The following is a 57,101-nucleotide window of genomic DNA, read 5'->3' on the forward strand; positions in this document are numbered from 1 at the left end:
GGAATGCCCGGTGAAGTGCCCGGCAGCAGGCCGTGACGGGCCATCAGGGTATGAACGGTGCTGAAGGCGGGCATGGTTTGCACCCTCTCCCTTTCAGGGAGAGGGCCGGGGTGAGGGTAGCAGCGTTTTCAGTGTCTCAAGGATCTTTTCTAACACCGCCTCTTCGTTATTACAAAGTTCGTTGTTCCAGAAACGAATGACGTACCAGCCCTTTTGGTTTAACCATAACGTCCTTTGACGATCGTATTCCTGATTTTCATCATGCTGTCCGCCATCCAGTTCAATAGCCAGCCGCGCCGCGCAGCAGGAGAAATAGTAATGCCCATCCCCACACTCTGCCAGCCTTTCCCTCAGCCGGCAGCGCGGGATGTAAAATCCTGAATCAGCCTTCAGGATCCTTCGGTGAGGAACAGCTCGAGAAGGGAGTTTAAGAACAGTTTGCCATGCTCGGTGATCTGCCAGTATTCCTCACATTCCGTGAGATACCCCTGCGCCAGCGCTTCGTCAATCTGTGGACGAATCACTGACTCCGGCAGCCCGGTATAACGCGCAAACTCCGCACGCGGTGCGGCTTCCAGCAGGCGGAAGCGGTTCATAAAGAACTCAAACGGTTTATCCACCGCCTCGACATCATGCTGACGTTCCAGGTAACGGCCTTCCATATAGCCACGCGGGTGGCGGGTCTTCGCCGTGCGCAGAATACGCCCGTCCGGGAAAGTCACTTTACCGTGCGCGCCGCAGCCAATCCCCAGATAGTCGCCAAACCGCCAGTAGTTCAGGTTGTGCTGACATTGATAGCCTGGCTTCGCATAGGCGGACGTTTCATACTGCTGATAGCCTGCGGCAGTCAAAAGCCTGTGGCCCTGCTCGAAGATATCCCACAGGGCGTCGTCATCCGGCAGCACTGGCGGGCGCGAACCAAACAGCGTGTTGGGCTCAATGGTGAGCTGGTACCACGAAAGATGTGGCGGGTTCAGTTCAATCGCCTGGCGCAGGTCATCCAGCGCCTCGTCCAGCGACTGGTCCGGCAGGCCGTGCATCAAATCCAGGTTGAAGCTGCGAAGATTAAGCCCCGTCGCCAGCGTTGCCGCACGCTTCGCCTCTTCCGGGCCGTGAATGCGCCCCAGGCGTTTCAGTTTCGGCTCGCTAAAGCTCTGCACACCGATGGAGATGCGGTTCACGCCTGCACGCTGATACTCGACAAAACGGTCGGCCTCAACGGTGCCGGGGTTGGCTTCCATCGTAATTTCAGCATCCGCTGACAGGTTCAGGCGCGCACGCACGCCGTCCAGCAGCGTTTGCATCGCCGGGCCTGACAGCAGGCTCGGCGTACCGCCACCAATGAAAATGGTCTTAACTTCACGTCCCTGTGCGTACGTGACATCGGCGTCCAGATCGGCCAGCAGATGCGCAACGTAGTCATCGTGCGGCACTTCGCCCTTCAGCGCGTGCGAGTTGAAATCGCAGTACGGGCATTTCTGCACGCACCACGGGATGTGAATATAGAGACTCAGAGGTGGCAGATTAGCCATTACGCAGTGCTTCCAGTAACAGTTTCAGGGCGCGTCCGCGGTGGGAAATCGCGCTTTTCTCTTCGCGGGTCAGTTCCGCAGCGGTCTTACCCTCGGACGGGACAAAGAAAATAGGGTCGTAGCCAAAACCGCCGTTACCTGCCGCTTCGCGGGTAATCACTCCCGGCCAACTGCCATGGCAGACGATGGGGGTCGGGTCTTCCGCATGACGCATATAGACCAGCACGCAATGGAACTGCGCGGTACGCTGCTCGTCCGGCACGTCTTTCAGCGCGACAAGCAGCTTTTCCAGATTCTGCTGGTCGGTCGCGTCCACGCCGGAATAGCGTGCAGAGTAGATCCCCGGCGCGCCGCCGAGAAAATCAACCGCCAGGCCGGAGTCGTCAGCGATTGCGGGCAGGCCCGTAATCTGTGCGGCATGGCGTGCTTTCAGGATCGCGTTTTCAATAAACGTCAGCCCCGTCTCGTCGGCGGAATCCACGCCGAGCTCGGTCTGGGCGACCACATCCAGCCCAAAATCATGTAATAGCGAGGCCAGCTCGCGCACTTTACCGGCATTACCGGTCGCGAGAACAACTTTCTGCATGGTTTAGTCCTGTTCTGTCAAAGCCGCGACTTCCGTCGGGATAGATTGCGGGTTGAGGATTTTTACCTGTTTATGCCGCCCCAGTTCGCCTTTTTCAATGATGACCTGGCTTTTAGCCACGCGAAACTGTTTTGCCAGATATTTGGTCAGATGCGCGTTCGCCTGGCCGTCAACGGGCGGGGCAGTGATGGCGACTTTTAACTCGTCGCCATGCAGTCCAACAATAGTGTCACGGCTGGCTTTCGGCTGAATATACAGCCGTAAAACCAGCCCGTCAGCGCAGGTGGATACTGCACTCATAGCGCCATCCACAGCCCCGGCAGCAGCATATCGCCCGTGGACTGTAACAGCTCGGCGATCCCCATGTTGACCACATAAAGCAGCAGAACGAGGATCATCGGCGAAAAATCGATACCGCCCATAGACGGAAGCAGGTTACGGATCGGACGCAGCAGCGGTTCGGCCAGCTGAATCAAGGCGTACTCCACCGGGCTACGACCCTGGCTGACCCAGCTCATGATGGCCATCACCAGCAGCACCCAGAAGATCAGCAGACCGATGGTTTTAATCAGGATCAGGACGGCTGCAATCCAGATGATCGGCTGGAAGGTAATGACCATAAACAGCACGATTGCTTTGATAACGCTCAGAATAAACGCCACCAGCAAAGACGCGCTGTCGATGGGACCCATTGCCGGGATAATACGGCGCAGCGGTCCGACAACAGGTTGCGTGATTTTCACGACAAACTGCGAGAACGGGTTGTAAAAATCACAGCGGGCCCACTGCATCCAGACGCGCAGCAAAAGCGCCATCGTATACAGCTCAATGACCGTTGAGAGCAGGAAAGTCAACGTCTTCATGGCGTTCCTCAGGTTTCCTTATTATTGGGTGTAGTCGCGCGCACCGAAAATGGCTGTACCGATGCGCACCATAGTGCTGCCTGCCGCGATGGCGGCTTCCATATCATCCGACATGCCCAGAGAAAGCGTGTCTACTGTGTCATAGCGCGCTTTAAGCGCCTCAAATGCTACAGCCATTTGCTGTGCCACGGCAAACTGCCTTTCATAACTTGACTCAGGGGCTGGAATGGCCATCAGCCCGCGCAGGGTTAAGCGCGGCAGGGCGGCCACCTCTGCCGCCAGCGCATCTACTTCACCGAGCGCAATGCCGGACTTGCTGTTTTCATCGCTGATGTTGACCTGAATCAGCACGTTAAGCGCAGGCAACTCTGCCGGACGCTGGTCATTCAGGCGGGTCGCAATGCGCAGACGGTCAATGGTGTGGCACCAGTCAAAGTGCTCTGCCACCAGACGGCTTTTGTTCGACTGCAGGGGACCAATAAAGTGCCACTGCAGAGACGTATTCCCCTGTTGCTGGAAGTAGCGAATTTTGTCCACGCCTTCCTGAACGTAGTTTTCACCAAACGCTTGCTGGCCTGCATCAATGGCTTCTGCGATGGCGCTCGCAGGCTTCGTTTTGCTGACTGCAAGTAACGTAATTTCTTCTGAAGCACGGCCGCAACGCGTTGCGGCGGCTGAGATTTTGTCCCGGACCTGTGCCAGGTTATGCGCAATGTCGTTCATTTTCCGAGGAGTAGTCTATGGATGTGGAAGAAATGGTGGCCCTTAGTGTAAAGCATAACGTCTCCGATCTACACCTGTGCAGTGATTCGCCACCCCGCTGGCGCAGAACAGGCCGTCTTGAGCCGGCACCGTTTCCGCCTCCGGACGTTGAAGCGTTGCTAAAAGCGTGGCTCAACGACGAGCAGCAGGGAATATGGTGGGCAAACGGGCAGGTGGATTTTGCGGTGACGGTAGCGGGGGGCCAGCGCCTGCGCGGCAGTGCCTTCAGGCAGATGAGAGGTGTCTCCGTGACGCTTCGGCTGTTGCCGCGAACCTGTCCGCAACTCGCTTCGTTGGGCGTGCCGCGGGCCACTTCGGAACTGTTATCCAATGATGCCGGGTTGATTCTGGTGACGGGGGCAACCGGTAGCGGCAAATCCACCACGCTCGCTGCGATGGTCGATTTTCTCAACCATCATACCGACGGCCATATCCTCACGCTTGAAGACCCGGTGGAGTTTATCTACCAGAGTGAACGCTGCCTGATACAGCAGCGGGAGATAGGCCAGCACACGCCGTCATTTGCGGAAGCGCTGCGCGGTGCGTTACGCGAGGATCCGGACGTGATCCTGCTGGGGGAACTGCGCGACAGCGAGACGATCCGCCTGGCGCTGACGGCGGCGGAAACCGGGCATCTGGTGCTGGCGACGCTGCATACGCGCGGGGCATCGCAGGCGATTGAACGGCTGGTCGATACGTTTCCGGCGCAGGAGAAAGATCCGGTGCGCAACCAGCTGGCCGGCAGCCTGCGGGCGGTGCTGGCGCAGAGATTGGTTCCCGATCTCCAGGATGGACGCGTCGCGCTGTATGAACTGCTGGTGAATACCGCTGCGGCGGCGAATCTGATTCGCGAAGGAAAAACGTGGCAACTGCCCGGCATCATTCAAACCGGTCAGCAGGCGGGCATGCAGAACTTTGACCAGAGCCTGGCGGAGAGACGGGCGCAGGGGCGACTCTAGGCCCCTTGCTCAGAAGCCCTGTTCGAAATAGCTTTCGAGGATGATGACGGCAGAAGCGGAGTCCACGCTGCCTTTGTTGAGCGCCCTGAAACCGCCGTGTTCAAACAGACCCGCACGCGCTTCGACAGTGCTGAGACGCTCGTCGTGAAGCTTTACGGAAACACCAAAGCGACCGTGGATTTTATTGGCAAATTTACGCGCCCTGGCGGTAAGCGGCTGTTCTGTGCCATCCATGTTGAGCGGCAGCCCAACAATCACGTCATCCGGCTGCCACTCTTTGAGCAGACGTTCAATGAGACTCCAGTCTGGCGTGCCGTCGTTGGCCTTCAGGGCCGTCAGCGGACGTGCGGTGCCGGTAATGCGCTGACCCACGGCGACGCCAATGCTTTTGGTGCCAAAATCAAAAGCCAGAAGTGTTCCGCTCATCAGGCGTGCCCCGCTACGCCAGGCATGGTCAGAATATCAATGCCAATCAGTTTCGCCGCGTCACGCCAGCGATCGGCGATAGGGGTTTTAAACAGGATATTCATGTCCGCTGGGGCGGTGAGCCAGGCGTTATCGAGGATCTCTTGCTCAAGCTGGCCTTTTTCCCACGAGGAATAGCCCAGCGCCACCAGCACTTCAGAAGGCTGCTCAGCGGTGCCCAGCGTTTCAAGCACGTCGCGCGAGGTAGTGATGACGGTGTTATCCGAAATGCGAATACTGGAAGCGAATACCGGCGGTGTATGAAGAATAAAACCGCGATCTTCTGCAAGAGGTCCACCCAGCATCACGGGTTTATCCAGCCGGATTTCCGGCAAGCGCGCTTCAGCCGGGATTTTCAGCTTGTCCAGAATCCCTTCAACCTGAAGATTTTCCAGCGGTTTGTTGATGATAATGCCCATCGCGCCGTCTTCATTGTATTCACAGATATACACCACAGCGCGGCGAAAAATCGGGTCCTGGAGAGCAGGCATGGCAATAAGAAAGTGATGCTGTAAATTCATTGTCAGAGGTACTGTTTCCTGGTTTAAAAAGCGACAGCGACCAGTATGCGGAGAAACCCGGGCGCTGTCACTCATTGGTGGGTTATTTCTGCAGGCGTTTTTCGATGGCGTCCATCAGCATTCCGGTGATCGAGACCGGGAATTCCGCTTCAATTTCACGAATGCAGGTGGGGCTGGTGACGTTCACTTCCGTCAGACGATCGCCGATGATATCCAGGCCAACGAAGATAAGCCCTTTCGCCTTAAGGGTCGGACCGACGCGGCGGGCAATTTCCCAGTCACTTTCGGTCAGCGGGCGCGGCTCGCCGCGGCCACCCGCGGCCAGGTTACCGCGGGTTTCGCCACCCTGCGGGATACGTGCCAGGCAGTACGGCACCGGTTCGCCATCCACCACCAGCACGCGTTTGTCGCCGTCTTTGATCGCCGGAATATAGTTCTGCGCCATGCAGTAACGTGTACCCAGCTCGGTCAGGGTTTCGGCAATCACACCAATGTTCGGATCGCCTTCTTTCACGCGGAAAATCGACGCGCCGCCCATTCCGTCCAGCGGCTTCATGATGATATCACCGTGCTTCTGCCAGAACTCCTTCAACTGGGTTTTGCTGCGGGTCACCAGCGTTTCAGGCGTCAGGTCAGAGAACCAGGCGGTGTAGAGTTTTTCATTACAGTCGCGCAGGCTCTGCGGTTTGTTGACGATCAGCGTCCCTTTCTCCTCTGCACGTTCAAGAATATAGGTGCAGTAGATATACTCGGTGTCGAATGGCGGATCTTTACGCATCAGAATGACGTTGAGATCGGCAAGCGCGATGTCCTGTTCTGCGCCGAATTCGTACCATTTGTCGTAGTTCTGCTCGACGTTAACGATGCGGGTGCGCGCCCGGGCTTCACCGTTGATCAGGTAAAGATCGTTCATCTCCATATAGTGGAGTTCATAGCCGCGACGCTGCGCTTCCAGCAGCATAGCGAAGCTGGAATCTTTCTTGATGTTAATGTTTGCGATGGGGTCCATCACGATGCCGAGCTTGATCATCTTTCTCTCCAATATGCGTCAACCCAGATCGCCAAACCGTACCTGTAGCGCGGTAATGGCCGTGAGTGCCGTTGTCTCAGTGCGCAGAACGCGAGGTCCCAACAGAATATCAGTAAACTGGTAACGTGCCGTCATCGCGATTTCATCCGCCGAAAGCCCACCTTCGGGACCAATCAGCAGGCGTACGCGCTCAACGGGCAAGGGCAGCGTATTGATGCTGGCGCTGGCGCGCGGATGAAGATTGAGCTTCAGCCCACTGTCCTCTTCTGCACACCACGCCTCCAGATCCATCGCCGGGCGGATCTCCGGAATACGGTTACGGCCACACTGTTCACAAGCCGCAATGGCAATTTTCTGCCACTGCTGGATCTTCTTGTTCAGACGTTCCGCATCCAGTTTAACGCCACAGCGCTCAGAAAAAAGTGGCGTAATGAGGCTTACACCGAGTTCAATGGATTTCTGAATGGTGAACTCCATCTTTTCCCCGCGCGACATTACCTGGCCCAGATGAATGTGCAGCGGTGATTCGCGATCATCCACCTCGCCATGCAGCACGTTAACGTGCACGCTTTTTTTATCGGACCGCGTAATTTCCGCGTCGAAAACCTGGTTAGAGCCATCGAACAGCTGAATGGCCTGACCTGCGCCCATGCGAAGCACGCGACCAACGTGGTTGGCGGCGTCATCAGACAGGGCGATTTCTCGGCCTGCGGTAATCAGTTCAGGATGGTAAATGCGGGGAATGCGCATAGTCAGAAATTCCGTGTGTCATACGATGTAAGCAAATTGCCGCTAGTGTAGGTTAGCTCTTTTACGCCTGGCAAGCCCGCTGGACGTAAGGGTTATGATTCCCCTGAACCCTGGCGATGCGTTCGTCGCGCTGGCACTCCCACTCCGTCACCGGGTATTGCTTGTCCCAGGCGTTGAACAGCTGCGTCTGCTGGCGGGAAAGGTTGAGGTCGTAACGGTCACGCATATAGAAGTAGGTGCGGGCAATACTGCCGCGCGCGCGGGCAGGAGGCTCGGCGACTTTCTCTTTGAAATCAACCTTCATTCCACACTGGCCGTACTGGCCTTCGCCACCGTTCCACTGGCTGTACATGAAATTGCCGCGGTCGCCATTCACTTCACCCACAGCGGGCTGCAGGTTATGCATATCGCTTTCCATCTGGCGATAAACCGGATCTTTGGCGCAGTTTTTACGTCCGCCATCCTGCCAGCATTGGCGCTGGTGGCCAAACTGCCATGCCGGAACGACATGTTCCCATTCAATACGGCTGGCGCGGTTTTCGTTTTTACGCACCTTATAACCGCAGGACTCAAGGTCAACGACCCCTTTTTTACCCTGCCAGTTAATTTTACAGCCGCAGTAGAAATCGCCCGGCACGTCAGCGTTAACCTTTACACCGGCCGCTTTGGCCTGAGAGAAACTGGTGATACCGTCAGCCAGCGCGTGGCCTGAGAGCGCCGTCGTCAAAAAGGCGACCGCGAGAGAAACATTACGGGACATCTTACACTCCGTGTCAAAACGAGCCCGCAACGTAACGAATGTTGTTCCTGTATGCAATCAGTCAGATCAGGAAAGTTCCTGAAAGTTCAGGTGATTATTCCGCAACCAGCGGTTCACCGCATTTCACGCAGCGGTAGGTCGCTTCGCCGCGCACCACGCGATTATGGCGACGGACGGTAAGCTGGTGCTGCTGACACTGGCAGCGGTAGGGGAAGGTATTGCGGCGTACTGATTCCAGCTCGAACTGATGGGTCCGGCGCGCCGGAACGCCAAGCACCGCCTCCATCATCCACTTCCACTCTTTCCCGTGGGGGGCGACGCGCCCAAAGTGCTTCCACACCAGCAGGTGCGCCAGCTCATGCGGTACCACTTCATCGATAAACGCCTGCTGATTTTCCATCATCAGAACCGGGTTAAGGCGGATCTCATAAGACTCGAGCCAGGCGGTACCGGCCGCAGTGCCACGCTGCTGATACACGATTTTAGGTTCAGGGTAGTTGCGCCCGAGCTTCAGGTTTGCCTGGGCGAGTTTTTCCCGCAGGCTGCGCATTACGGCTTGCTGGATGGCAATGGGGAGACGGGGAGCTTTCATAGGGGCAGAGCATAAATCGCGAAGCGGGGAGGTGCAAGGGGCACCTCCCGTGTGAGGATTAGTCGTGGGCGCCGATTTCGCGCAGAGGACGACCTTTCATCAGGTTACGTTCAATATGTTCCAGGGACACATGTTTGGTTTCTGGAACCAGCCAGATGGTCAGCACGATAAAGAAGATGTTCAGACCGGCGTAAACCCAGAAGGTGTTGGCGTTACCCAGGGTGTTGAGCATGGTCAGGAACGTTGCGCCGACGATCATGTTGGCAATCCAGTTCGTTGCGGTAGAGCAGGTGATACCAAAATCACGCCCTTTCAGCGGCTGAATTTCGGAGCAGAGTACCCAAATCAGCGGACCGGCACTCATCGCAAACCCGACGATAAACATCAGCAGCATGCCTACCGCAAAGTACTGTGCGGTTGGTGAGTGAATTCCTACGTGCATCATGGTTCCGAGGATACCCATGCCGGCCGCCATCACCAGGAAGCCCAGCGTCAGGGTTGGCTTACGTCCCCAGCGGTCCACCAGGCCGATGGCGATAAAGGTCGCCAGCACGTTGGTCAGACCCACGATGACGGTTCCCCACATCTGCTCGGTGGTGTTGGTGTAACCCGCCAGCTCAAAGATTTTTGGCGCGTAGTACATGATGACGTTCATCCCGGTGAACTGCTGCATGACCTGCAACAGCACGCCGAGGAAGACCGCACGGCGGAAGTTACTGTTCTCTTTGAACAGCGCCCAGCCGGACTGTTTGACCTTCAGGCTTTCGCGGATCTCTTCCAGTTCGTTCTTCGCCTCTGCGCTGGTATCACGCAGGCGAAGCAGCACGCGCTCGGCATCGACGAAACGGCGTTTAGCGGCAAACCAGCGCGGGCTGTCCGGCAGGAAGAAGACGCCAATCAACAGCAGAACCGCAGGGATGATGATTACGCCGAGCATCCAGCGCCATGCGCCGCTGTAGCTAAACGCGGTATCGGAAAGGTATGCGCCCAAAATACCGATGGTAATCATCAGCTGGTACATCGAGATCATACTGCCGCGGATCTTTTCCGGTGCGATTTCAGACAGGTAAAGCGGCGCGGTGTAGGATGCCACCCCCACCGCCAGGCCGAGCAGCACGCGGGATATCAGCAGCACCTCAACGTTAGGCGCAGCGGCAGAGAAGAGTGAACCGGCAACGAACAGGATCGCGCCGATCATCAGACTCTTTTTACGTCCGAGTTTGAAGGAGAGCCAGCCGCTACCGACGGCCCCGACGGCAGCACCAAACATCATGGAGCTGACCACCCACTCCTGGGTGTGAGCGCTGATCTGGAACTCTTCAGTGATAAAGGGTAATGCACCGGCAATTACGCCGATATCCAGGCCAAAAAGTAATCCTGCCAGGGCGGCGAGGAAACAGACGAAGAAAGTCATCGCCTTGTTGGACGTGCGCCCCTGTTTTTTATTGTCAGGCATTATGCCCTCCAGTTGGGTTATCAGTTTTATTGATATTAAGGGTAGGTGAGCGACCCGTAAAAATATGTGAGATTAATCACATTGGTGTAATCGGTTACACTAATGTGCAACCGTAAATAAAATTAAAGCTTTGAAAATATAGAGGTAAATGAGGTGATGTGCATCGCGAAAGAGCACATTTCAGACTTAACTGAAAGGGGATGTAACAGCAGAAGAAAGGCGATCATGCAAAGAGAATATTCTGAAAGCGGAAGGCTTCCGTTGCGGTGTAATCGGTTCCATATAGTCCGCCTTTCAGCCGCCACCCGACAAAAAAAAGGCCAGCCCGAAGGCTGGCCTTTTAAAAGAGATGTCAGTCGATTATTTCAGACCGGCAGCTTCACGCAGCAGGGCGGCTTTGTCGGTTTTTTCCCATGGGAAATGTTCACGACCAAAGTGACCGTATGCAGCGGTTTCTTTGTAGATAGGGTGCAGCAGATCCAGCATCTGAATCAGGCCGTATGGACGCAGGTCGAAGAACTCGCGCACCAACAGGGTCAGCTGTTCTGAAGGCACTTTCTCAGTACCAAAGGTTTCAACCATGATGGAGGTGGGTTCCGCCACGCCGATAGCGTAGGAAACCTGAATCTCACAGCGGTCAGCCAGGCCGGCAGCAACGATGTTTTTCGCCACATAACGCGCCGCATACGCCGCAGAACGGTCAACTTTAGACGGGTCTTTACCGGAGAACGCACCGCCACCGTGACGCGCCATGCCGCCGTAGGTATCAACGATGATTTTACGGCCGGTCAGACCGCAGTCACCCATTGGGCCGCCGATCACAAAGCGTCCGGTTGGGTTGATGAAGAATTTGGTTGCGCTGCTCAGCCATTCAGTTGGCAGAACAGGTTTGATGATCTCTTCCATCACTGCTTCCTGCAGGGATTTCTGATCGATCTCTTCGGAATGCTGGGTAGAGAGAACCACCGCGTCAATACCGACGATTTTGCCGTCGTCGTACTGGAAGGTCACCTGGCTTTTCGCATCCGGACGCAGCCACGGCAGGGTACCGTTTTTACGTACTTCAGCCTGACGCTGCACCAGACGGTGTGCGTAGGTGACAGGTGCTGGCATCAGCACGTCGGTTTCGTTGGTTGCATAGCCGAACATCAGGCCCTGGTCGCCCGCACCCTGTTCCAGCGGATCGGCACGGTCAACGCCCTGGTTGATGTCTGGAGACTGTTTGCCAATCGCGCTCAGTACCGCGCAGGAGTTGGCATCAAAGCCCATATCAGAATGCACATAACCGATCTCACGCACCGTGTTACGGGTGATCTCTTCGATATCAACCCATGCGCTGGTGGTGATCTCACCGCCAACCAGAACCATGCCGGTTTTGACATAGGTTTCACACGCTACGCGCGCTTTTGGATCCTGGGCCAGGATCGCATCCAGCACCGCATCGGAGATTTGGTCAGCAATTTTATCAGGATGTCCTTCTGATACGGACTCGGACGTAAACAGGTGTTTTGCCATGTTTTATTTCACCTAAGAGGAATTTGGTTAGCTCAAGCTGCTGTGTGGAATAGCCAAAGGAGATAATTCTACCAAGGCCTGCAGGTTTTTGACACTGGCAGTATGAGTGTTAATCAGTATAGATGGATTAACATCTGGATGGCTATTTTAGGTCACTTCTTCGCCCGATTTCCAGTTTTTTTTGACTCACCTCTCACTGAGTTGAAAACAGCGCTGGAAATTTTTCCTGACGGCACTGGCAACACGCGCATTTTTGTTTTGCTTTTTAGCCCCCTTCTCGGTATAAAACGCGGCGCGCGGCTCATATCCGTCATACTTCAAGTTTCATGTGCGTTGGCTTCCTCGCTCACCCCAGTCACTTACTTTTGTAAGCTCCCGGGGATTCGCTGCGTCGCCGCCTTCCTGAAACTCGAATTATTTAGGATAACCAAAAAAGCGCTCGATGGATTCATCGTGTCGCCACTTCCAGCCGGGTTAAGCAGTGAACTTTTAGCTTTGGCTTGTGGTCCGTTTCAGCAGAGGCGGCCGTGGAGGTGATACGAGATAATGAACCATCGTTTTTCGCTAATTCAGCGCAGCCGTTCTGGCGCGCATTTGATTCCCGCAACCCGCATTTCTAGTCTGCAAACCTGCCGATGTTATACCCATCTCGGCGCTTCTCAGGATTCCAGGGCCGGTTACGCTTTGTGAAAACTGAACAAGGGCGCTCTTGTTAATACAAGAGTTTTCTCGTGGTTTCGCCGAACCTTGTCATACAGAGTTCGGATACGTGTTTTACAATGATATGAATAAGAAACCGGTCGCACGGTCTGGATTTCAGCATACTCTGCTGGGAAACGGAGCCGTTTATGGGTTGTTATCGCCGTATAACGCTGCGATAGTAGTCAACTGTTTTACACTTAATACAAAGAGTTGAGGTTCGCTATGTCTGACGACATGTCTTCTTTTTCGCCTTCGTCAGCGGGCGAACAGGGTGTACTACGTTCTATGCAGGAGGTTGCGATGAGCTCCCAGGAAGCCAGCAAGATGCTGCGCACTTACAATATTGCCTGGTGGGGCAATAACTACTACGACGTCAACGAACTGGGCCACATTAGCGTCTGCCCGGATCCCGACGTCCCTGAAGCGCGCGTGGATCTTGCCAAACTGGTAAAAGCCCGCGAAGCACAGGGCCAGCGTTTGCCTGCACTGTTCTGCTTCCCGCAGATCCTGCAACACCGTCTGCGTTCGATTAACGCCGCGTTCAAGCGTGCGCGTGAATCTTACGGCTATAAAGGCGACTACTTCCTGGTTTACCCGATCAAGGTGAACCAGCACCGCCGCGTGATTGAATCCCTGATCCACTCCGGTGAACCGCTGGGTCTGGAAGCGGGCTCCAAGGCAGAGCTGATGGCCGTGCTGGCGCATGCGGGCATGACCCGTTCGGTGATCGTCTGTAACGGTTATAAGGACCGTGAATATATTCGTCTGGCGCTGATTGGCGAGAAGATGGGCCACAAGGTCTATCTGGTTATCGAGAAGATGACCGAAATCGCGATCGTGCTGGAAGAGGCCGAGCGTCTGAACGTGGTGCCACGTCTTGGCGTGCGTGCGCGTCTGGCCTCCCAGGGGTCCGGTAAATGGCAGTCCTCCGGTGGCGAAAAATCCAAGTTCGGCCTGGCGGCCAACCAGGTGCTGCAGCTGGTAGAAATTCTCCGCGAGCGCGGTCGTCTGGACAGCATTCAGCTGCTGCACTTCCACCTCGGCTCGCAGATGGCCAACATTCGCGATATCGCCACCGGCGTGCGTGAATCAGCGCGTTTCTACGTTGAGCTGCATAAGCTTGGCGTCAATATTCAGTGCTTTGACGTGGGCGGCGGCCTGGGCGTGGACTATGAAGGTACCCGCTCGCAGTCCGACTGCTCTGTGAACTACGGCCTGAACGAATACGCCAACAATATTATCTGGGCGATTGGCGATGCCTGTGAAGAGCATGGCCTGCCGCACCCGACGGTGATCACCGAATCCGGACGTGCCGTTACGGCGCACCATACCGTGCTGGTCTCGAATATCATTGGCGTTGAGCGCAGCGAAACCACCGAAGCGACGCCGCCGGCAGAGGATGCTCCCCGTTCCCTGCAAAGCATGTGGGAAACCTGGCAGGAGATGCACGAGCCGGGCACGCGTCGTTCCCTGCGCGAGTGGCTGCACGACAGCCAGATGGATCTGCACGATATCCACGTCGGTTACTCTTCAGGCACCTTTAGCCTGCAGGAGCGCGCGTGGGCAGAGCAGCTCTATCTAAACATGTGCCACGAAGTGCAGAAGCAGCTCGATCCGAGCAACCGTGCGCACCGTCCGATTATCGACGAGCTGCAGGAACGTATGGCGGACAAGATTTACGTCAACTTCTCGCTGTTCCAGTCGATGCCGGATGCCTGGGGTATCGATCAGCTGTTCCCGGTTCTGCCGCTGGAAGGGCTGAATCATGCTCCGGAACGTCGTGCGGTGCTGCTGGATATTACCTGTGACTCTGACGGCGCTATCGACCACTACGTAGATGGCGACGGTATCGCCACGACGATGCCAATGCCGGAATACGACCCGGAGAACCCGCCAATGCTGGGCTTCTTTATGGTCGGGGCGTATCAGGAGATCCTCGGCAACATGCACAACCTGTTCGGTGATACCGAAGCGGTTGACGTGTTTGTCTTCCCTGACGGCAGCGTGGAAGTTGAGCTGTCCGACGAAGGGGACACCGTGGCGGACATGCTGGAATATGTGCAGCTGGATCCGAAAACGCTGCTGACCCAGTTCCGCGATCAGGTGAAAAACACCGGTCTGGACGATGCGCTGCAGCAGCAGTTCCTGGAAGAGTTTGAAGCGGGTCTGTACGGGTACACCTACCTGGAAGACGAGTAGTCGCTGATGCCCGGTGGCGCTGCGCTTACCGGGCCTGCGACTGCAGGCCGGATAAGGCGAAGCCGTCATCCGGCAGAGTGCTATACTCACTTGAACCCGTATGCATTACCGGCGATAATTCGCCCCAATTAGCGATTTACGAATCAATCCCTTCCTCGTCGGGTTTAACGACGCGGAGGGGATTTTTTTTACATAGACTTTGAATGAGGTCAGGACATGAGCACTTTAGGTCATCAGTACGATAACTCTCTGGTATCTAACGCGTTTGGTTTTTTACGCCTTCCGATGAACTTCCAGCCGTACGACAGCGACGCTGACTGGGTCATCACCGGTGTGCCGTTCGATATGGCCACTTCTGGTCGCGCGGGTGGTCGTCACGGCCCGGCAGCAATCCGTCAGGTTTCTACTAACCTGGCCTGGGAGCATAACCGCTTCCCGTGGAACTTCGACATGCGTGAGCGCCTGAACGTGGTGGACTGCGGTGACCTGGTGTACGCCTTCGGTGACGCGCGTGAGATGAGCGAAAAGCTGCAGGCCCATGCCGAGAAGCTGCTGGCTGCCGGTAAGCGCATGCTCTCCTTCGGCGGCGACCACTTCGTGACCCTGCCGCTGCTGCGCGCCCACGCGAAGCACTTCGGTAAAATGGCGCTGGTGCACTTCGATGCGCATACCGACACCTACGCGAACGGCTGCGAGTTCGACCACGGCACCATGTTCTTCACCGCGCCAAACGAAGGTCTGATCGACCCGAACCACTCCGTGCAGATAGGTATCCGTACCGAGTTCGACAAAGACAACGGCTTCACCGTGCTGGATGCTTGCCAGGTTAACGATCGCGGCGTGGATGACATCATCGCGCAGGTGAAACAGATTGTGGGTGATATGCCTGTCTATCTGACCTTCGACATCGACTGCCTGGATCCGGCATTTGCGCCGGGTACAGGTACGCCGGTGATCGGCGGCCTGACCTCAGACCGTGCCATTAAACTGGTGCGCGGCCTGAAGGATCTGAACATTGTCGGGATGGACGTGGTGGAAGTGGCCCCTGCCTATGACCAGTCCGAGATCACTGCGCTGGCCGCAGCGACTCTGGCGCTGGAAATGCTGTACATCCAGGCAGCGAAAAAAGGCGAATAAGCCAGTCCCTCGTGGCGTAAAAAAACCTCTCCGCGGAGAGGTTTTTTTTCATCAGAACACGTTAAACGGGTACTCCACGTAAGCGCGGATCTCGTCCCCACCGACGTTGTAATCGCTGGCGTTGCTGGAGACGCGCAGGACGGAGTAACGCAGTTTGAGTTTAAGATCCTTCGCCGGACCATCCTGCACCTGGTACTGGATCTGGTTAAACCACTCGTGCTCTTTGCCGTTGCTGGTTTCAGACGTTTTGATGTTGTCGCCACGCACGTAGGCGGTGGTCCAGCTCAGACCCGGCAGGCCGAGCCCCGCGAAATCCAGACCGTAAGAAGCCTGCCATGAACGCTCGTCTTCTCCGTTGAAATCAGACCAGTAGGAGTTCGCCAGCCAGATGGTGTTGCCACCGTCACCCACGCCGCCCTGGTCGCGGTAGCCACCGTAGTTGTAGCCAGTGCTGCCGCTGCTCTGCTGGTACGCCAGTTTAAACGTGTGAATATCCCAGATATAGCTTGCCGCCAGGCTCCAGATGGTGTTGCTGCGGCCCGTGTTGAGGCTGTCAGCGTAACGCTGATCCAGACGGGAGTTATACCCGTTGAAGTCGAGCACCAGCTGTTGTCCGGTGCTGAACGGCTGTTTGAAGTTCATGCCCAGATACTGCTTGTTCATCACCTCTTCATTATGCGAGGCGTACAGCGCGCCGCTGAACTGGTCGTTGAACTGGTAGCTCGCGCCGCCGAAGGAGAGGCTCTTGAGCCCGCTGTCGTGGCGATCGTCGCTTTTACGCTGCTCGTCGGTGAAGTAACCGGCGTTGATTTCCAGGCCGTCGATCTCTTTTGAGGTCAGCATGGTGCCGGTATAGCTTTCAAACAGCAGGCGGGAGCTGTCGGCATTAACGATGGGCAGCTCAGGGCGCTGATTACCGTAGCTCAGTACGGTGTTTGAAAAGCGCATTTTTGCGGTTGCACCAAACTTTGCCAGATCGGATTTCGCCCGGCCGTCGTCTTCCTGTTTAAAGAAGTCGATGCCGCCCGCGCCGCTCTTGCCGCGACCACCGTCCAGACGCACGCCGTATTGCGCGATGCCATCGACCCCAAAGCCCACCACGCCTTCGGTATAGCCTGATTCAAAGGTCGCGATGATGCCCTGGCCCCATTCGGCTTTATCCTGCTGGCCCTGATGGTAATCACGGCTGATATACGCATTACGAAAAAACAGGTTCAAATGGCTGTCGTTAATAAAACCCTGGCTGTCGGATTGCTGGCTTGCAGCGGCGGGTAATGCGGTAAATAAGCTTAAAGCAACTAATGATAATTCTTTTTTCACGGAGGGAACGTCTCTGTATGGATATATTAATTTGAATGACTACGGACGTGATAATTACCGGAAAGGTTACCGTTTGCAATAATTATGTGACCAAAGATTTCAATGGGCAAGGCTGATTTAGCGGGGCTTCCGGGGGCGTTACCGATACGTGCGGTTAAGTTAACAATTCATGCGAAATAAAAAGGAGGCAAATTTGCCTCCTTCCAAAATTATTTAATTCCGTCTGCAGCCATACGGTCGCGAATATGCTGTGCGCGTTCTTCTGAGGCCGGATGATCGTCAAACATGGAGCTTTGGCGTCCCGCTTCCAGTTTGGCCAGTTTTTCAAAGCTGGTGGCTAAACCGGAAGGATTAATCCCGCGTTTGCGCAACAGATCGTAGGAGTAGTCATCCGCTTCGGACTCCTGGCGCTGTGAGAACTGGGAGTTAACCAGTTTTTCACCGACATCGCCCAGCTGTGACTGTGACAGGCTGCCAACGATACCGCCCGCTGAGGCCGCCGCTGCGCGAATGGCATTGGTGCCCAGGGCAACCTGCATCCCTTTCTTCACGTGGCCGAGCGCAACGTGGCCCATCTCATGGCCGATGACCGCTTCGACTTCATTGTCATTCATCATGTCCATCAGCCCGCTATAGACGCGGATACAGCCGTTCGCCATGGCGAACGCGTTCACGTCTTTCGCCATGTAAACCTTATAATTCACCGGCTGGCCGTTGATGTTATCGCCCAGCGCGGAAGCAATCTTATTCAGACGCTGCGTGTAGGTACTGTTAGCCGGCGCAAGGGTGGCTTTTCCGTCCATATCTTTACAGGCCTGGTCACTCAGCGCTTTAACCTGCGCATCGCTCAGGGAATAGGCCTGAAAGGCTTCTGCGCCTGACGTCATCAGACCGTTAGAATCCATATTCTGACAGCCGCTCAGCAGGAGCGTTGTACCCAGGGCCAGCACTATTGCACGCATTTTCATGAGGTTGTTTCCGTACTCGTTAATCTGAATAAAATCTGAAAAGTGCACCGGCAGCGAAGCCGGACTCGGGCTAAGTATAAGGAATATCGACGAGGCCGGGCGAGCAGATTGCGCAACATGCGAGCATGATCCAGAGATTTCTTAAGCTGCAAAAGAATGGTCCATGTACATGGCATGCCGCTTGGGTTACATTGTTGGCACTTTTTTCCGGCGTAGCCCAAAACGCGCTGTCGTCAAGGGCATGGCCTTTAACAGTCCGATCTGGAGTTAAAATGTCCTCACGTAAAGAGCTTGCTAATGCTATTCGTGCGCTGAGCATGGACGCAGTACAGAAAGCCAAATCCGGCCACCCAGGGGCCCCTATGGGTATGGCTGATATCGCCGAAGTCCTGTGGCGTGATTTCCTGAACCACAACCCGCAGAACCCGTCTTGGGCTGACCGCGACCGTTTCGTACTGTCTAACGGCCACGGCTCTATGCTGATTTATAGCCTGCTGCATCTCACAGGCTACGATCTGCCTATCGAAGAGCTGAAAAACTTCCGTCAGCTGCACTCCAAAACACCAGGCCACCCGGAAGTGGGTTACACCGCTGGCGTAGAAACCACCACCGGCCCACTGGGTCAGGGTATTGCTAACGCAGTGGGTATGGCGATTGCTGAGAAAACCCTGGCGGCGCAGTTCAACCGTCCTGGTCATGACATCGTTGACCACTTCACCTATGCGTTCATGGGTGACGGCTGCATGATGGAAGGCATTTCTCACGAAGTGTGCTCTCTGGCAGGTACCCTGAAGCTGGGCAAACTGGTTGCGTTCTATGACGACAACGGCATCTCCATCGACGGTCACGTTGAAGGCTGGTTCACTGATGACACCGCTAAACGTTTCGAAGCCTACGGCTGGCACGTGGTGCGTGGCGTTGATGGCCACGATGCTGACTCGATTAAACGTGCGGTAGAAGAAGCGCGCGCTGTCACTGACAAACCATCCCTGCTGATGTGCAAAACCATCATCGGCTTTGGTTCACCGAACAAAGCGGGTACTCACGACTCCCACGGTGCGCCACTGGGCGACGCGGAAATCGCGCTGACCCGTGAAGCGCTGGGCTGGAAACACCCTGCATTCGAAATCCCTTCTGACATTTATGCGCAGTGGGATGCAAAAGAAGCAGGTCAGGCCAAAGAAGCGGCATGGAACGAGAAGTTTGCTGCGTACGCGAAAGCCTTCCCGCAGGAAGCAGCTGAATTCACCCGTCGTATGAAAGGTGACATGCCGTCTGACTTCGACGCGAAAGCGAACGAGTTCATTGCTAAACTGCAGGCGAACCCATCCAAAATCGCCAGCCGTAAAGCGTCTCAGAACGCGATCGAAGCGTTCGGTCCTCTGCTTCCGGAATTCCTTGGCGGCTCCGCTGACCTGGCTCCGTCTAACCTGACCCTGTGGTCTGGCTCTAAGCCAATCAACGAAGATACTGCCGGTAACTACATCCATTACGGTGTACGTGAATTCGGTATGACGGCGATCGCGAACGGTATCGCGCTGCACGGTGGTTTCCTGCCGTACACCTCTACCTTCCTGATGTTCGTGGAATATGCGCGTAACGCCGTGCGTATGGCTGCGCTGATGAAACAGCGTCAGGTGATGGTCTATACCCACGACTCCATCGGTCTGGGCGAAGATGGTCCAACTCACCAGCCGGTAGAGCAGGTGGCTTCCCTGCGTGTGACCCCGAACATGAGCACATGGCGTCCATGTGACCAGGTTGAGTCCGCTGTGGCGTGGAAATACGGTGTTGAGCGTCAGGACGGCCCAACCGCGCTGATCCTCTCCCGTCAGAACCTGGCTCAGCAGGATCGTACGCCAGAGCAGCTGGCGAACATCGCGCGCGGTGGTTATGTGCTGAAAGATTGCGCAGGCCAGCCTGAGCTGATCTTCATCGCAACCGGTTCTGAAGTGGAACTGGCTGTCGCCGCCTGGGACAAACTGACTGCCGAAGGCGTGAAAGCGCGCGTGGTATCCATGCCGTCTACCGATGCGTTCGACAAACAGGATGCTGCTTACCGTGAATCCGTTCTGCCTAAAGCGGTAACCGCGCGTGTGGCTGTGGAAGCGGGTATCGCTGACTACTGGTTCAAATATGTGGGCCTGAACGGCGCCATCGTCGGTATGACCACTTTCGGTGAATCTGCTCCGGCAGAACAGCTGTTCGAAGAGTTCGGCTTCACCGTTGAGAACGTTGTCGCTAAGGCGAAAGAACTGCTGTAATTGTTTGTACGGTGCGGGCTGATGCCCTCACCCCAGCCCTCTCCCACTGGGAGAGGGTGCAAACACTAAAAACGGTAACCTCTCGGTTACCGTTTTGCTTTTACCTCGCCGTAAATTATTCCACCTAAAATGTGACGCAAGTCATATAGCTTGCTTATTCATCTGGACAGACATTCCTTTTATTCCTCGTTTCGCTTATTCTTGCTGAAGCGTTTCAGTCGATTAAATGTTCGACAATTGACCAATCAATCGCAGTTTGTGACAGCAAGGATTCCCCTTCGGGCGTAGCTGGATTACTCTTTCAGCCACCTCAAACCCAGGGAGTGCTTTGCAGGAGATCTATGACCGTACGCGTAGCGATTAATGGCTTCGGTCGCATCGGGCGTAATGTGGTTCGTGCTCTGTATGAATCCGGACGTCGGGCGGAAATAACCGTGGTGGCAATCAATGAACTGGCGGATGCTACGGGCATGGCGCATTTATTGAAATATGACACCAGCCACGGACGCTTTGCCTGGGATGTACGCCAGGACAGAGATCAGCTCTATGTGGGTGACGACGCTATTCGTGTGCTGCATGAGAGCAGCATTTCCGGGCTACCCTGGCGCGAACTGGGTGTGGATGTGGTGCTTGACTGTACCGGTGTGTACGGCAACCGCGAACATGGCGAAGCGCATCTCGCGGCAGGTGCGAAAAAAGTCCTGTTCTCCCATCCCGGCAGTAACGACCTCGACGCGACCGTCGTGTTTGGCGTCAACCAGCATGAGCTGCAAGCTGAACACCGCATTGTCTCCAACGCCTCCTGTACCACTAACTGCATTATTCCGGTCATCAAACTGTTAGACGATGCGTATGGCATTGAATCCGGTACCGTGACCACGATTCACTCCGCCATGCACGATCAACAGGTGATTGACGCTTACCACCCGGATTTACGGCGCACGCGTGCAGCGAGCCAGTCAATCATTCCGGTGGATACCAAACTGGCGGCAGGGATCACCCGAATTTTTCCGCAGTTTAATGACCGCTTTGAGGCGATTGCCGTGCGTGTTCCGACGATCAACGTCACCGCCATCGACCTGAGCGTGACGGTGAAAAAACCGGTAAAAGCCTGTGAAGTCAACCAGTTGCTGCAAAAAGCGGCACAGGGGGCATTTCATGGTATAGTTGACTATACGGAATTACCGTTGGTCTCAGTGGATTTTAACCACGACCCGCACAGCGCCATCGTCGATGGTACTCAAACGCGCGTCAGTGGCGCACACCTTATCAAGACGCTGGTCTGGTGTGATAACGAATGGGGCTTTGCTAACCGAATGCTCGACACCACGTTAGCAATGGCCGCTCAAGGTTTCAGGTAAGACGCATCGTGCGTCTGCAAAACTTTAAGAATCAACGAGAGGATTCACCATGTCTGTAATTAAGATGACCGATCTGGATCTGGCTGGTAAACGCGTTTTCATCCGTGCTGATCTGAACGTACCGGTTAAAGATGGCAAAGTGACCAGTGACGCGCGTATCCGTGCATCACTGCCAACCATCGAACTGGCTCTGAAGCAGGGCGCGAAAGTGATGGTTACCTCCCACCTGGGTCGTCCAACCGAAGGCGAGTACAACGAAGAGTTCTCTCTGCTGCCAGTTGTTAATTACCTGAAAGACAAACTGTCCAACCCGGTTCGCCTGGTAAAAGATTACCTGGACGGCGTTGAAGTTGCTGCCGGTGAACTGGTGGTTCTGGAAAACGTTCGCTTCAACAAAGGCGAGAAGAAAGACGACGAAACCCTGTCCAAAAAATACGCTGCACTGTGCGACGTATTCGTGATGGATGCTTTCGGTACGGCTCACCGTGCGCAGGCGTCTACCCACGGTATCGGTAAATTTGCAGACGTTGCGTGTGCCGGTCCTCTGCTGGCTGACGAACTGGAAGCACTGGGTAAAGCACTGAAAGAACCCGCTCGCCCAATGGTGGCTATCGTGGGTGGTTCTAAAGTGTCTACCAAACTGACCGTTCTGGATTCCCTGTCTAAAATCGCTGACCAGCTGATCGTTGGCGGTGGTATCGCGAACACCTTCGTTGCCGCTCAGGGCCACAACGTCGGTAAATCCCTGTATGAAGCAGACCTGGTTGACGAAGCTAAACGCCTGCTGGGCACCTGCGATATCCCGGTTCCAACGGATGTTCGCGTCGCAACCGAGTTCTCTGAAACTGCGACAGCGACCCTGAAATCTGTAAACGACATCAAAGATGAAGAGCAGATTCTGGACCTGGGCGACGTTTCTGCACAGAAACTGGCTGAAATCCTGAAGAACGCAAAAACTATCCTGTGGAACGGTCCTGTTGGCGTGTTCGAATTCCCGAACTTCCGTAAAGGTACTGAAATCGTTGCTAACGCTATCGCAGACAGCGAAGCGTTCTCTATCGCAGGCGGCGGTGACACTCTGGCAGCAATCGACCTGTTCGGTATCGCTGACAAGATCTCCTACATCTCCACTGGTGGCGGTGCATTCCTCGAATTCGTGGAAGGTAAAGTACTGCCAGCAGTAGCAATGCTCGAAGAGCGCGCTAAGAAGTAAGCCATTCAGGGGCAGGGAAACCTGCCCAATTTTCAGCGCGCTTTTAAGAGCTCGCACCTTTTCTAACGGCCGAAGATACAGGACTAAGCAACATGTCTAAAATTTTTGATTTCGTAAAACCTGGCGTGATCACTGGTGATGACGTACAGAAAGTGTTCCAGGTAGCTAAAGAAAACAACTTCGCTCTGCCAGCAGTTAACTGCGTGGGTACCGACTCCATCAACGCCGTACTGGAAACCGCTGCAAAAGTTAAAGCGCCGGTTATCGTTCAGTTCTCTAACGGCGGTGCTGCGTTTATCGCGGGTAAAGGCGTGAAAACTGACATTCCTCAGGGTGCTGCTATCCTGGGCGCGATCTCTGGTGCGCACCACGTACACCAGATGGCTGAACACTACGGTGTTCCTGTTATCCTGCACACTGACCACTGCGCGAAGAAACTGCTGCCGTGGATCGACGGTCTGCTGGACGCAGGTGAAAAACACTTCGCGGCAACCGGTAAGCCACTGTTCTCTTCTCACATGATCGACCTGTCTGAAGAGTCCCTGCACGAAAACATCGAAATCTGCTCTAAATACCTGGCGCGCATGGCCAAAATGGACATGACCCTGGAAATCGAACTGGGTTGCACCGGTGGTGAAGAAGACGGCGTGGACAACAGCCACATGGACGCTTCTGCCCTGTACACTCAGCCAGAAGACGTTGATTACGCTTACACCGAGCTGAGCAAAATCAGCCCACGCTTCACCATTGCAGCGTCCTTCGGTAACGTACACGGCGTTTACAAACCAGGTAACGTGGTTCTGACCCCGACCATTCTGCGTGACTCTCAGGAATACGTGTCCAAGAAACACAACCTGCCGCACAACAGCCTGAACTTCGTCTTCCACGGCGGTTCCGGTTCTTCTGCTCAGGAAATCAAAGACTCCGTAAGCTACGGCGTAGTGAAAATGAACATCGATACCGACACCCAGTGGGCAACCTGGGACGGTATTCTGCAGTACTACAAAGCGAACGAAGCTTACCTGCAGGGCCAGCTGGGCAACCCGAAAGGCGAAGACCAGCCGAACAAGAAATACTACGATCCACGCGTATGGCTGCGCGCAGCGCAGACGTCCATGGTGACCCGTCTGGAGCAGGCTTTCAAAGAACTGAACGCGATCGACGTTCTGTAATCAGAGCTGCTAACAGCATCAGAAGGCCCGCAAATGCGGGCCTTTTTTTATGCTTTTTCAATAGCCTGTCGGGCTGGTTTTTGTGATCTGTTTGGCAAACCCGGTGCTTTTTGTTTACCCTTTACTGACCTGCCTGTCTCCACGGGGGATGGATTTTATGTTTGGGTTTAACAAAAGGAAGAATAAATGGAACAACTCGATGTTGTAGACAGCATCAATACCGCCGGTAACTGGCTGGTGCGCAACCAGGCACTGCTGCTGAGCTATGCCGTGAACATTGTCGCGGCGATCGCCATCATTATCGTCGGGATGATCGTGGCGCGTATTGTCTCGAATGCGGTTAACCGAGTGATGCTGGCTCGTCATATTGACGCTACGGTCGCTGATTTCCTCTCCGCACTGGTGCGCTACGGCATTATCGCCTTTACGCTGATTGCAGCCCTGGGGCGCGTGGGCGTACAGACGGCATCCGTCATCGCAGTGCTCGGTGCCGCCGGCCTGGCTATTGGTCTGGCACTGCAGGGCTCGCTGGCGAACCTGGCGGCAGGTGTCTTGCTGGTAACCTTCCGCCCGTTTCGCTCAGGTGAATACGTCGACCTTGGCGGCATTGCCGGAACCGTGCTGCAGGTGCAGATTTTCTCAACGACACTGCGTACCGTTGATGGCCGCATCGTGGTTGTGCCGAACGGGAAAATCATTGCAGGCAACATCATTAACTTCTCCCGTGAACCGGTGCGTCGTAACGAGCTGATAATCAGCGTGGCGTATGACTCTGATATCGATCAGGTGAAGACGCTGATTAGCAACATCATTGCCTCAGACGATCGCATTCTCAAAGACAAAGAGCAGACCGTTCGTCTGAACGAACTGGGGTCATCATCTATTAACTTTGTGGTCCGTATCTGGAGCAAGAGCAGCGATCTGCAAAACGTTTACTGGGACGTGCTGGAGCGTATTAAGCGCGACTTCGACGCCAACGGCATCATCTTCCCGTACCCGCAGATGGACGTCAACGTCAAAAAAGTCAAAGAAGCAGAATAACATCATCCTCAGGCCCGGTACGCGCTCGCGACACCGGGTTTTAGTTTTTATAAGCCCCGCTAATCCCCAATTAATATTATCAATTTCCTCTAATGTGATTCGCGCAGTATAGTCTGCTTCCAGGACAATACAGTGAGAATATCGTCATGTTATCGTATTACTTTCAAGGGCTTGCATTAGGTGCGGCCATGATCCTTCCCCTCGGTCCACAAAATGCGTTTGTGATGAACCAGGGCATCCGCCGCCAGTATCATCTGATGATTGCCCTGCTGTGCGCGGTAAGCGATTTAGTGCTGATCTGTGCCGGCATTTTTGGCGGTAGCGCACTGCTGATGCAGTCTCCCTGGCTGCTGGCGCTGGTTACCTGGGGCGGCGTGGCGTTTCTGCTCTGGTATGGTTTCGGCGCGCTGAAAACGGCCATGAGCAGCAACCTCGAACTGGCAAGCGCTGAAGTGATGAAGCAGGGGCGATGGAAGATTATCGTCACCATGCTGGCGGTGACCTGGCTTAACCCGCATGTTTATCTTGATACCTTCGTGGTGCTGGGCAGCCTGGGCGGACAGCTGGACGTTGAACCTAAACGCTGGTTTGCGCTCGGTACGGTAAGCGCCTCTTTCCTCTGGTTCTTCGGGCTCGCGATTCTGGCGGCCTGGCTGGCCCCTCGTCTGCGTACGGCCAAAGCGCAGCGGATCATCAACACGCTGGTGGGCGTGGTGATGTGGTTTATCGCCTTTCAGCTGGCAAAAGAGGGGATTCACCATGTCCAGCAATTGTTCAACTAAGCCTTGTCTTATGGACAACTGAACAAGACGCGCTAAGCTTGCTGGCATGCGCCCTGTTGTTGGGGCACTCTTTGCAACATGGAGGAATGACAGTGAAGTTTAAGGTGATGGCCCTGGCGGCATTAGTAAGTTTAGGTGCGGTGTCGGTGCAGGCAAGTGAACTGCCGGATGGCCCGCACATCGTCACGTCAGGCACCGCAAGCGTGGATGCGGTACCCGATGTTGCAACGCTGGCAATTGAAGTGAATGTGGCCGCGAAAGATGCGGCGTCTGCCAAGAAGCAGGCTGACGATCGCGTTGCGCAATACCTCTCTTTCCTTGAGCAGAACGGTGTCGGTAAAAAAGATATCAACTCCGCTAACCTGCGTACTCAACCCGATTACGACTACCAGAATGGCAAAAGTATCCTGAAGGGTTACCGTGCCGTGCGTACCGTTGAAGTGACCGTCCGTCAGCTGGATAAGCTGAACGCTTTGCTGGATGGCGCGCTGAAGGCGGGACTCAACGAAATTCGTTCCGTGTCTCTGGGCGTTGCGCAACCGGAGAAATACAAAGACCAGGCACGTAAAGCGGCAATTGATGACGCAATGCACCAGGCGCAGCAGCTGGCTGCCGGCTTTAACAGCAAGCTCGGCCCGGTATACAGCGTGCGTTACCACGTCTCTAACTACCAGCCAAGCCCGATGGTGCGAATGATGAAAGCCGATGCGGCGCCGGTATCCGCTCAGGAAACTTACGAGCAGCCGACGATCCAGTTTGACGATCAGGTTGATGTGGTGTTCCAGCTGGAACCCGTTGCAGCACAGCCGAAACCTGCACAATAATCAACAGGCCGGGTAAGGCGTAGCCGCCACCCGGCTTTTCTTTTAATCCTGTCGCAACACCTTATGCCCGTAGGCCAGCAGCGCGTCGGTGACGTTGCGCATCATGCGGCTTTCTGGCGCAAAACGGTGCCAGTAGAGCATCCGGCGCTGATACAGCCCCGGCGTCAAATCAATCAGCTCACCGCTTTTCAACTCTTTCTCAATCTGCAGATGCGGGATCATGCAGCAGGTCGTGCCCTGACGTGCAAGCTGCACGAAGGCTTCCGATGAGTTAACGATATGACACGGCACGCTGCCCGGCGGCAGGTCAAAGTTTTGCTGCAGGAACGCCTGATGCATATCGTCCAGATGGTCGAACGCCACGGCAGGCGCTTTCAGCAGCGCGGCGCGGGTCACGCCGTTGGGGAAATAGCGCTCGGCAAAGGCTTTTGAACCCACAAACAGGTAATCCAGCGCACCCAGTTGATCGACAAGACAGCTAGGAAGCGCCTGAGGCTGAATACTGACCGCCCCGACCACTTCACCACGACGCAGGCGCTCCTGGGTACGGGTCTCATCTTCAACCTGCAAATTCAGGCGGATAGGGGAGTCCGCTAATACTGGCGCAAGGGCCGGCAGCAGCCAGGTTGCCAGACTGTCGGCGTTAACCGCCAGAGAGAGCAGCAGCGGCGTAGAGCCCGTTTGTTCGTCACCCAGCCACTCATCTTCCAGCAGCTCAACCTGACGCAGCAGGGCGAGGAGCTTTTGTCCTTGCTCCGTTGGGCGAGGCGGCACGGTACGCACCAGCAGTGGCTGGCCGAACATATTTTCGAGCTGTTTGATACGCTGCGATACGGCGGACTGCGTGATGCAAAGCTTTTGCGCCGCGCGCTCAAAACCTCGTTCACGAATAACTGCATCAAGTGCCTGTAGTGTTCTGTAGTCCGGACGTTTCATTGCTCTGGCTGGCTCCTTAATTTTGCTTATTCTGCACTATGACACAATTTTCCCTTCGTGGCAGACGAATTCCATTCGACGTGTTCTATAATGCGCCCTGAGTTTTCACACCACAGGCAAAACGATCATGACGCAGGATGAACTGAAAAAAGCAGTAGGATGGGCCGCTCTCCAGTACGTACAACCGGGCACCATTGTCGGTGTTGGTACCGGGTCGACGGCGGCGCACTTTATCGATGCGCTGGGCACGATGAAAGGGCAGATTGAGGGGGCTGTGTCCAGCTCTGATGCTTCCACGGAAAAGCTGAAAAGCCTCGGCATTACCGTTTTCGATCTAAACGACGTTGATCGTCTGGGCATTTACGTTGATGGCGCGGATGAGATCAACGGCCATATGCAGATGATCAAAGGCGGCGGCGCGGCGCTGACCCGTGAAAAAATCATCGCCTCCGTTGCGGATAAGTTCATCTGCATCGCTGATGCGTCCAAGCAGGTCGATATTCTGGGTAAATTCCCGCTGCCGGTTGAAGTGATCCCGATGGCACGCAGCGCCGTGGCGCGTGAACTGGTCAAACTGGGTGGACGTCCGGAATATCGCCAGGGCGTAGTGACCGATAACGGCAACGTGATCCTCGACGTTCACGGTCTGGAAATTCTCGACGCGATTGCGCTGGAAAACGCCATCAATGGCATTCCGGGCGTTGTCACTGTAGGGTTATTTGCCAACCGTGGCGCGGATGTGGCGCTGATTGGTACGGCTGACGGTGTGAAAACCATCGTAAAATGATCTGACGGGGGGCGCTCACCCCCCGCTAAAAAATTTTTGAAAAGCTAAATTCGGTGACTTGTGTCACGTTTTTACGCCTCGTTTGCCGATCCTGCCACGTACGTAAAATTCCGCAGCATTTTCCTCTGTCATTTCGCCCTGTATGACTTTTCTTCAGAGTGCCGACGCAAACGTTCATATTGCTGCAATAGTTTTTTTTGATATGTTGGCTAGAGCGGATTTCAATCCAGCACAACATCAGTTCAGATAAAATACAGGGTCGGGTAAATGGCAAAGGTATCACTGGAGAAAGACAAGATTAAATTCCTGCTGGTCGAGGGTGTGCATCAGAAAGCACTCGATAGCCTTCGTGCGGCAGGTTACACCAACATCGAATTCCATAAAGGCGCGCTGGATACCGAAGAGCTGAAAGTAGCCATCCGGGATGCTCACTTCATTGGCCTGCGATCCCGTACCCACCTGACTGAAGATGTGATTGCCGCGGCGGAAAAGCTGGTTGCCATCGGTTGTTTCTGCATCGGTACCAACCAGGTTGACCTGAACGCCGCCGCTAAGCGCGGTATTCCTGTATTCAACGCACCTTTCTCCAACACCCGTTCCGTGGCGGAGTTAGTGATTGGCGAATTGCTGCTGTTGCTGCGCGGTATCCCGGAGGCTAACGCCAAAGCGCACCGTGGCGTCTGGAACAAACTGGCTACAGGTTCATACGAAGCCCGTGGTAAGAAACTGGGTATCATTGGTTATGGCCACATCGGTACTCAACTCGGGATTCTGGCGGAATCTCTGGGGATGCACGTTTACTTTTATGACATTGAAAGCAAACTGCCGCTGGGTAACGCCACTCAGGTTCAACATCTCTCCGACCTGCTGAACATGAGCGATGTGGTCAGCCTGCATGTGCCGGAAAACGCCTCCACCAAAAACATGATGGGTGCGGAAGAACTGGCGCTGATGAAGCCGGGTTCACTGCTGATCAACGCCGCGCGCGGTACGGTTGTCGACATTCCTGCCCTGTGTGATGCGCTAAAACGCAAACATCTGGCAGGTGCCGCGATTGACGTCTTCCCGACTGAGCCTGCGACCAACAGCGATCCGTTTAACTCTCCGTTGTGCGAGTTCGATAACGTGATCCTGACGCCGCACATCGGCGGTTCGACTCAGGAAGCGCAGGAGAACATCGGTCTGGAAGTGGCGGGTAAACTGAGCAAATACTCCGACAACGGCTCGACGCTCTCCGCCGTTAACTTCCCGGAAGTGTCTCTGCCGCTGCACGGCGGCCGTCGTCTGCTGCACATTCACGAAAACCGTCCAGGCGTGCTGACTGCCATCAACCAGATCTTTGCTGAGCAGAGCGTCAACATCGCTGCGCAGTATCTGCAAACCAATTCGCAGATGGGCTACGTGGTTATCGATATCGAAGCGGATGAAGATGTTGCCGAGAAAGCGCTGCAGAGCATGAAGGCGATTCCAGGGACGATTCGCGCACGTCTTCTTTATTGATAGTGCGGGCTGTGTGTCGGGTGGCGCTTACGCTTACCCGACCTACAAAGTTCGAGGATTTATGTAGGCCGGGTAAGCGTAAGCGCCACCCGGCTTTATTCTACCAGGTCCAGGTTTTACTGGGCGTTACTACCGCCGGCAACGGCACATCCCACTTCTCGACCGGCAAAGATTCCACCGCCTGACAATCATGCGCGTAACCCACCGGCTGTAAACCGTATTGCTGCCAGTTTTGCAGCGTCCGGTCGTAAAAACCGCCGCCCATGCCCAAACGCTGACCCTGTTCATCAAACGCCACCAGCGGCGTGACCAGCACATCCAGTTCGGCAAGCGGCAGCACGTCGCGCACGTCGAGTTTGGGTTCTGTGATTTTCAGACGATTCACCACCAGCTCGCTGTGCGGGTGGTAGTGCAGAAACAGCAGGTTTCCTTTGCTAAACGGATGCAGCACCGGCAGATAGACCTTCTTCCCGGCTCGCCAGAGTTGCTCGATGAGCGGTTGGGTATCCAGTTCACCATCAAACGACAGAAACAGTGCGACCGTATGCGCCATCACAACAGGGGGATACGCCATCATGCGAGCGGCGGCCTGTTGAGCAAAATGCGCTTGCTGTTCTGAGGTTAACGCACGACGGCGTTGACGAATAAGCTGACGAATATCCTGGCGTGAGGCAGAAACTTCAGGGAATTGAGTCATGGTAGTCGGTAGAAGAAAAGAGAGGGAATCTCCGAGATGCCGCCGCAGGCTGTAACCCTTGAACCCTTGGTTCAAGGTGAATGTGTCGTCATAGTTTTAAGGCTTCTCGGACGGACCGAGCATGCTCACCAACCATGGAGCGCCACATTCTTGTGGTATGAAATATCGGCTCAGGGGACTGGCCCGCTTGCGAACATCTCAGAGAAATTTTGTCTTCACAGTTACTCTACCATAGTCAACTGAGAAGTGTTATTCAAACTTTGGTCCCGGTCTTTCGGGATTGCGACCCTGATCAAGCAATGCCTGTTCAATGGTCTGCTGGAGCATTTTAATGCGCTGCTCCATGCTTGCCGCGTAGTCGCGGGTTTTCGCTTTTTCCTGAGTCAGTTCATAGCTGATGTTCAACGCGGCGATGAAAACCAGCTGCTCAGTATTTGTGACTCTAGTGCGTTCTTTTAGATCTTGCAACCGCTGATTCAAATCGTCCGCGGCCTGATTCAAAGCATCCCTTTGTTCAGGCGGACAATTCACTCGCAGTGAACGGCCAAAAATCTGGAGATCGACGGGTTGTGCAGACATGCCACCTTCCTGCTGATTGACTGCGCTGCCTTCGCCTGATGCCCCGGGGGCTGCGAAGGGGCGACACTATAGCTACCCTGATGTGAAGATACAAGCCCTTTTCTGGTATCACCAGGGTCCAAAGTGGTAGCATATCATGAAACTTCCCCCCAATGATGACGAATGCGCATGTCTATACAGAACGAAATGCCTGGTTACAAGGATTTAAACCAGTTACTGAACCAGCAGGGAGTCGGTTTAACCCCTGCCGAAATGCACGGTCTGATCAGTGGCATGCTGTGCGGCGGAAACAGCGACAGCTCATGGCAGCCGCTGATCCACGACCTCACGAATGAAGGGCTGGCGTTTGGTCACGAGCTGGCGGAAGCGCTGCGTAAAATGCATGCCGCCATCAGCGATTCGCTGGAAGACGATGGCTTCCTTTTTCAGCTTTATCTGCCTGAAGGCGACGACGTCAGCGTGTTCGATCGCGCCGATGCGCTGGCGGGTTGGGTAAATCATTATCTGCTGGGGCTGGGCGTCACGCAGCCTAAACTGGATAAAGTAACCGGCGAAGCGGGTGAAGCGATTGACGATCTGCGCAACATTGCCCAGCTTGGCTACGATGAGGACGAAGACCAGGAAGAGCTGGAAATGTCTCTCGAAGAGATCATCGAGTACGTGCGCGTGGCGGCACTGCTGTGCCATGACAACTTTACGCGCTCACAGCCGACCGCGCCGGAAGTCCGCAAGCCAACCTTACATTAAGAAAAATAACGCACAGGAGGGTGTCATGGTTATCTCGAGTCAAGAGTATTCGCGCCGCCGTCAGGCGCTGCTGGCAAAAATGCAGCCGGGCAGCGCCGCGCTGATTTTCGCTGCACCCGAAGTGACGCGCAGCGCCGACAGCGAATATCCCTATCGCCAGAGCAGCGATTTCTGGTACTTCACCGGCTTTAACGAGCCGGAAGCGGTACTGGTGCTGATTAAGAGCAATGACACTCACAACCACAGCGTGATTTTTAACCGCGTGCGCGATCTGACGGCCGAAATCTGGTTTGGTCGCCGCTTAGGGCAGGAGGCCGCACCGGAAAAACTGGGCGTTGATCGTGCGCTGGCGTTTAGCGAAATCAACCAGCAGCTCTACCAGTTGCTTAACGGCCTCGACGTGCTCTATCACGCGCAGGGCGAATATGCGTACGCCGATGAGATTGTTTTCACCGCGCTGGATAAGCTGCGCAAAGGCTCGCGGCAGAACCTCTCCGCGCCCGCTACACTCACGGACTGGCGTCCGGTGGTGCATGAGATGCGTCTGTTCAAATCTGAAGAAGAGCTGAACGTGATGCGCCGTGCGGGCGAAATCAGCGCCCTGGCGCACACCCGCGCCATGGAGAAGTGCCGTCCCGGGATGTTCGAATATCAGCTGGAAGGCGAAATTCACCACGAATTTAACCGTCACGGCGCGCGTTATCCCTCTTACAACACCATTGTTGGCGGCGGGGAAAACGGCTGCATTCTGCACTACACCGAAAACGAAAGCGCGCTGCGTGATGGCGATCTGGTGCTTATCGATGCTGGTTGCGAATATCAGGGCTACGCGGGGGATATCACCCGCACCTTCCCGGTGAACGGTAAATTTTCACCGGCACAGCGCGCTATTTACGACATCGTGCTGGAATCCCTTGAGACGGCGCTCAACCTGTATCGCCCGGGGACCTCCATGCAGGAAGTCACCGGCGAAGTGGTACGCATCATGATTACCGGTCTGGTCAGGCTCGGGATCCTGAAAGGGGATGTGGAGACCCTGATTGCTGAAAATGCGCATCGACCGTACTTCATGCACGGCCTGAGCCACTGGCTGGGGCTGGATGTCCATGACGTTGGTGCGTATGGCGCCGACCGTTCGCGCGTGCTGGAGCCGGGCATGGTATTAACCGTGGAGCCGGGGTTATATATCGCGCCGGATGCCGACGTGCCTGAAGAATACCGCGGGATTGGCATTCGTATTGAAGACGACATTGTCATTACCGAAACCGGTAATGAAAACCTGACCGCGAGTGTCGTGAAAAACGCTGACGATATCGAGGCGCTGATGGCAGCGGCGCGCGCATGAGCGTGATCATCGTGGGCGGCGGCATGACCGGGGCCACGCTGGCGCTGGCCATTTCGCATTTGACGCAGGGCCAGCTTCCGGTGCACCTGGTGGAAGCCGTTGCGCCAGAGGCGTCGAATCACCCCGGTTTTGATGCCCGCGCCATTGCGCTGGCGCAGGGAACCTGTCAGCAGCTTGCGCGTATTGGTATCTGGCAGGCGATAGCCGACCGTGCCACGGCGATCGGTACCGTTCACGTTAGCGATCGCGGCCATGCTGGCTTTGTCACGCTGGAGGCGCAGGATTACCGTATTGATGCCCTGGGTCAGGTCGTTGAGCTACACGATGTGGGTTTACGTCTGTTCCGCCTGCTTCAGGATGCGCCGGGCGTGACGCTGCATTGTCCGGCACGCGTGGCAAGCGTAAGCCGCAGTGAAGCGTCGGTCAGCGTGACGCTGGAAAACGGCACCGTGCTGGATGGCCAACTGCTGGTCGCCGCAGACGGTTCGCGCTCGGCGCTCGGCACCCAGTGTGGCGTGGAGTGGCGCCAGCAGCCTTACGGGCAGGTGGCGGTTATCGCCAACGTCTCAACGGCTGCAGAACACAACGGCAGGGCGTTTGAACGCTTTACGCAGCATGGTCCGCTGGCGATGCTGCCGATGTCGAACGGTCGCTGTTCTCTGGTCTGGTGTCACCCGCAGGATAAGACGGAAGAGGTTAAGGCCTGGTCAGACGAACGTTTTTGTACCGAGCTGCAAAAGGCGTTTGGCTGGCGGCTGGGGCGCATTACCCATGCCGGCAAGCGGACGGTATATCCTCTTTCATTAACCACCGCGTCGCAGTCCATCTCCCATCGTCTGGCGCTGGTCGGTAATGCCGCGCAGACGCTGCACCCCATTGCGGGGCAAGGCTTCAACCTTGGGTTACGCGACGTGATGAGTCTGGCAGAAACGCTTTCGCAGGCGTGGGGCGAGCAAAAAGACTGTGGCGCATATCAGGTGCTCAGCCATTACCAGAAACGACGCCAGGCGGATAAAGAGGCGACAATCGGTGTCACCGATGGCCTGGTTCATCTGTTTGCCAATCGCTGGGCGCCGCTGGTTGCGGGCCGCAACCTCGGGCTGATGGCGATGGAACTATTCATACCGGCACGTGACGTGCTGGCGCAGCGGACTCTTGGTTGGGTCGCGCGTTAAGGAGTTATCACCGTGCAAAATGTTGATGTCGCTATCGTTGGCGGCGGTATGGTTGGACTGGCGCTGGCCTGTGGTTTACAGGGCAGCGGCCTGCGCGTGGCGGTGCTGGAACAAAAGCAGCCCCAGCCGGTAGCCCAGGATGCGCCGCCGGAACTGCGCGTCTCGGCAATCAATGCGGCCAGCGAAAAGCTGCTGACGCACCTTGGCGTCTGGTCGGATATCGTGGCGCAGCGCGCCAGCTGCTATCACGGCATGGAAGTTTGGGACAAAGACAGCTTTGGTCATATTGCTTTTGATGATGAAAGCATGGGCTACAGCCACCTTGGCCACATTATTGAGAATGCCGTTATTCATCATGCGCTGTGGCAAAAAGCGCAGTCCTGTAGCGATGTCACCCTGATGGCACCCGCGCAAATCCAGCAGGTGGCGTGGGGGGAAAACGAGGCGTTTATCACCCTGCAAAGCGGCGACATGCTGACCGCGCGTCTGGTGGTGGGGGCTGACGGGGCGAACTCCTGGCTGCGTAATAAAGCCGATATCCCACTGACCTTCTGGGATTACCGTCATCACGCGCTGGTCGCGACGATCCGCACCGAAGAGCCGCACGGCGGCGTGGCGCGGCAGATTTTCCACAACGACGGCATACTGGCGTTCCTGCCGCTTGCCGATCCGCACCTGTGCTCGATTGTCTGGTCGCTGGTGCCGGAGAAAGCCCGGCAGATGCATGAGGCGACGCCGGATGCCTTTAACCAGGCGCTGTGCGTGGCGTTTGATAACCGCCTTGGCCTGTGCTCGCTTGAGAGCGAGCGGCAGGTGTTCCCGCTAACTGGCCGTTACGCGCGCCAGTTTGCGGCGCACCGTCTGGCGCTGGTGGGGGATGCAGCGCATACCATTCATCCGCTGGCCGGGCAGGGGGTTAACCTTGGCTTTATGGACGCGGCAGAGCTGGTAGAAGAGCTGCGTCGTTTGCATCGCGAAGGGAAAGATATCGGTCAGCATCTCTATCTGCGTCGCTACGAACGCAGCCGCAAGCACAGCGCGGCGGTGATGCTGGCGGGTATGCAGGGCTTCCGCGAACTGTTTGCCGGTGCCAATCCGGCGAAAAAACTGCTGCGCGACATTGGCCTCAAGCTTGCCGATACCCTTCCGGGTGTTAAACCCCAACTCCTTCGTCAGGCGATGGGTCTGAACGACCTGCCGGACTGGCTACGCTAATTTAGACCCCCGTCACACTTTATTTTCCCGGCCTCTGCGCCGGGGAAATTTCCTCGTTTGAAATATTCTAATTTCACGCCATTTTTCGCATTAGATAATCTAATGCCGCGTTTTTCTGGTTACGGAAATTCAGCCCGTTTTTCCGCATGAAATATCACCATGTGCTAAATCCTGTTAGCGTGATGTTAATTTTGTGCGGGGTTAATCGCATTTTTCCAGTGAATAACTCTGTAGGCTTTTCAGCGTTTTTTGGTCATAAGCTAATGTGATGACCCGTTTTACCTTATGGTTAACCGCCGGTTTCGGTGGTAAGTTCAGGTAAAAGAGAACGTTTGCGTCGGGCCTGATAACGGGGCCGATACCGGGTTTCACGGTGAATTTTTCAACGAGGACAAGATGGCTCAACAGACTCCTTTGTACGAACAGCACGTGTTATGCGGCGCCCGCATGGTGGACTTCCACGGCTGGATGATGCCGCTGCACTACGGCTCGCAGATTGATGAGCACCACGCGGTGCGCACCGATGCCGGTATGTTCGACGTGTCCCACATGACGATTGTCGATCTGCACGGTAGCCGCACCCGGGAGTTTTTGCGTTATCTGCTGGCAAACGACGTCGCCAAACTAAAAACGCCGGGTAAAGCGCTCTATACCGGCATGCTGAATGCCTCTGGCGGCGTGATTGATGACCTTATCGTCTATTACTTCACCGAAGATTTCTTCCGCCTCGTTGTAAACTCTGCCACCCGCGAAAAAGACCTCTCCTGGATCACCCAACACGCCGAACCGTATGCCATCGACATCACCGTCCGTGACGATCTGTCACTGATTGCCGTGCAGGGGCCGAACGCGCAGGCGAAAGCCGCGTCTCTGTTCAACGATGAGCAGCGTAAAGCCACTGAAGGCATGAAGCCGTTCTTCGGCGTGCAGGCGGGCGATCTGTTTATCGCCACCACCGGCTACACCGGCGAAGCGGGCTACGAAATTGCGATGCCGAATGAGAAGGCCGCTGATTTCTGGCGTGCGCTGGTGGAAGCGGGCGTGAAGCCGGCTGGCCTTGGCGCGCGCGATACGCTGCGCCTGGAGGCAGGCATGAACCTCTACGGTCAGGAGATGGATGAAGGCGTCTCTCCGCTGGCCGCTAACATGGGCTGGACCATCGCATGGGAACCGGCTGACCGTGACTTTATTGGCCGTGAAGCGCTGGAGATGCAGCGCGAGAAGGGCACTGAACAGCTGGTTGGCCTGGTGATGAAGGAAAAAGGCGTACTGCGCGGCGAGCTGCCTGTACGTTTTACCGATGCTGACGGTAATCCTCGCGAAGGCGTGATCACCAGCGGAACCTTCTCCCCGACGCTGGGCTACAGTATTGCACTGGCACGCGTGCCGGCAGGCATTGGCGAAACGGCGGTAGTGCAAATCCGCAACCGCGAAATGCCGGTCAACGTGACCAAACCGATTTTTGTTCGCGCCGGTAAGCCGGTCGCCTAACTATTTTTATCAGGAGAACTTCAATGAGCAATGTGCCAGCAGAACTGAAATACAGCAAAGAACACGAGTGGCTGCGCAAAGAGGCGGACGGCACTTACACCGTCGGGATCACCGAGCATGCGCAAGAGCTGCTGGGCGACATGGTGTTTGTTGACCTGCCTGAAGTCGGCGCAACCGTGAGCGCGGGCGACGACTGCGCCGTGGCAGAGTCCGTCAAAGCGGCATCCGATATCTACGCACCGGTAAGCGGTGAAATTGTCGCCGTCAACGACGCGCTGAACGACTCCCCGGAGCTGGTCAACAGCGAGCCTTATGGCGAAGGCTGGATCTTCAAGATCAAAGCCAGCGACGAATCGCAGGTTGCCGCGCTGCTGGATGCGACCGCGTACGAAGCCCTGTTAGAAGACGAGTAAGCCATTATCCCTCTCCCTTAGGGAGAGGGAGAAAACACATTCACTGCACGTTTCAGGAACCATCGCTCATGACACAGACTTTAAGCCAGCTTGAAAACCGTGGCGCCTTCATTGAACGTCACATTGGGCCGGATGCTCAGCAACAGCAGGAGATGCTGAAGACGGTTGGCGCGGATTCATTAGACGCACTGATCGGCCAGATTGTGCCAAAAGACATCCAGCTTGCCACACCGCCTCAGGTGGGTGAAGCCACCACGGAATTTGCCGCACTGGCGGAGCTGAAGGCTATCGCCGGCCTCAACAAGCGCTTTAAGTCTTACATTGGCATGGGCTACACCAACGTGCAGTTGCCGCCGGTCATCCTGCGCAACATGCTGGAAAACCCGGGCTGGTACACCGCCTATACCCCGTATCAGCCAGAAGTCTCTCAGGGGCGCCTGGAAGCGCTGCTGAACTTCCAGCAGGTGACGCTGGATCTGACCGGAATGGACATCGCTTCCGCGTCTCTGCTGGATGAAGCTACCGCGGCTGCCGAAGCCATGGCGATGGCGAAACGCGTCAGCAAGCTGAAAAATGCTAACCGTTTCTTCGTGGCGGCGGACGTTCATCCGCAGACGCTGGACGTGGTGCGTACCCGAGCGGAAACCTTCGGCTTTGACGTGATTGTCGACGACGCTGATAAAGTACTGGATCACCAGGACGTCTTCGGCGTGCTGCTGCAGCAGGTGGGGACCACCGGTGAAGTTCACGACTACGGCGCACTGATTGCCGAGCTGAAATCCCGTAAAGTGGTGGTCAGCGTTGCTGCTGATTTTATGGCGCTGGTGCTGCTGACGGCCCCGGGTAAACAGGGCGCGGATATTGTCTTCGGCTCTGCACAGCGCTTCGGCGTGCCGATGGGCTACGGCGGTCCGCATGCGGCGTTCTTCGGCGCTAAAGATGAATTCAAACGCTCCATGCCTGGCCGTATCATCGGCGTCTCAAAAGACGCTGCCGGTAACACCGCGCTGCGCATGGCGATGCAGACTCGCGAGCAGCATATCCGCCGCGAGAAAGCGAACTCCAACATTTGTACTTCGCAGGTGCTGCTGGCCAACATCGCCAGCCTGTACGCCGTGTTCCACGGCCCGGCTGGCCTGAAACGCATTGCCAGCCGCATTCACCGTCTGGCCGATATTCTGGCCTGCGGCCTGCAGCAGAAAGGCCTCAAACTGCGCCATGCCCACTACTTCGACACGCTGTGTGTGGACGTGGCGGATAAAGCGGCAGTGCTGGCTCGCGCGAATGCCGCAGAGATCAACCTGCGCAGCGACATCCACAACGCCGTCGGCATTACGCTGGATGAAAGCACCACCCGCGACGATATTCTCAACCTGTTCAACGTGCTGCTGGGTGACGCGCACGGTCTGGACATTGACGCGCTCGACAAAGAGGTTGCGCTCGACAGCCGCTCCATTCAGGACAGCATGCTGCGTAACGACGCGATCCTGACGCACCCGGTCTTTAATCGCTACCACAGCGAAACCGAGATGATGCGTTACATGCACTCTCTGGAACGCAAAGATCTGGCGCTGAATCAGGCGATGATCCCGCTGGGCTCCTGCACCATGAAGCTGAACGCCGCGGCAGAGATGATCCCAATCACCTGGCCTGAGTTTTCCGAGCTGCACCCGTTCTGCCCGCCAGAGCAGGCGGAAGGCTATCATATGATGATCAATCAGCTTTCCGACTGGCTGGTGAAGCTGACCGGTTACGACGCGCTCTGCATGCAGCCGAACTCCGGTGCGCAGGGTGAATACGCGGGCCTGCTGGCCATCCGTCATTATCACGAAAGCCGCAACGAAGGGCACCGCGATATCTGCCTGATCCCAAGCTCCGCACATGGTACCAACCCGGCCTCCGCTCAGATGGCGGGCATGGAAGTGGTGGTCGTGGCGTGTGATAAGAACGGCAACATCGATTTGGCCGACCTGCGTGCGAAAGCCGAGCAGGCTGGCGACAAGCTCTCCTGCATCATGGTGACCTATCCGTCCACCCACGGCGTGTACGAAGAGACCATCCGCGAAGTGTGCGAAGTGGTGCATCAGTTCGGCGGTCAGGTATACCTCGACGGGGCGAATATGAATGCTCAGGTAGGCATTACTTCTCCGGGCTTTATCGGCGCGGACGTGTCGCACCTGAACCTGCACAAGACCTTCTGCATCCCGCACGGCGGTGGCGGTCCGGGCATGGGGCCAATCGGTGTGAAAGCGCACCTGGCGCCGTTTGTCCCAGGCCACAGCGTCGTGCAGATCGAAGGCATGCTGACCCGTCAGGGGGCGGTCTCTGCCGCACCGTTCGGCAGCGCTTCAATCCTGCCAATCAGCTGGATGTATATTCGCATGATGGGCGCGGAAGGGTTGAAAAAAGCAAGCCAGGTGGCGATCCTGAATGCCAACTACATCGCGACTCGCCTGAAGTCGGCCTTCCCGGTGCTCTATACCGGCCGTGACGGTCGCGTGGCGCACGAGTGCATCCTCGATATTCGTCCGCTGAAAGAGCAGACCGGCATCAGTGAGCTGGATATCGCCAAGCGCCTGATTGACTACGGCTTCCACGCGCCAACCATGTCGTTCCCGGTAGCGGGTACGCTGATGGTGGAGCCAACGGAGTCCGAGAGCAAAGCCGAGCTGGACCGCTTTATCGACGCGATGCTGGCCATCCGCATGGAGATCGATCGCGTGCAGGACGGCGAGTGGACGCTGGAAGATAACCCGCTGGTTAACGCCCCGCACACCCAGCACGAAATGGTGGCCGAGTGGAACCACGGCTATTCCCGCGAGCTGGCGGTCTTCCCGGCAGGTGTGGCAAACAAATACTGGCCGACCGTGAAGCGTCTGGATGATGTGTACGGCGACCGTAACCTGTTCTGCTCCTGCGTACCGATGAGCGAATACCAGTAATCGCGCGGGTGAAGTCATGTAAGCCGGGTAAGGCGAAGCCGCCACCCGGCTTTTTTATTGGGAGAAGAGAATGGGCATTGCACTTGTGACCGGCGCGAGCCGCGGCATTGGGAAAGCCACCGCGCTGCAGCTGGCACGCGAAGGCTATACCGTGGCGGTAAATTATCATCACAACATCAAGGCCGCGACGGACGTTATCAACCAGATTGTCAATGCCGGAGGGAAAGCCTTTGCCGTTCGCGCAGACATCAGCGATGAAGCTCAGGTGCTGGCGATGTTTGACAGCCTCGATCGTGATGGCGAGCCGCTTACCGCGCTGGTCAATAATGCGGGGATCCTGTTTGAACAATCGACTATCGAGAATTTGTCCGCAGAGCGCATTAACCGCGTACTGGCAACTAACGTCACGGGTTACTTCCTCTGCTGCCGGGAGGCGGTCAAGCGCATGTCTTTTAAACATGGCGGCAAGGGCGGGGCGATAGTGAATGTCTCGTCAGCGGCGTCCCGACTCGGTGCGCCAGGCGAATATGTGGATTATGCCGCGTCCAAGGGAGCGGTTGACTCTCTGACCACCGGCTTAGCGCTGGAGGTAGCGGCGCAGGGTATTCGCGTAAACTGTGTACGACCGGGGCTGATTTATACCGATATCCATGCCTCAGGCGGGGAACCGGGCCGCGTGGACCGGGTGAAATCGTTACTGCCGATGCAGCGCGGCGGGCAGCCGGAAGAGGTGGCCCAGGCGATTGTCTGGCTGCTGAGCGAGAAGGCGTCGTACGTGACGGGGAGTTTTATAGAGTTGGCGGGCGGGAAATAACCCCTCACCCTAACCCTCTCCCCAAAGGGGAGAGGGGATCAATCGTAGCGCCGCCCGGCGTTACGGAGTTAGAGTTTCTCGCCGTTGCTGGCAATCACGCCTCTATACCACTCGAAGCTTTTCTTACGGGAGCGCGACATGTCGCCCGTACCGTCGTCGTGTTTGTTCACATAGATAAAGCCGTAGCGCTTGCTGTACTGGCCGGTGGTGAACGACACGCAGTCGATACAGCCCCACGGCGTGTAGCCCATCAGATCCACGCCATCATGGGTTACGGCTTTGATCATCTCTTCCACGTGAGCGCGCAGGTAGTCGATGCGATAGTCGTCGTTGATGCTGCCGTCTTCTTCGACTTTATCGTAAGCGCCGAAGCCGTTTTCCACAATAAACAGCGGCTTCTGGTAACGCTCGTACAGTTCGCACAGCGAATAGCGCAGGCCCACCGGATCAATCTGCCAGCCCCAGTCGGAGGCCTTGACGTGCGGGTTTGGCACGCTGCCTTCAAAGCCCGAAATCGCATCTCCGGTGCCGCCTTCCGCTTTGACCGCGTTGGTCATGTAGTAGCTGAAGCCTAAGTAGTCGCAGGTACCTTCACGCAGGATCTGTTCGTCACCTGGCTCCATCCTGATGGAGAAGCCACGACGCTCCCACTCATTCAGCACGTAAGACGGGTAGTAACCGCGAAGCTGGACGTCGGTAAAGACATAGCGCTCGCGCATCGATTCCTGGGCGAACATCACGTCTTCCGGTTTGCAGGAGAAGGGATAGAGCGCCACCATGGCCAGCATGCAGCCGACTTTCATCTCCGGGTTGATACGGCGCGCGGCTTTTACCGCCAGGGCGCTGGCCACAAACTGGTGATGCAGCACCTGGTACATGGTCTCTTCCGGGTTGTCGTGATCGGTATAAACCACACCGGAGCAGCAATAGCCGAACAGCGGTGCACGCCAGTTACGCTGGTTGTTGATTTCGTTGAAGGTCATCCAGTATTTGACCTTGTTTTTGTAGCGCTCAAAAACCACTTCCGCGAAACGCACAAAGAAATCGACCACTTTACGGTTGGTCCAGCTGCCGTACTCCTGCACCAGGTGCAGCGGCATTTCGAAGTGGGAGAGGGTGATCACCGGTTCGATGTTGTATTTCAGCAGCTCATCGAACATGTCGTCGTAAAACTTCAGCCCTTCTTCGTTGGGCTGCGTTTCATCACCTTTCGGGAAGATACGCGTCCAGGCGATGGAGGTGCGGAAACATTTGAAGCCCATCTCGGCGAACAGCTTGATGTCTTCTTTATAGTGGCCGTGGAAGTCGATGGCCTCATGATTGGGGTAGTATTTACCCGGCACCACCTCCTGGGTGATCTCACGCGGCACACCGTGTGCGCCGCCGGTCAGAACATCACAAATGCTCGGCCCTTTACCGCCTTTATTCCAGCCGCCTTCCACCTGGTGAGCGGCAACGGCACCACCCCATAAAAAATCTTTTGGTAAGGTTAATTTTTTCATCGCTGCTATTCTCAATAAATGGCTTACTGGCATCGAGTCTAGCAAAGCGGAATTAAATGTCACGATATAACAATTTGCACTCAATGTGATTTGTTACATCAAAAAAACAGGATGTTTTATTCTGTCAGTTTCTTCGCCAGTTTACGGCCGAGAGATTCCAGAATATAGATGACGGGAATTTGCGTGGTAATATCGTAAACGCCCGCAATACGCGTCTGGGGGACATGCCAGGAGAGATTAAAGTCCGCCAGTTTTGCCAGACGCGAGTGCTCGTGGCTGGTAATGGAGAGCACCTTACAGTGGTGCAGGCTGAACTGGCTGGCGAAGCGCAGGATCTCTTCGGTCTCACCTGAGACGGAAAGGACAATGGCAAGTGCATTTTTCGCCATATCATTGGTCACCGGGAAATAAGGGTCGTCGATATGGTTGCTGAATTTTCCAATATTTGAGAAGAAGCGTGCGCCATATTTCGCCAGCGATCCAGATGTACCAGCACCGACAAATATAATTCGCTCTGAAGATAAAATAATATCGACTGCATTATCCAGTAACGCATCGAACTCTTCGTTATTCACGCTCTTAAAAAAGCTGATAATTTCGCTGGCACCGAAATTCGCCTGTTGGGGCTCATTTTGCTCTAAATAGAGCTTAAAGCGCACGCGAAACTCCGAATAGCCTTCGCAGTTGAGTTTGCGGCAAAAGCGCAGGATCGTGGTGGTGGAGACCCCCGCCGCATCCGCCAGTTCGCGGATGGTCATGTACATCACTTTGTCACGGTTTTTAATGACATAGTTATAGACCATCATCTCAAGGTTATTGAGACTGGCAATGACGGAGTGGGTGAACATACTCACAATGGCATAACTCTCATTCAGACCTTATCTCCCCATCATAACATGCAGCCAGACGGCAGGATCCATTTTTATGCCTTTGATTCATAATGATTAAATTTTTATGTGAACAAATGTTAGGTGAAAAATTTATTTATGTCTATGATTTTTAGGTAGAAATTCTGAAATGAAATTATTTTAGCTAACAGGTGTTCACTGGAATCATTCTCAGTTAGCATAGTGATGCGATGAATAATCATCTTTTGTTTTCCCGGAGTTTTGTATGGTGAGTAGACCATTAATCGCACAGGGATATTCGCTGGCTGAGGAGATAGCCAACAGCATCAGCCACGGCATTGGCCTGGTGTTTGGGATTGTCGGTTTAGTGTTATTACTGGTACAGGCGGTGGATACCAACGCCAGCGCGATGGCCATTACCAGCTACAGCCTGTATGGCGGGAGCATGATCCTGCTGTTCCTGGCCTCGACGCTGTATCACGCGATCCCGCATCAGCGGGCCAAGATGTGGCTTAAGAAATTTGACCACTGCGCTATCTATCTTCTTATTGCAGGTACCTATACGCCGTTTCTGCTGGTGGGGCTCAACTCACCGCTGTCGCGCGGCCTGATGATTGTTATCTGGAGCCTGGCGCTGCTGGGGATCCTGTTTAAGCTGACCATCGCGCACCGCTTCAAGGTGCTGTCGCTGGTGACTTATCTGACGATGGGCTGGCTGTCGCTGATTGTGGTGTATCAGCTGGCCGTCAAACTGGCGGTAGGAGGCGTGACCCTTCTGGCCTTAGGTGGCGTGGTGTACTCGCTCGGTGTGATTTTCTACGTCTGCAAGCGTATCCCCTACAACCATGCCATCTGGCACGGCTTTGTGCTGGGGGGCAGCGTGTGCCATTTTCTGGCGATTTATTTGTATGTGGGGCAGGTATAGTTTTTTGTCGGGTGGCGGCTTCGCCTTACCCGACCTACGGGATCTGTAGGCCCGGTAAGCGCAGCGCCACCGGGCGATACAGCATCACTCTTCCAGAGAATACGGCAGCGGCTCAATGCTCAGCGTATTCGCGTCGTCACGCACGCGGAACACGCTGTCGGCTTCCATGTCGTTATTCATCACCGCCTGCACCAGAAGACGTCCATCATCCAGCTGTACGGCGGCTAACACGGTGCCGGTACGGCGCCAGTTATCACCCATCTTCAGCTCGAGATCTTCACCGGCTTCCGGTACGCGGCTGGCGTGACCTGCCAGCGTCCACAGCGCACGTTTGTTTGCCCCGCGGAATTTAGCCCGCGCGACCATCTCCTGGCCGGTGTAACAGCCTTTTTTAAAGCTGATGCCGCCCAGCGCCTGCAGGTTGGTGGCCTGAGGAATAAACTGCGCGCTGTTGGCCGCGTCAATGACCGGCAGGCCCGCTTCGATATTCAGCGCCAGCCACTGCTGGCTGTTGTTGAGCTGTGCTTCGCCGCGCAGCGCCTCGGTTACGCGCTCGGCCGTTGCGGCATCCGTGACTAACAGGAAACGCTCCGCCGGGTGTTCAAACCACAGAATGGACGTCGCGCCTTCGCTGACCACCTGCTTTTCTGCATCCGGCAGTTCACTAAACAGGTTTTTCAGCGCCGCACGTGCCTGGAAGCCGGCCACGCCCAGCAGGACATGTTCGTCGTCCGGGGCGATAGTGACTTTGGAAAAGACGGCGTACTTTTTCAGCTCTTTGAGCTGTGCGTCACGCAGGCTGCGACGCTCAATAAAGGCAAAGCCGTCCTGACGGCGGAACAGACGCAGATTGCTCCACATCTTGCCTTTTGGGTCGCAGTGCGCCGCCAGCAGGTGCTGGTGTTCGGTCATCTGGCTGACGTCGGCTGTCACCTGGCCCTGCAGGTATTTTTCGGCGTCGGCACCGGTGAGGGTTGCCAGCGCCCAGTCATCAAGAGAAATAAGCGTCAGCGGCAGACGCGCAGAGGCGGCGGGCTGGCGAGGAGAAAATGGTGTAAATGCCATAACGATATCCTGAATTGCTTAACGCTTTGATAATGCCTAATGGTAAAAGAGCCTGCAGGCAATGCAAGCGCTTTCAACAGGCCATTTGTGCCTTAAACCGCTTATGCGTAGCGCCACGCAAAATAGTGTAATCCGCTGTCTTCGTAGGGTTTATTCTGGAAGCTGACTCGTTGATCGCAATATTCCAGTAAAGAAACGGTCAAAAACACGTTACACTAACGAGTGTCCCCGTAGAGAAATAAAGAACACTGAACGGGGCGCCGACTGTGCCAAACGTAATGCAGGAAACTGAACATGGATATTAACAACAAGGCCCGTATCCACTGGGCGTGTCGTCGCGGCATGCGTGAGCTTGATATTTCCATCATGCCTTTCTTTGAATATGAGTATGACAGCTTAAGCGATGAGGATAAGCATCTGTTTGTTCGCCTGCTTGAGTCTGACGATCCGGATTTATTCAACTGGCTGATGAACCACGGCAAACCCGCCGACACCGAGTTGCAACGGATGGTGCAATTAATTCAAACACGGAATCGGGAACGTGGTCCTGTGGCAATCTGATCTTCGCGTCTCATGGCGCTCGCAGTGGATGTCGTTATTGCTCCACGGCCTGGTTGCGGCCATTGTGCTGCTGATGCCATGGCCGCTGAGCTACACGCCGCTGTGGCTGCTGCTACTGTCGTTTGTCGTATTTGACAGCGTACGCAGCCAGCGCCGCATCAATGCCCGTCAGGGAGAGATCAAATTACTGATGGATTCCCGCCTGCGCTGGCAGGGAACAGAGTGGGATATCCTCGGTATGCCCTGGATGCTCAATACCGGCATGATGTTACGGTTACGCAAGGTAGAAGGCGGACGTTGCCAGCATCTGTGGCTGGCCGCTGACAGTATGGATGCGGCAGAGTGGCGAGACCTGCGCCGTATGCTGTTGCAACAAACGACGCAGGGGTAATGCACGTTAGCTAAACTTTTCCGCCATTTCACCCAGAATCTGCTCGCACCAGGTTTGCAGGCGTTCATCGCTGAGATCGTACTGGTTGGTTTCATCCAGCGCGAGCCCGACAAACAGTTCGCCGTCGGCAATAATCGGTTTTTTACTGGTGAACTCGTAACCTTCGGTTGGCCAGTAGCCGATAAACGACACCCCTTTCGGCGCCAGCTTATCATGCAGCATGCCCAGGGCATCCAGGAACCACTCCCCGTAACCCAGCTGATCCCCCATGCCGTACATGGCAACGATTTTGCCGTCAAGATTGACTGAATCGAGCTGATCCCAGATGGCTTCCCAGTCCTCCTGTATTTCACCGAAATCCCAGGTTGGGATGCCGAGGATCAGCACATCGTACTGTTCCATCAGCGCGACCGCGTCATCTTTCAGGTTATGCAACGTCACCAGTTCCGGGCCAATGATGTCGCGAATTTTTTCTGCCGCCATTTCGGTGTAGCAGGTGCTGGAACCATAGAACAGACCAATATTCATCGCGTAACTATCTCAATTCTTGCGTTGACTTTGCGCGTAGTGTACCAGAAACCGGTCACAATCAGGCATAATGGCCTGACTGCAGAATCAAAGGGGCTGACGTGGAAAAGGATCTCGCACTGATCGAACAGTTTCTCGATGCACTGTGGCTGGAGAAAAATCTAGCCGAGAATACCCTCAGTGCCTACCGTCGCGATCTCACCATGCTGGTGGAGTGGCTGGCGCACCGGGGGTTATCCCTTGCGAGCGCGCAAAGTGACGACCTGCAGGCGCTGCTCGGGGAACGTATCGCGGGGGGCTACAAAGCCACCAGTTCCGCACGTTTGCTCAGCGCTATGCGTCGGCTGTTCCAGCACCTTTACCGGGAGAAGATCCGCGAAGACGATCCCAGTGCGTTGCTGGCATCGCCGAAACTCCCGCAGCGGCTGCCGAAAGATCTCAGCGAAGCACAAGTTGAGAGATTATTACAGTCACCGGCAGTTGACCTGCCGCTGGAGTTACGCGATAAAGCCATGCTTGAGCTATTGTATGCTACCGGCTTGCGCGTTTCGGAACTGGTTGGCCTGACGATGAGCGATATCAGCCTGCGTCAGGGCGTGGTGCGCGTGATAGGTAAAGGTAACAAGGAACGGCTGGTACCGCTGGGTGAAGAGGCGGTGTACTGGCTGGAAACGTACCTGGAGCACGGCCGTCCGTGGTTGCTCAACGGTGCGTCTATCGACGTCCTGTTCCCGAGCCAGCGCGCCCAGCAGATGACGCGGCAAACGTTCTGGCATCGCATCAAGCATTACGCCACACTGGCGGGTATCGACAGTGAAAAGCTGTCGCCGCACGTATTGCGTCACGCCTTTGCGACGCATCTGCTGAACCATGGCGCCGATCTGCGCGTGGTGCAGATGCTGCTGGGACACAGCGATCTTTCCACGACGCAAATTTACACCCATGTCGCGACGGAACGCCTGCGGCAGCTACACCAACAGCACCACCCTCGAGCGTGAGTGCCGACGAATTGTAACAGGATCAACTATGAAAAAGTCTTTCGCGCTGTTCACCCTGCTGGCAGCCTCATTTACCGGTTTCGCCCATGCGGATGACGCCGCCATTAAACAGTCGCTGGCGAAGCTTGGCGTCACCAGTAGCGATATTCAGCCAGCCCCGGTTGCCGGCCTGAAAACGGTGCTGACCAACAGCGGTGTGCTGTACGTCACCGAAGACGGCAAACATATGATTCAGGGCCCGCTGTACGATGTGAGCGGCGCGCAGCCGGTCAACGTCACCAACCAGCTGCTGATGAAAAACCTGAACGCGCTCGAAAAAGAGATGATCGTCTATAAAGCGGCGCAGGAAAAACACGTTATTACCGTCTTCACCGACATCACCTGCGGCTACTGCCACAAGCTGCATGAAGAGATGAAAGACTACAACGCGCTGGGCATTACCGTGCGTTACCTGGCTTTCCCGCGTGCAGGCGTGCAGAGCCAGCCGGAGAAGGACATGAAGGCTATCTGGTGTGCGAAAGACCGCAACAAAGCGTTTGATGATGCGATGAGCGGGAAAGAGATTAAGCCAGCGTCCTGCGACATCGACATTGCTAACCACTACGCGCTGGGTGTGCAGTTTGGCGTGAACGGTACGCCTGCGATTGTGCTGAGCAACGGTTACGTTGTTCCCGGTTATCAGGGACCGAAAGAGATGAAAGAATTCCTCGACGCCCACCAGAAACAGTTTGGTGGTAAATAATCCGCGTGAAAGCCCCCATAAAATTGCGCCGCCGCGAGGCGGTTGAACCGGTTGATTTGCCAGACGATCTCTCACCGCTGCTGAAGCGCCTCTATGCCAGCCGCGGCGTGCGCCGCGCTGAGGATCTTGAACGCAGCGTGAAAGGAATGCTGCCCTGGCAGCAACTGAACGGTATCGAAAAAGCGACCGAGATGCTCTACGACGCGCTGCGCGAAGGCACGCGCATTGTGGTGGTAGGGGATTTCGATGCCGACGGCGCAACCAGCACCGCGCTGAGCGTACTCAGCCTGCGCGCGCTGGGCTGCGATAACGTTACCTATCTGGTGCCGAACCGTTTTGAAGACGGCTATGGCCTCAGCCCGGAAGTGGTCGATCAGGCCCACGCCCGCGGTGCGCAGATGATCATGACCGTGGATAACGGCATCTCCTCCCATGCGGGGGTCGATCATGCCCATCAGCTGGGGATCCCGGTGCTGGTCACCGATCACCACCTGCCGGGCGAAACGCTGCCTGCGGCGGAAGCGATCGTTAACCCAAACCTGCGCGACTGTGAATTTCCCTCTAAATCTCTCGCGGGCGTAGGCGTGGCGTTTTATCTGATGCTGGCGCTGCGCACGCTGCTGCGTGATAAAGGCTGGTTTGAATCCCGCGGGATTGCCGTACCGAACCTGGCCGAATACCTCGACCTGGTGGCGCTGGGTACCGTTGCGGACGTGGTCCCGCTCGATACCAATAACCGTATCCTGACCTGGCAGGGCTTAAGCCGCATCCGGGCAGGTAAATGCCGTCCGGGGATCAAGGCGCTGCTGGAGATAGCCAACCGCGACCCGCTCAAGCTGGCGGCAAGCGATCTCGGCTTTGCCCTCGGGCCGCGCCTGAACGCTGCCGGAAGGCTGGACGATATGTCCGTCGGGGTTGCGTTGCTGCTGTGCGATAACATCGGTGAAGCGCGCTTGCTGGCCAACGAGCTGGACGCCCTGAACCAGACCCGTAAAGAGATTGAGCAGGGGATGCAGGCCGAAGCGCTGACCCTGTGTGAAAAGCTCGAGCGCAGCGGCGATACGTTGCCGGGCGGCCTGGCGATGTACCATCCCGAGTGGCATCAGGGCGTGGTGGGCATTCTGGCGTCACGCATTAAAGAGCGTTTCCACCGTCCGGTGATAGCCTTTGCCCCTGCGGGCGACGGCACGCTGAAAGGCTCCGGCCGCTCGATTCAGGGTCTGCACATGCGCGACGCGCTGGAGCGGCTCGATACGCTCTACCCGGGTCTGATGATCAAGTTCGGCGGCCATGCGATGGCGGCGGGTTTGTCCCTTGAAGAGGCAAAGTTCGACGAGTTTCAGCGTCTGTTTGGTGAGCTGGTCACCGACTGGATTGACCCGGCCCTGTTGCAGGGAGAAGTGGTGTCCGATGGCGAGCTCTCTCCGCTGGAGATGACGATGGAGGTGGCGCAAATGCTCCGCGATGCGGGGCCCTGGGGGCAGATGTTCCCGGAACCGTTGTTCGACGGTCGTTTCCGTCTGCTGCAGCAGCGTATCGTCGGCGAGCGTCATCTTAAAGTGATGGTTGAACCGGTCGGCGGCGGGCCGCTGCTGGACGGCATTGCCTTCAACGTGGACACGTCGATATGGCCGGATAACGGCGTGCGCGAGGTTGAACTGGCGTACAAACTGGATATCAACGAGTTTCGTGGTAACCGCTCCCTTCAGATCATCATCGACAATATCTGGCCAATTTAGCGGCAGTAATCTCTATAAAAAAGGGCGTGGATTCGGTACAATCCCGCTCTTATCACCGCATTTTGACTAGTCCATAAAAGAAAACAGACCATGTTTGAAATTAATCCGGTAAAAAACCGTATTCAGGACCTCACGGAGCGCTCTGACGTTCTTAGGGGGTATCTTTGACTACGATGCCAAGAAAGAGCGTCTTGAAGAAGTAAACGCCGAGCTGGAACAGCCGGACGTCTGGAACGAACCTGAACGCGCACAGGCGCTGGGTAAAGAGCGTTCCTCTCTCGAAGCTATCGTAGATACGCTGGATCAAATGGCTCAGGGGCTGGAAGATGTTTCCGGTTTGCTGGAGCTGGCTGTAGAAGCCGACGACGAAGAAACCTTTAACGAAGCCGTGGCAGAACTCGACGTGCTGGAAGAGAAGCTGGCGCAGCTTGAATTCCGTCGTATGTTCTCCGGCGAATACGACAGCGCTGACTGCTATCTCGATATTCAGGCAGGTTCTGGCGGTACCGAGGCGCAGGACTGGGCCAGCATGCTGATGCGTATGTATCTGCGCTGGGCTGAAGCGCGCGGTTTCAAAACCGAAATTATCGAAGAGTCTGAAGGTGAAGTGGCTGGTATTAAGTCCGTCACCATCAAGATCATTGGCGACTACGCCTACGGCTGGCTGCGTACCGAAACCGGCGTGCACCGTCTGGTGCGTAAGAGCCCGTTCGACTCCGGTGGCCGTCGTCATACCTCCTTCAGTTCCGCGTTTGTTTACCCGGAAGTGGATGAAGACATCGATATCGAAATCAACCCGGCGGACCTGCGTATCGACGTTTACCGCGCATCCGGCGCGGGCGGACAGCACGTTAACCGTACGGAATCTGCGGTACGTATTACCCACATTCCAACCGGGCTGGTCACGCAATGCCAGAACGACCGTTCCCAGCATAAGAACAAAGACCAGGCCATGAAGCAGATGAAAGCGAAGCTTTATGAGCTGGAGATGCAGAAGAAAAATGCTGAGAAACAGGCGATGGAAGATAACAAGTCTGACATCGGCTGGGGCAGCCAGATCCGTTCTTACGTCCTTGATGACTCCCGCATCAAAGACCTGCGTACCGGGGTTGAAACCCGCAACACGCAGGCGGTGCTGGACGGCAGCCTGGACCAATTTATCGAAGCAAGTTTGAAAGCAGGGTTATGAGGAACCAACATGTCTGAACAACAAGCACAGGGCGCTGACGCGGTAGTCGATCTTAACAACGAACTGAAAACCCGCCGCGAGAAGCTGGCAGCGCTGCGTGAGCAGGGCGTGCCGTTCCCGAACGATTTTCGTCGTGACCATACCTCAGACCAACTGCACGCTGACTTCGACGCGAAAGAGAACGAAGAGCTGGAAGCGCTGAACGTTGAAGTGGCCGTTGCAGGCCGCATGATGACCCGTCGTATCATGGGTAAAGCCTCCTTCGTGACTCTGCAGGACGTTGGCGGCCGCATTCAGCTGTACGTGTCCCGTGACGATCTGCCGGAAGGCATCTACAACGAGCAGTTCAAGAAGTGGGACCTGGGCGATATCCTGGGCGCGAAAGGTAAACTGTTCAAAACCAAGACCGGTGAACTGTCTATCCACTGCACCGAGCTGCGTCTGTTGACCAAAGCCCTGCGCCCGCTGCCGGACAAATTCCACGGCCTGCAGGATCAGGAAGCGCGCTATCGTCAGCGCTACCTGGATCTCATCTCTAACGATGAATCCCGTAAGACCTTCAAAATTCGCTCCCAGATCATGGCCGGTATTCGCCAGTTCATGGTTAACCGCGACTTTATGGAAGTGGAAACCCCGATGATGCAGGTGATCCCAGGCGGCGCGTCTGCGCGTCCGTTCATCACCCATCACAATGCCCTGGACCTGGACATGTACCTGCGTATTGCGCCGGAACTGTATCTGAAGCGTCTGGTGGTGGGTGGTTTCGATCGCGTGTTCGAAATCAACCGTAACTTCCGTAACGAAGGTATCTCCGTTCGTCATAACCCAGAGTTCACTATGATGGAACTCTATATGGCGTATGCGGATTACAAAGACCTGATCGAGCTCACCGAATCCCTGTTCCGTACGCTGGCGCAGGATATTCTGGGCACCACCCAGGTCCCTTACGGTGAAGAAGTCTTCGACTTCGGCAAGCCGTTCGAAAAACTGACCATGCGCGAAGCGATCAAGAAATACCGTCCGGAAACCAACATGGCGGATCTGGATAACTTCGATTCTGCAAAAGCGATCGCCGAAAGCATCGGCATCAAGGTTGAGAAGAGCTGGGGTCTGGGTCGTATCGTGACCGAGATCTTCGAAGAAGTGGCCGAAGCGCACCTGATTCAGCCGACCTTCATCACCGAGTACCCGGCTGAAGTTTCTCCGCTGGCGCGTCGTAATGACCAGAACCCGGAGATCACTGACCGCTTTGAATTCTTCATCGGCGGCCGTGAAATCGGCAACGGCTTTAGCGAGCTGAACGATGCGGAAGATCAGGCTCAGCGCTTCCAGGACCAGGTGGATGCGAAAGCGGCAGGCGACGACGAAGCGATGTTCTTCGACGAAGACTACGTGACCGCGCTGGAGCACGGTCTGCCACCAACGGCGGGTCTGGGGATTGGTATCGACCGCATGGTGATGCTGTTCACCAACAGCCACACCATCCGTGACGTGATCCTGTTCCCGGCGATGCGCCCGGTGAAATAAGTCGAAACGACGTAAAAAAAGCCCCGAAAGGGGCTTTTTTATTGCGCGGCGAACGCTCTAAGGGCGTCTCGTGCGGCCGTCGCTTCCAGCACCATCCACGGGCTAAAGCTCCAGGGCGCGGCATCGAGGGCGTGGAATAACGACTCCAGCGTAACCCATTCGAACGCCATCACTTCATCGTGATTAATCCGCAGCTCGCTGGTGATGCGTGCTGCGAATACCGGGCAAATCTCGTTTTCAACGATCCCGGAAGGATCGGTTTCGCGGTAACGAAACTCGGACGCCACGGGGGTAATATCGGTAATTTCAGCGCCGATCTCATAGCGGCAGCGTCGGATAATGGCCTCTTGCGTCTCTTCACCCGATTGCGGATGCCCGCAGACGGAGTTCGTCCAGACGCCCGGCCAGGCTTTTTTGCTTAACGCGCGCCGGGTTACCAGACATTCACCGTTGTCGTTAAACAACCAGGAGGAGAACGCCAGATGCAGAGGGGTTTGGGTCGTGTGCGCGGCGTACTTTTCCTGAGTGCCAATCACCTTTCCCTGGTCGTTTACCAAAATAACGTGTTCTTGAATACTCATTCCTGCTCCAGTGCCAACGATGCGGATGGTTCTGCACCATCAGCAGAGCAGCATTATACGGCATTCTTATACGAACGGTTTGTCTCCAGGAGCGGAAAAGGGCTGACCCTTCTCTCTTCAGGCTGGTATTATAGAGCGCCATTCACGCTGACCGAGGATCTGTTTTGTTTGCAGGAAGCCTGATGAGAAAACCCATCACCGCCATTTTTTGTCTGACGCTGACGCTATTACTGGCAGGCTGTTCAGGAAGCAAATCATCGGATATGGGCAGCTATACCGGTTCGGTCTATACCGTTAAGCGCGGGGATACGCTGTATCGCATTTCGCGTGCGACCGGGACCAGCGTGAAGGATCTGGCACGGCTCAATAATCTCTCTCCGCCTTACACTATCGAGGTGGGGCAGAAGCTGAAGGTTTCCGGCGGTTCGTCCGCAGGCAAAAAATCCTCCTCGAAGGGCAAAACCGCGAAAGTGACGCCGTCTTACGCGGTGCCGCAGTCTTCCTGGCCGCCGGTCGGTCAACGCTGCTGGATCTGGCCGGCCAGCGGTAAAGTGGTGTTGCCGTACTCCCTTTCTGAAGGTGGCAACAAAGGTATTGATATCGCTGCCGCACGCGGTACGCCGGTTTATGCTTCCGGTGCCGGGAAGGTGGTTTACGTCGGTAACCAGCTGCGCGGCTACGGTAACCTGATCATGATTAAGCATGGCGAAGACTACATAACGGCCTATGCGCACAACGACACGATGCTGGTCAACAACGGACAGAACGTGAAGGCAGGGCAGAAGATCGCCACGATGGGCAGCACAGGCACGGACACGGTGAAGCTGCATTTCCAGATCCGCTATAAGGCGACGGCCATCGATCCGCAGCGTTATCTTCCTGCGCCCGGCGGCAAACCGAAGTGCTAAGTGATTATTTAATCGCCGGTTAGTGGTGAAGAGGCTTGTATGAAGAAGCGTAAGGTCTATAATGCCTTACGCACCTCAAAGCGGGCGTAGTTCAATGGTAGAACGAGAGCTTCCCAAGCTCTATACGAGGGTTCGATTCCCTTCGCCCGCTCCAGCCCTTTAAAAGCCTTGTAACTCATTGAGTTAGCTCTAAGGCGATGTGACCAAAGTACCGCTATTTACCCTGAAAGTTGTCGCGATTTGTTGAACGGTGAACAGGGAGTTTAGTAAAGCGCTGGCGGTCGTTCCACTGGTCATACCGCGATAGCCCAACATGAACTGAAAGCCGCACATCCGGCATGATTCCCTGAAACTTACAGCGAGGCACATTTTGCCCGATGCTCCCTTATGCCACCCGTCGAGATGACGTTGCAGGGAATAAACAGTTTTATGGTGATTTCGTACCTGCGAACGATATGCTGGCTCTGTCTCCGTCTGGCTCACGGTTCCTTAGCGATACACGAGCGCCCTGATAAACCCCTCTGTCTGACATAACCCTGATGATGTCGCTGCGTTCCGCTTGATGTTGTATCACCAATCGGGCATTAAGCTTGCTTTTCCTACCGTCTGGACTGGCTTAAAAATAGGCTATAACATTGGCAACATAGATCTTTCAAGGAGATGGAAGGATGAGCACCAGAGCGGAGATAAAGGATGGGGCGCAGTTTGACGTTTTGCGCAGGAGGATCATTTATACTGAGGTGCTTGGCTGGGTTGACATGGGGCATGCTCGGGGCAGGATATGCACTTTGTGAAATTCAATTCACAATTCGGCGTAGGCAAGTTCTCCCGCTGGGAGATTAAACGTGGCCGGAGTACCGAGGATATTAACAGAATCATGCTGGCGATGATGATGAATACAGCTGCTTGATTTGAAGGCTTGCAAAGCCTGCGAGCTTTCTCTTGGTACACTGATAGTGGCTTTAGTGGTGAAGACTTGGTTTCTGATCTGTTCGGATTCCATCGAGCTATTATGCCGGGACGGTACGGCTACCGCCTTAAACCCGTCAGTTATGATGCCGCTGTTCGTCGCTGGGATCATTACGGTGCTATTGGTTCCCATAAAAATCATGGTTTCCGTCCGATTCTATTCCCTGACCCTGACGATCCGTGTGTGCGTCACCAGCCGTATACGGTGAACCTGCCGCATTTTATGACATGGCTGAGGCCGTGGGACGATTTTACCTCTGGTATTGTCAAAGTTATTACAGACAATGGAATGTCACTTGGTTACACAAAGGTGAAGTGATGATTCGTAAATTATTTAAATGGAGCGTCTTGGTATTAATTACGGTTGTTATCCTTTGCTGGTTATTTGTCTATTTTATTGCATCCGGTATCAATGAAGCGACCACATACACTGAAAATGATTTTTTCAATTATCACTCCCTGACTGATAAAGATATTGAAAAGGCTCCGCGTATATCGAACGATTATTACTTTGAATCGCACCCCGGCGATGGATACTCCCCTTCAAACACGATCATTTTTAGGGGGGTAACTGGTGTTGAGCCGTTGAGGGCTTATTTGACTAAGTTGGGCTATACCAGACAGAGAGGCGGATCGAGGGAGGCGGAGATATGGACGAAGCCTGAACAGATGAATAGTGATCTCTTTTACCTGCGCTATGATGCTGCTACTAGTGAAGCAGAACTAACAAAGGAACTGAATAACTGAATGTCCGCTATTGGTTGAACCGACCCGGCAGGGGGATGGTGACCAGCCGTAAGCTCTGAATCTTTTTATGCTTGTTACATGGCCTGTCTGGCGCTTTCCGAAGCCCCGCCACAAGCTGCTCTCCGGAGGGGCGCATGGAGTAATGCGGTTGTACTGGGTATGTGCGCACACCCCTCTACAAGCCGCATTATACCGTTAGCCTATAGCTGAATCCCCGGCTTGAAAAATTGCACGCTTATGGTTGCGCCTCCCTCAACGATTAAGGCTTCAACTTCCCCCGTGCGCCTCTCCCAGCCGAAGGCTGGGCGGGCTGTATATCGATTTGCCTTCCTCTGTGGCGTTTATGACCCTGTTTCGCGTTCTGACCGTGAGGGTGTGGATTAGGGTTAATCTTCTCTTTAAACGCTAAATCACTCCTGAATCTCCACTGTTAAAGCACTTTGCGTTGATGCCTGGCGCTTCTCTT

General features: G+C 55.5%; 55 protein-coding genes, 1 tRNA gene, 1 other RNA gene and 3 pseudogenes. 34 read left to right on the plus strand and 26 right to left on the minus strand.

Annotated features, from left to right (window positions below):
- The 7 genes and pseudogenes from GM298_RS05615 to GM298_RS05645 form a co-directional block, all read right to left on the minus strand.
- Positions 1-77, minus strand: a pseudogene (locus GM298_RS05615) (hypothetical protein); the annotation flags it as partial.
- Positions 78-93: 16 nt separating this feature from the next.
- A pseudogene (locus GM298_RS05620) lies at positions 94-312 on the minus strand (endonuclease domain-containing protein); the annotation flags it as partial.
- Positions 313-389: 77 nt separating this feature from the next.
- A complete protein-coding gene (gene hemW, locus GM298_RS05625; protein ID WP_266153773.1) occupies positions 390-1,532 on the minus strand; it encodes a radical SAM family heme chaperone HemW in 1,143 nt (380 codons plus the stop codon).
- Positions 1,525-2,118 carry an XTP/dITP diphosphatase gene (locus GM298_RS05630; RefSeq protein WP_047959435.1) on the minus strand — a complete coding sequence of 198 codons (594 nt, stop codon included), beginning with the start codon at positions 2,116-2,118 and terminating at the stop codon, positions 1,525-1,527. The genes hemW and GM298_RS05630 overlap by 8 nt, the downstream gene beginning before the upstream one ends.
- 3 nt (positions 2,119-2,121) lie before the next feature.
- Positions 2,122-2,418, minus strand: coding sequence for a DUF167 family protein YggU (gene yggU, locus GM298_RS05635; RefSeq protein ID WP_025757710.1), 297 nt, complete (start codon positions 2,416-2,418; stop codon positions 2,122-2,124).
- The gene (locus GM298_RS05640; RefSeq protein WP_013098667.1) at positions 2,415-2,981 is read right to left on the minus strand and encodes a YggT family protein; all 567 of its coding nucleotides are present in this window, start codon (positions 2,979-2,981) and stop codon (positions 2,415-2,417) included. The genes yggU and GM298_RS05640 overlap by 4 nt, the downstream gene beginning before the upstream one ends.
- Before the next feature lie 21 nt (positions 2,982-3,002).
- A complete protein-coding gene (locus GM298_RS05645; protein ID WP_266153774.1) occupies positions 3,003-3,704 on the minus strand; it encodes a YggS family pyridoxal phosphate-dependent enzyme in 702 nt (233 codons plus the stop codon).
- A gap of 17 nt (positions 3,705-3,721) precedes the next feature.
- On the opposite strand from GM298_RS05645, the gene GM298_RS05650 reads away from it, so the two are divergent.
- Entirely contained in the window at positions 3,722-4,702 is a 981-nt protein-coding gene (locus GM298_RS05650; RefSeq protein ID WP_045286599.1) for a type IV pilus twitching motility protein PilT, read from the plus strand.
- Positions 4,703-4,711: 9 nt separating this feature from the next.
- On the opposite strand, the gene ruvX is transcribed toward GM298_RS05650, so the two are convergent.
- The 8 genes from ruvX to metK form a co-directional block, all read right to left on the minus strand.
- Positions 4,712-5,128: a Holliday junction resolvase RuvX gene (ruvX, locus tag GM298_RS05655; RefSeq protein WP_045286598.1), complete on the minus strand. Its 417-nt coding sequence runs from the start codon at positions 5,126-5,128 to the stop codon at positions 4,712-4,714.
- Complete coding sequence (locus GM298_RS05660) at positions 5,128-5,688, minus strand: YqgE/AlgH family protein (RefSeq protein ID WP_025757717.1); 561 nt, start codon at positions 5,686-5,688, stop codon at positions 5,128-5,130. The genes ruvX and GM298_RS05660 overlap by 1 nt, the downstream gene beginning before the upstream one ends.
- Before the next feature lie 82 nt (positions 5,689-5,770).
- Positions 5,771-6,718 carry a glutathione synthase gene (gene gshB, locus GM298_RS05665; RefSeq protein WP_266153775.1) on the minus strand — a complete coding sequence of 316 codons (948 nt, stop codon included), beginning with the start codon at positions 6,716-6,718 and terminating at the stop codon, positions 5,771-5,773.
- An 18-nt stretch (positions 6,719-6,736) separates the two neighbouring features.
- Positions 6,737-7,468 carry a 16S rRNA (uracil(1498)-N(3))-methyltransferase gene (rsmE, locus tag GM298_RS05670; protein WP_025757719.1) on the minus strand — a complete coding sequence of 244 codons (732 nt, stop codon included), beginning with the start codon at positions 7,466-7,468 and terminating at the stop codon, positions 6,737-6,739.
- Between the two features lie 61 nt (positions 7,469-7,529).
- The gene (endA, locus tag GM298_RS05675) at positions 7,530-8,228 is read right to left on the minus strand and encodes a deoxyribonuclease I (RefSeq protein ID WP_266153776.1); all 699 of its coding nucleotides are present in this window, start codon (positions 8,226-8,228) and stop codon (positions 7,530-7,532) included.
- Positions 8,229-8,322: 94 nt separating this feature from the next.
- Positions 8,323-8,820, minus strand: a complete 498-nt coding sequence (locus GM298_RS05680; protein WP_025757721.1) for a SprT family zinc-dependent metalloprotease — start codon at positions 8,818-8,820, stop codon at positions 8,323-8,325.
- 58 nt (positions 8,821-8,878) lie between these two features.
- Positions 8,879-10,276 (minus strand): galactose/proton symporter, encoded by a 1,398-nt coding sequence (gene galP, locus GM298_RS05685; protein ID WP_266153777.1) that lies wholly within the window; start codon positions 10,274-10,276, stop codon positions 8,879-8,881.
- Between the two features lie 360 nt (positions 10,277-10,636).
- Positions 10,637-11,791, minus strand: a complete 1,155-nt coding sequence (gene metK / locus GM298_RS05690; protein ID WP_014885184.1) for a methionine adenosyltransferase — start codon at positions 11,789-11,791, stop codon at positions 10,637-10,639.
- Positions 11,792-11,929: 138 nt separating this feature from the next.
- Here metK and GM298_RS05695 point away from each other — a divergent pair, with 138 nt between their 5' ends.
- From GM298_RS05695 to speB, 4 genes are all read left to right on the plus strand, one after another.
- Positions 11,930-12,328 (plus strand): hypothetical protein, encoded by a 399-nt coding sequence (locus tag GM298_RS05695; protein WP_025757723.1) that lies wholly within the window; start codon positions 11,930-11,932, stop codon positions 12,326-12,328.
- A 247-nt stretch (positions 12,329-12,575) separates the two neighbouring features.
- Complete coding sequence (yqgB, locus tag GM298_RS05700) at positions 12,576-12,707, plus strand: acid stress response protein YqgB (protein WP_127312443.1); 132 nt, start codon at positions 12,576-12,578, stop codon at positions 12,705-12,707.
- Positions 12,708-12,715: 8 nt separating this feature from the next.
- Positions 12,716-14,692: a biosynthetic arginine decarboxylase gene (gene speA, locus GM298_RS05705; protein WP_025757724.1), complete on the plus strand. Its 1,977-nt coding sequence runs from the start codon at positions 12,716-12,718 to the stop codon at positions 14,690-14,692.
- Positions 14,693-14,908: 216 nt separating this feature from the next.
- Positions 14,909-15,829 carry an agmatinase gene (speB, locus tag GM298_RS05710; protein WP_025757725.1) on the plus strand — a complete coding sequence of 307 codons (921 nt, stop codon included), beginning with the start codon at positions 14,909-14,911 and terminating at the stop codon, positions 15,827-15,829.
- 51 nt (positions 15,830-15,880) lie between these two features.
- Here the strand turns inward: speB and GM298_RS05715 are convergent, their stop codons facing one another.
- Positions 15,881-17,149, minus strand: a complete 1,269-nt coding sequence (locus GM298_RS05715; protein ID WP_266153778.1) for an OprD family outer membrane porin — start codon at positions 17,147-17,149, stop codon at positions 15,881-15,883.
- Positions 17,150-17,358: 209 nt separating this feature from the next.
- On the minus strand, positions 17,359-18,117 hold the full coding sequence (locus GM298_RS05720) for a M48 family metallopeptidase (protein WP_025757728.1): 759 nt from the start codon (positions 18,115-18,117) through the stop codon (positions 17,359-17,361).
- A gap of 272 nt (positions 18,118-18,389) precedes the next feature.
- Here GM298_RS05720 and tkt point away from each other — a divergent pair, with 272 nt between their 5' ends.
- The 7 genes from tkt (at position 18,390) to GM298_RS05755 (ending at position 26,774) form a co-directional block, all read left to right on the plus strand.
- Positions 18,390-20,381: a transketolase gene (gene tkt, locus GM298_RS05725; RefSeq protein WP_025757729.1), complete on the plus strand. Its 1,992-nt coding sequence runs from the start codon at positions 18,390-18,392 to the stop codon at positions 20,379-20,381.
- 341 nt (positions 20,382-20,722) lie between these two features.
- Entirely contained in the window at positions 20,723-21,742 is a 1,020-nt protein-coding gene (gene epd / locus GM298_RS05730) for an erythrose-4-phosphate dehydrogenase (RefSeq protein WP_025757731.1), read from the plus strand.
- Between the two features lie 49 nt (positions 21,743-21,791).
- Complete coding sequence (pgk, locus tag GM298_RS05735; RefSeq protein ID WP_023309116.1) at positions 21,792-22,955, plus strand: phosphoglycerate kinase; 1,164 nt, start codon at positions 21,792-21,794, stop codon at positions 22,953-22,955.
- Positions 22,956-23,047: 92 nt separating this feature from the next.
- Entirely contained in the window at positions 23,048-24,127 is a 1,080-nt protein-coding gene (fbaA, locus tag GM298_RS05740; RefSeq protein WP_008499731.1) for a class II fructose-bisphosphate aldolase, read from the plus strand.
- A gap of 186 nt (positions 24,128-24,313) precedes the next feature.
- Positions 24,314-25,168 (plus strand): small-conductance mechanosensitive channel MscS, encoded by an 855-nt coding sequence (mscS, locus tag GM298_RS05745; protein ID WP_266153779.1) that lies wholly within the window; start codon positions 24,314-24,316, stop codon positions 25,166-25,168.
- A 146-nt stretch (positions 25,169-25,314) separates the two neighbouring features.
- On the plus strand, positions 25,315-25,950 hold the full coding sequence (gene argO / locus GM298_RS05750) for an arginine exporter ArgO (RefSeq protein WP_128339434.1): 636 nt from the start codon (positions 25,315-25,317) through the stop codon (positions 25,948-25,950).
- Positions 25,951-26,042: 92 nt separating this feature from the next.
- Entirely contained in the window at positions 26,043-26,774 is a 732-nt protein-coding gene (locus GM298_RS05755) for an oxidative stress defense protein (RefSeq protein ID WP_025757736.1), read from the plus strand.
- A gap of 42 nt (positions 26,775-26,816) precedes the next feature.
- On the opposite strand, the gene argP is transcribed toward GM298_RS05755, so the two are convergent.
- On the minus strand, positions 26,817-27,710 hold the full coding sequence (gene argP / locus GM298_RS05760) for a DNA-binding transcriptional regulator ArgP (RefSeq protein WP_008499727.1): 894 nt from the start codon (positions 27,708-27,710) through the stop codon (positions 26,817-26,819).
- A gap of 127 nt (positions 27,711-27,837) precedes the next feature.
- Between argP and rpiA the strand changes: the two genes are divergently transcribed.
- Both rpiA and serA read left to right on the plus strand, forming a co-directional pair.
- Entirely contained in the window at positions 27,838-28,497 is a 660-nt protein-coding gene (gene rpiA / locus GM298_RS05765) for a ribose-5-phosphate isomerase RpiA (protein ID WP_032672491.1), read from the plus strand.
- A gap of 267 nt (positions 28,498-28,764) precedes the next feature.
- On the plus strand, positions 28,765-29,997 hold the full coding sequence (gene serA, locus GM298_RS05770) for a phosphoglycerate dehydrogenase (protein ID WP_045286590.1): 1,233 nt from the start codon (positions 28,765-28,767) through the stop codon (positions 29,995-29,997).
- A gap of 100 nt (positions 29,998-30,097) precedes the next feature.
- Here serA and GM298_RS05775 read toward each other — a convergent pair whose 3' ends face one another.
- The 3 genes from GM298_RS05775 to zapA form a co-directional block, all read right to left on the minus strand.
- Positions 30,098-30,694 (minus strand): 5-formyltetrahydrofolate cyclo-ligase, encoded by a 597-nt coding sequence (locus GM298_RS05775; protein ID WP_095450496.1) that lies wholly within the window; start codon positions 30,692-30,694, stop codon positions 30,098-30,100.
- Positions 30,695-30,718: 24 nt separating this feature from the next.
- Positions 30,719-30,902, minus strand: a non-coding RNA gene (gene ssrS, locus GM298_RS05780) — 6S RNA.
- Between the two features lie 41 nt (positions 30,903-30,943).
- Complete coding sequence (zapA, locus tag GM298_RS05785) at positions 30,944-31,273, minus strand: cell division protein ZapA (protein ID WP_006811891.1); 330 nt, start codon at positions 31,271-31,273, stop codon at positions 30,944-30,946.
- 168 nt (positions 31,274-31,441) lie between these two features.
- Between zapA and GM298_RS05790 the strand changes: the two genes are divergently transcribed.
- The 8 genes from GM298_RS05790 to GM298_RS05825 all read left to right on the plus strand — a co-directional run bounded on the left by GM298_RS05790 (position 31,442) and on the right by GM298_RS05825 (position 41,415).
- Complete coding sequence (locus GM298_RS05790; RefSeq protein WP_024906571.1) at positions 31,442-32,020, plus strand: YecA family protein; 579 nt, start codon at positions 31,442-31,444, stop codon at positions 32,018-32,020.
- A 31-nt stretch (positions 32,021-32,051) separates the two neighbouring features.
- Positions 32,052-33,365 carry a Xaa-Pro aminopeptidase gene (pepP, locus tag GM298_RS05795; RefSeq protein ID WP_095452450.1) on the plus strand — a complete coding sequence of 438 codons (1,314 nt, stop codon included), beginning with the start codon at positions 32,052-32,054 and terminating at the stop codon, positions 33,363-33,365.
- The gene (ubiH, locus tag GM298_RS05800) at positions 33,362-34,540 is read left to right on the plus strand and encodes a 2-octaprenyl-6-methoxyphenyl hydroxylase (RefSeq protein ID WP_266153780.1); all 1,179 of its coding nucleotides are present in this window, start codon (positions 33,362-33,364) and stop codon (positions 34,538-34,540) included. Before pepP ends, ubiH begins: the two co-directional genes overlap by 4 nt.
- 12 nt (positions 34,541-34,552) lie before the next feature.
- Positions 34,553-35,755: an FAD-dependent 2-octaprenylphenol hydroxylase gene (ubiI, locus tag GM298_RS05805; RefSeq protein ID WP_266153781.1), complete on the plus strand. Its 1,203-nt coding sequence runs from the start codon at positions 34,553-34,555 to the stop codon at positions 35,753-35,755.
- A 396-nt stretch (positions 35,756-36,151) separates the two neighbouring features.
- Positions 36,152-37,246, plus strand: a complete 1,095-nt coding sequence (gcvT, locus tag GM298_RS05810; RefSeq protein WP_025757745.1) for a glycine cleavage system aminomethyltransferase GcvT — start codon at positions 36,152-36,154, stop codon at positions 37,244-37,246.
- A 23-nt stretch (positions 37,247-37,269) separates the two neighbouring features.
- Positions 37,270-37,659, plus strand: coding sequence for a glycine cleavage system protein GcvH (gene gcvH / locus GM298_RS05815; protein ID WP_025757746.1), 390 nt, complete (start codon positions 37,270-37,272; stop codon positions 37,657-37,659).
- 68 nt (positions 37,660-37,727) lie between these two features.
- Positions 37,728-40,601 carry an aminomethyl-transferring glycine dehydrogenase gene (gcvP, locus tag GM298_RS05820; RefSeq protein WP_259564937.1) on the plus strand — a complete coding sequence of 958 codons (2,874 nt, stop codon included), beginning with the start codon at positions 37,728-37,730 and terminating at the stop codon, positions 40,599-40,601.
- 70 nt (positions 40,602-40,671) lie between these two features.
- Positions 40,672-41,415 carry an SDR family oxidoreductase gene (locus GM298_RS05825; protein WP_045285852.1) on the plus strand — a complete coding sequence of 248 codons (744 nt, stop codon included), beginning with the start codon at positions 40,672-40,674 and terminating at the stop codon, positions 41,413-41,415.
- 68 nt (positions 41,416-41,483) lie between these two features.
- On the opposite strand, the gene bglA is transcribed toward GM298_RS05825, so the two are convergent.
- Together bglA and GM298_RS05835 are read right to left on the minus strand one after the other, a co-directional pair.
- Positions 41,484-42,917 carry a 6-phospho-beta-glucosidase BglA gene (gene bglA, locus GM298_RS05830; protein WP_059384951.1) on the minus strand — a complete coding sequence of 478 codons (1,434 nt, stop codon included), beginning with the start codon at positions 42,915-42,917 and terminating at the stop codon, positions 41,484-41,486.
- 116 nt (positions 42,918-43,033) lie between these two features.
- A complete protein-coding gene (locus GM298_RS05835) occupies positions 43,034-43,765 on the minus strand; it encodes a MurR/RpiR family transcriptional regulator (RefSeq protein ID WP_045285850.1) in 732 nt (243 codons plus the stop codon).
- A 265-nt stretch (positions 43,766-44,030) separates the two neighbouring features.
- On the opposite strand from GM298_RS05835, the gene trhA reads away from it, so the two are divergent.
- Positions 44,031-44,690: a PAQR family membrane homeostasis protein TrhA gene (trhA, locus tag GM298_RS05840; protein WP_025757753.1), complete on the plus strand. Its 660-nt coding sequence runs from the start codon at positions 44,031-44,033 to the stop codon at positions 44,688-44,690.
- 84 nt (positions 44,691-44,774) lie between these two features.
- On the opposite strand, the gene ygfZ is transcribed toward trhA, so the two are convergent.
- A complete protein-coding gene (gene ygfZ, locus GM298_RS05845) occupies positions 44,775-45,755 on the minus strand; it encodes a tRNA-modifying protein YgfZ (protein WP_025757755.1) in 981 nt (326 codons plus the stop codon).
- Positions 45,756-46,049: 294 nt separating this feature from the next.
- Here ygfZ and sdhE point away from each other — a divergent pair, with 294 nt between their 5' ends.
- On the plus strand, positions 46,050-46,316 hold the full coding sequence (sdhE, locus tag GM298_RS05850) for an FAD assembly factor SdhE (protein WP_025757757.1): 267 nt from the start codon (positions 46,050-46,052) through the stop codon (positions 46,314-46,316).
- Positions 46,297-46,707, plus strand: a complete 411-nt coding sequence (locus tag GM298_RS05855; protein ID WP_025757758.1) for a protein YgfX — start codon at positions 46,297-46,299, stop codon at positions 46,705-46,707. The genes sdhE and GM298_RS05855 overlap by 20 nt, the downstream gene beginning before the upstream one ends.
- Before the next feature lie 6 nt (positions 46,708-46,713).
- On the opposite strand, the gene fldB is transcribed toward GM298_RS05855, so the two are convergent.
- Entirely contained in the window at positions 46,714-47,235 is a 522-nt protein-coding gene (gene fldB, locus GM298_RS05860; RefSeq protein WP_025757760.1) for a flavodoxin FldB, read from the minus strand.
- Between the two features lie 101 nt (positions 47,236-47,336).
- Between fldB and xerD the strand changes: the two genes are divergently transcribed.
- From xerD to lysS, 5 genes are all read left to right on the plus strand, one after another.
- Positions 47,337-48,233, plus strand: a complete 897-nt coding sequence (gene xerD / locus GM298_RS05865) for a site-specific tyrosine recombinase XerD (protein WP_028016949.1) — start codon at positions 47,337-47,339, stop codon at positions 48,231-48,233.
- A gap of 28 nt (positions 48,234-48,261) precedes the next feature.
- On the plus strand, positions 48,262-48,975 hold the full coding sequence (gene dsbC, locus GM298_RS05870) for a bifunctional protein-disulfide isomerase/oxidoreductase DsbC (protein ID WP_025757763.1): 714 nt from the start codon (positions 48,262-48,264) through the stop codon (positions 48,973-48,975).
- Positions 48,976-48,980: 5 nt separating this feature from the next.
- Positions 48,981-50,714, plus strand: coding sequence for a single-stranded-DNA-specific exonuclease RecJ (recJ, locus tag GM298_RS05875; protein ID WP_262784506.1), 1,734 nt, complete (start codon positions 48,981-48,983; stop codon positions 50,712-50,714).
- A gap of 90 nt (positions 50,715-50,804) precedes the next feature.
- A protein-coding gene (gene prfB / locus GM298_RS05880; RefSeq protein WP_095908218.1) for a peptide chain release factor 2 occupies positions 50,805-51,903 on the plus strand; the annotation gives its coding sequence in 2 pieces (ribosomal slippage) (positions 50,805-50,879 and positions 50,881-51,903; 1,098 coding nt in all).
- Between the two features lie 9 nt (positions 51,904-51,912).
- Positions 51,913-53,430, plus strand: a complete 1,518-nt coding sequence (gene lysS / locus GM298_RS05885; RefSeq protein ID WP_021242046.1) for a lysine--tRNA ligase — start codon at positions 51,913-51,915, stop codon at positions 53,428-53,430.
- 38 nt (positions 53,431-53,468) lie between these two features.
- Here the strand turns inward: lysS and idi are convergent, their stop codons facing one another.
- Positions 53,469-54,011, minus strand: coding sequence for an isopentenyl-diphosphate Delta-isomerase (idi, locus tag GM298_RS05890; RefSeq protein ID WP_025757767.1), 543 nt, complete (start codon positions 54,009-54,011; stop codon positions 53,469-53,471).
- A 164-nt stretch (positions 54,012-54,175) separates the two neighbouring features.
- Between idi and actS the strand changes: the two genes are divergently transcribed.
- From actS to GM298_RS05910, 4 genes and pseudogenes are all read left to right on the plus strand, one after another.
- The gene (actS, locus tag GM298_RS05895) at positions 54,176-54,919 is read left to right on the plus strand and encodes an amidase activator ActS (RefSeq protein ID WP_416347212.1); all 744 of its coding nucleotides are present in this window, start codon (positions 54,176-54,178) and stop codon (positions 54,917-54,919) included.
- An 80-nt stretch (positions 54,920-54,999) separates the two neighbouring features.
- Positions 55,000-55,073, plus strand: a tRNA-Gly gene (locus GM298_RS05900).
- 514 nt (positions 55,074-55,587) lie between these two features.
- Positions 55,588-56,207 (plus strand): annotated as a pseudogene (locus GM298_RS05905) (hypothetical protein).
- Positions 56,207-56,635 carry a hypothetical protein gene (locus tag GM298_RS05910; protein ID WP_323138418.1) on the plus strand — a complete coding sequence of 143 codons (429 nt, stop codon included), beginning with the start codon at positions 56,207-56,209 and terminating at the stop codon, positions 56,633-56,635. Before GM298_RS05905 ends, GM298_RS05910 begins: the two are co-directional and overlap by 1 nt.
- Positions 56,636-57,101: the final 466 nt, after the last annotated feature.

Source organism: Enterobacter sp. HSTU-ASh6 (assembly GCF_026319105.1).
Classification (GTDB): domain Bacteria; phylum Pseudomonadota; class Gammaproteobacteria; order Enterobacterales; family Enterobacteriaceae; genus Enterobacter; species Enterobacter sichuanensis.

What these genes read in the sequence shown, in the direction of transcription:
- gcvP (WP_259564937.1), top strand. Translation starts at nt 37,728, where the DNA reads ATGACACAGACTTTAAGCCAGCTTGAAAACCGTGGCGCCTTCATTGAA.
- yggU (WP_025757710.1), bottom strand. Translation starts at nt 2,418, where the DNA reads ATGAGTGCAGTATCCACCTGCGCTGACGGGCTGGTTTTACGGCTGTAT.
- GM298_RS05835 (WP_045285850.1), bottom strand. Translation starts at nt 43,765, where the DNA reads ATGTTCACCCACTCCGTCATTGCCAGTCTCAATAACCTTGAGATGATG.
- GM298_RS05630 (WP_047959435.1), bottom strand. Translation starts at nt 2,118, where the DNA reads ATGCAGAAAGTTGTTCTCGCGACCGGTAATGCCGGTAAAGTGCGCGAG.
- gshB (WP_266153775.1), bottom strand. Translation starts at nt 6,718, where the DNA reads ATGATCAAGCTCGGCATCGTGATGGACCCCATCGCAAACATTAACATC.
- yqgB (WP_127312443.1), top strand. Translation starts at nt 12,576, where the DNA reads ATGAATAAGAAACCGGTCGCACGGTCTGGATTTCAGCATACTCTGCTG.
- rpiA (WP_032672491.1), top strand. Translation starts at nt 27,838, where the DNA reads ATGACGCAGGATGAACTGAAAAAAGCAGTAGGATGGGCCGCTCTCCAG.
- ruvX (WP_045286598.1), bottom strand. Translation starts at nt 5,128, where the DNA reads ATGAGCGGAACACTTCTGGCTTTTGATTTTGGCACCAAAAGCATTGGC.
- galP (WP_266153777.1), bottom strand. Translation starts at nt 10,276, where the DNA reads ATGCCTGACAATAAAAAACAGGGGCGCACGTCCAACAAGGCGATGACT.
- speB (WP_025757725.1), top strand. Translation starts at nt 14,909, where the DNA reads ATGAGCACTTTAGGTCATCAGTACGATAACTCTCTGGTATCTAACGCG.
- idi (WP_025757767.1), bottom strand. Translation starts at nt 54,011, where the DNA reads ATGAGTATTCAAGAACACGTTATTTTGGTAAACGACCAGGGAAAGGTG.
- GM298_RS05695 (WP_025757723.1), top strand. Translation starts at nt 11,930, where the DNA reads ATGGCTATTTTAGGTCACTTCTTCGCCCGATTTCCAGTTTTTTTTGAC.
- endA (WP_266153776.1), bottom strand. Translation starts at nt 8,228, where the DNA reads ATGTCCCGTAATGTTTCTCTCGCGGTCGCCTTTTTGACGACGGCGCTC.
- fbaA (WP_008499731.1), top strand. Translation starts at nt 23,048, where the DNA reads ATGTCTAAAATTTTTGATTTCGTAAAACCTGGCGTGATCACTGGTGAT.
- mscS (WP_266153779.1), top strand. Translation starts at nt 24,314, where the DNA reads ATGGAACAACTCGATGTTGTAGACAGCATCAATACCGCCGGTAACTGG.
- GM298_RS05825 (WP_045285852.1), top strand. Translation starts at nt 40,672, where the DNA reads ATGGGCATTGCACTTGTGACCGGCGCGAGCCGCGGCATTGGGAAAGCC.
- GM298_RS05650 (WP_045286599.1), top strand. Translation starts at nt 3,722, where the DNA reads ATGGATGTGGAAGAAATGGTGGCCCTTAGTGTAAAGCATAACGTCTCC.
- GM298_RS05720 (WP_025757728.1), bottom strand. Translation starts at nt 18,117, where the DNA reads ATGAAAATGCGTGCAATAGTGCTGGCCCTGGGTACAACGCTCCTGCTG.
- GM298_RS05645 (WP_266153774.1), bottom strand. Translation starts at nt 3,704, where the DNA reads ATGAACGACATTGCGCATAACCTGGCACAGGTCCGGGACAAAATCTCA.
- trhA (WP_025757753.1), top strand. Translation starts at nt 44,031, where the DNA reads ATGGTGAGTAGACCATTAATCGCACAGGGATATTCGCTGGCTGAGGAG.
- metK (WP_014885184.1), bottom strand. Translation starts at nt 11,791, where the DNA reads ATGGCAAAACACCTGTTTACGTCCGAGTCCGTATCAGAAGGACATCCT.
- rsmE (WP_025757719.1), bottom strand. Translation starts at nt 7,468, where the DNA reads ATGCGCATTCCCCGCATTTACCATCCTGAACTGATTACCGCAGGCCGA.
- speA (WP_025757724.1), top strand. Translation starts at nt 12,716, where the DNA reads ATGTCTGACGACATGTCTTCTTTTTCGCCTTCGTCAGCGGGCGAACAG.
- GM298_RS05660 (WP_025757717.1), bottom strand. Translation starts at nt 5,688, where the DNA reads ATGAATTTACAGCATCACTTTCTTATTGCCATGCCTGCTCTCCAGGAC.
- argO (WP_128339434.1), top strand. Translation starts at nt 25,315, where the DNA reads ATGTTATCGTATTACTTTCAAGGGCTTGCATTAGGTGCGGCCATGATC.
- GM298_RS05910 (WP_323138418.1), top strand. Translation starts at nt 56,207, where the DNA reads ATGATTCGTAAATTATTTAAATGGAGCGTCTTGGTATTAATTACGGTT.
- serA (WP_045286590.1), top strand. Translation starts at nt 28,765, where the DNA reads ATGGCAAAGGTATCACTGGAGAAAGACAAGATTAAATTCCTGCTGGTC.
- fldB (WP_025757760.1), bottom strand. Translation starts at nt 47,235, where the DNA reads ATGAATATTGGTCTGTTCTATGGTTCCAGCACCTGCTACACCGAAATG.
- lysS (WP_021242046.1), top strand. Translation starts at nt 51,913, where the DNA reads ATGTCTGAACAACAAGCACAGGGCGCTGACGCGGTAGTCGATCTTAAC.
- bglA (WP_059384951.1), bottom strand. Translation starts at nt 42,917, where the DNA reads ATGAAAAAATTAACCTTACCAAAAGATTTTTTATGGGGTGGTGCCGTT.
- GM298_RS05775 (WP_095450496.1), bottom strand. Translation starts at nt 30,694, where the DNA reads ATGACTCAATTCCCTGAAGTTTCTGCCTCACGCCAGGATATTCGTCAG.
- gcvT (WP_025757745.1), top strand. Translation starts at nt 36,152, where the DNA reads ATGGCTCAACAGACTCCTTTGTACGAACAGCACGTGTTATGCGGCGCC.
- sdhE (WP_025757757.1), top strand. Translation starts at nt 46,050, where the DNA reads ATGGATATTAACAACAAGGCCCGTATCCACTGGGCGTGTCGTCGCGGC.
- hemW (WP_266153773.1), bottom strand. Translation starts at nt 1,532, where the DNA reads ATGGCTAATCTGCCACCTCTGAGTCTCTATATTCACATCCCGTGGTGC.
- ubiH (WP_266153780.1), top strand. Translation starts at nt 33,362, where the DNA reads ATGAGCGTGATCATCGTGGGCGGCGGCATGACCGGGGCCACGCTGGCG.
- ygfZ (WP_025757755.1), bottom strand. Translation starts at nt 45,755, where the DNA reads ATGGCATTTACACCATTTTCTCCTCGCCAGCCCGCCGCCTCTGCGCGT.
- GM298_RS05680 (WP_025757721.1), bottom strand. Translation starts at nt 8,820, where the DNA reads ATGAAAGCTCCCCGTCTCCCCATTGCCATCCAGCAAGCCGTAATGCGC.
- zapA (WP_006811891.1), bottom strand. Translation starts at nt 31,273, where the DNA reads ATGTCTGCACAACCCGTCGATCTCCAGATTTTTGGCCGTTCACTGCGA.
- GM298_RS05640 (WP_013098667.1), bottom strand. Translation starts at nt 2,981, where the DNA reads ATGAAGACGTTGACTTTCCTGCTCTCAACGGTCATTGAGCTGTATACG.
- dsbC (WP_025757763.1), top strand. Translation starts at nt 48,262, where the DNA reads ATGAAAAAGTCTTTCGCGCTGTTCACCCTGCTGGCAGCCTCATTTACC.
- GM298_RS05790 (WP_024906571.1), top strand. Translation starts at nt 31,442, where the DNA reads ATGTCTATACAGAACGAAATGCCTGGTTACAAGGATTTAAACCAGTTA.
- argP (WP_008499727.1), bottom strand. Translation starts at nt 27,710, where the DNA reads ATGAAACGTCCGGACTACAGAACACTACAGGCACTTGATGCAGTTATT.
- gcvH (WP_025757746.1), top strand. Translation starts at nt 37,270, where the DNA reads ATGAGCAATGTGCCAGCAGAACTGAAATACAGCAAAGAACACGAGTGG.
- tkt (WP_025757729.1), top strand. Translation starts at nt 18,390, where the DNA reads ATGTCCTCACGTAAAGAGCTTGCTAATGCTATTCGTGCGCTGAGCATG.
- pgk (WP_023309116.1), top strand. Translation starts at nt 21,792, where the DNA reads ATGTCTGTAATTAAGATGACCGATCTGGATCTGGCTGGTAAACGCGTT.
- epd (WP_025757731.1), top strand. Translation starts at nt 20,723, where the DNA reads ATGACCGTACGCGTAGCGATTAATGGCTTCGGTCGCATCGGGCGTAAT.